Source organism: Candidatus Omnitrophota bacterium (assembly GCA_018830005.1).
Classification (GTDB): domain Bacteria; phylum Omnitrophota; class Gorgyraeia; order JAHJTE01; family JAHJTE01; genus JAHJTE01.
The window spans coordinates 55,130-112,800 of sequence record JAHJTE010000002.1; the positions used below are offsets into that span (position 1 = coordinate 55,130).

At 37.2% G+C, this 57,671-nt stretch carries 65 protein-coding genes and 1 riboswitch (2 of these 66 running past the window's edge); of the genes, 34 read left to right on the forward strand and 31 right to left on the reverse strand.

The window, feature by feature from the left end:
• The 33 genes from lsrF to KJ593_05000 form a co-directional block, all read left to right on the forward strand.
• Nucleotides 1-173: the 3' end of a 3-hydroxy-5-phosphonooxypentane-2,4-dione thiolase gene (lsrF, locus tag KJ593_04840; GenBank protein MBU2541208.1), read on the forward strand. 604 nt of this gene lie to the left of the window's left edge; 173 of the gene's 777 nt are visible here — the last part of the coding sequence; its start codon lies beyond the left edge, outside the window; it ends in the stop codon at nt 171-173.
• Nucleotides 174-177: 4 nt separating this feature from the next.
• Nucleotides 178-1,158 carry an alcohol dehydrogenase catalytic domain-containing protein gene (locus KJ593_04845; GenBank protein ID MBU2541209.1) on the forward strand — a complete coding sequence of 327 codons (981 nt, stop codon included), beginning with the start codon at nt 178-180 and terminating at the stop codon, nt 1,156-1,158.
• A 19-nt stretch (nt 1,159-1,177) separates the two neighbouring features.
• Nucleotides 1,178-1,654, forward strand: coding sequence for a transcription elongation factor GreA (gene greA, locus KJ593_04850; GenBank protein MBU2541210.1), 477 nt, complete (start codon nt 1,178-1,180; stop codon nt 1,652-1,654).
• Between the two features lie 682 nt (nt 1,655-2,336).
• Nucleotides 2,337-2,588 (forward strand): hypothetical protein, encoded by a 252-nt coding sequence (locus KJ593_04855; GenBank protein MBU2541211.1) that lies wholly within the window; start codon nt 2,337-2,339, stop codon nt 2,586-2,588.
• 113 nt (nt 2,589-2,701) lie between these two features.
• The gene (locus tag KJ593_04860; GenBank protein MBU2541212.1) at nt 2,702-2,902 is read left to right on the forward strand and encodes a cold-shock protein; all 201 of its coding nucleotides are present in this window, start codon (nt 2,702-2,704) and stop codon (nt 2,900-2,902) included.
• A gap of 65 nt (nt 2,903-2,967) precedes the next feature.
• Nucleotides 2,968-3,240 (forward strand): hypothetical protein, encoded by a 273-nt coding sequence (locus tag KJ593_04865; protein ID MBU2541213.1) that lies wholly within the window; start codon nt 2,968-2,970, stop codon nt 3,238-3,240.
• 23 nt (nt 3,241-3,263) lie between these two features.
• A complete protein-coding gene (locus KJ593_04870) occupies nt 3,264-3,803 on the forward strand; it encodes a flavin reductase family protein (GenBank protein MBU2541214.1) in 540 nt (179 codons plus the stop codon).
• Nucleotides 3,804-3,805: 2 nt separating this feature from the next.
• Nucleotides 3,806-4,174 (forward strand): PilZ domain-containing protein, encoded by a 369-nt coding sequence (locus tag KJ593_04875; GenBank protein ID MBU2541215.1) that lies wholly within the window; start codon nt 3,806-3,808, stop codon nt 4,172-4,174.
• 6 nt (nt 4,175-4,180) lie between these two features.
• Nucleotides 4,181-5,305 (forward strand): NAD(P)/FAD-dependent oxidoreductase, encoded by a 1,125-nt coding sequence (locus KJ593_04880; GenBank protein ID MBU2541216.1) that lies wholly within the window; start codon nt 4,181-4,183, stop codon nt 5,303-5,305.
• The gene (locus KJ593_04885; GenBank protein ID MBU2541217.1) at nt 5,302-5,568 is read left to right on the forward strand and encodes a hypothetical protein; all 267 of its coding nucleotides are present in this window, start codon (nt 5,302-5,304) and stop codon (nt 5,566-5,568) included. The genes KJ593_04880 and KJ593_04885 overlap by 4 nt, the downstream gene beginning before the upstream one ends.
• A gap of 99 nt (nt 5,569-5,667) precedes the next feature.
• Nucleotides 5,668-5,788, forward strand: a riboswitch (cyclic di-GMP riboswitch).
• Nucleotides 5,789-5,852: 64 nt separating this feature from the next.
• The gene (locus tag KJ593_04890; protein MBU2541218.1) at nt 5,853-6,227 is read left to right on the forward strand and encodes a response regulator; all 375 of its coding nucleotides are present in this window, start codon (nt 5,853-5,855) and stop codon (nt 6,225-6,227) included.
• Nucleotides 6,228-6,342: 115 nt separating this feature from the next.
• Entirely contained in the window at nt 6,343-6,930 is a 588-nt protein-coding gene (locus tag KJ593_04895) for a hypothetical protein (protein MBU2541219.1), read from the forward strand.
• 29 nt (nt 6,931-6,959) lie between these two features.
• On the forward strand, nt 6,960-7,325 hold the full coding sequence (locus tag KJ593_04900) for an outer membrane protein assembly factor BamE (protein MBU2541220.1): 366 nt from the start codon (nt 6,960-6,962) through the stop codon (nt 7,323-7,325).
• A 12-nt stretch (nt 7,326-7,337) separates the two neighbouring features.
• Nucleotides 7,338-7,628: a hypothetical protein gene (locus KJ593_04905; protein MBU2541221.1), complete on the forward strand. Its 291-nt coding sequence runs from the start codon at nt 7,338-7,340 to the stop codon at nt 7,626-7,628.
• A 193-nt stretch (nt 7,629-7,821) separates the two neighbouring features.
• A complete protein-coding gene (locus tag KJ593_04910; GenBank protein ID MBU2541222.1) occupies nt 7,822-9,282 on the forward strand; it encodes an amidophosphoribosyltransferase in 1,461 nt (486 codons plus the stop codon).
• Between the two features lie 191 nt (nt 9,283-9,473).
• Nucleotides 9,474-9,674, forward strand: a complete 201-nt coding sequence (locus KJ593_04915; GenBank protein MBU2541223.1) for a cold-shock protein — start codon at nt 9,474-9,476, stop codon at nt 9,672-9,674.
• 70 nt (nt 9,675-9,744) lie between these two features.
• Nucleotides 9,745-9,957, forward strand: coding sequence for a cold shock domain-containing protein (locus KJ593_04920; protein ID MBU2541224.1), 213 nt, complete (start codon nt 9,745-9,747; stop codon nt 9,955-9,957).
• Nucleotides 9,958-10,121: 164 nt separating this feature from the next.
• Nucleotides 10,122-10,535, forward strand: coding sequence for a hypothetical protein (locus KJ593_04925; GenBank protein ID MBU2541225.1), 414 nt, complete (start codon nt 10,122-10,124; stop codon nt 10,533-10,535).
• 57 nt (nt 10,536-10,592) lie between these two features.
• A complete protein-coding gene (locus KJ593_04930; GenBank protein MBU2541226.1) occupies nt 10,593-11,369 on the forward strand; it encodes a formate/nitrite transporter family protein in 777 nt (258 codons plus the stop codon).
• A 67-nt stretch (nt 11,370-11,436) separates the two neighbouring features.
• Nucleotides 11,437-11,871 (forward strand): hypothetical protein, encoded by a 435-nt coding sequence (locus tag KJ593_04935; protein MBU2541227.1) that lies wholly within the window; start codon nt 11,437-11,439, stop codon nt 11,869-11,871.
• Nucleotides 11,872-11,888: 17 nt separating this feature from the next.
• Entirely contained in the window at nt 11,889-12,467 is a 579-nt protein-coding gene (locus KJ593_04940; GenBank protein ID MBU2541228.1) for a rubrerythrin family protein, read from the forward strand.
• Between the two features lie 5 nt (nt 12,468-12,472).
• Complete coding sequence (locus tag KJ593_04945; GenBank protein ID MBU2541229.1) at nt 12,473-13,696, forward strand: U32 family peptidase; 1,224 nt, start codon at nt 12,473-12,475, stop codon at nt 13,694-13,696.
• Entirely contained in the window at nt 13,689-14,438 is a 750-nt protein-coding gene (locus KJ593_04950) for a sulfite exporter TauE/SafE family protein (GenBank protein MBU2541230.1), read from the forward strand. The genes KJ593_04945 and KJ593_04950 overlap by 8 nt, the downstream gene beginning before the upstream one ends.
• 32 nt (nt 14,439-14,470) lie before the next feature.
• Nucleotides 14,471-15,388 (forward strand): hypothetical protein, encoded by a 918-nt coding sequence (locus KJ593_04955; GenBank protein ID MBU2541231.1) that lies wholly within the window; start codon nt 14,471-14,473, stop codon nt 15,386-15,388.
• A gap of 17 nt (nt 15,389-15,405) precedes the next feature.
• Complete coding sequence (locus KJ593_04960; GenBank protein MBU2541232.1) at nt 15,406-15,978, forward strand: LemA family protein; 573 nt, start codon at nt 15,406-15,408, stop codon at nt 15,976-15,978.
• Nucleotides 15,979-16,062: 84 nt separating this feature from the next.
• Nucleotides 16,063-17,469: an MBL fold metallo-hydrolase gene (locus KJ593_04965; GenBank protein MBU2541233.1), complete on the forward strand. Its 1,407-nt coding sequence runs from the start codon at nt 16,063-16,065 to the stop codon at nt 17,467-17,469.
• A gap of 42 nt (nt 17,470-17,511) precedes the next feature.
• On the forward strand, nt 17,512-18,189 hold the full coding sequence (locus KJ593_04970; GenBank protein MBU2541234.1) for a hypothetical protein: 678 nt from the start codon (nt 17,512-17,514) through the stop codon (nt 18,187-18,189).
• Between the two features lie 209 nt (nt 18,190-18,398).
• A complete protein-coding gene (locus KJ593_04975; protein MBU2541235.1) occupies nt 18,399-18,971 on the forward strand; it encodes a nucleotidyltransferase domain-containing protein in 573 nt (190 codons plus the stop codon).
• On the forward strand, nt 18,958-19,425 hold the full coding sequence (locus KJ593_04980; GenBank protein ID MBU2541236.1) for a HEPN domain-containing protein: 468 nt from the start codon (nt 18,958-18,960) through the stop codon (nt 19,423-19,425). The genes KJ593_04975 and KJ593_04980 overlap by 14 nt, the downstream gene beginning before the upstream one ends.
• 86 nt (nt 19,426-19,511) lie before the next feature.
• Complete coding sequence (locus tag KJ593_04985; GenBank protein ID MBU2541237.1) at nt 19,512-20,294, forward strand: C1 family peptidase; 783 nt, start codon at nt 19,512-19,514, stop codon at nt 20,292-20,294.
• A 191-nt stretch (nt 20,295-20,485) separates the two neighbouring features.
• Nucleotides 20,486-20,776: a hypothetical protein gene (locus KJ593_04990; protein ID MBU2541238.1), complete on the forward strand. Its 291-nt coding sequence runs from the start codon at nt 20,486-20,488 to the stop codon at nt 20,774-20,776.
• Nucleotides 20,773-21,075 carry a type II toxin-antitoxin system RelE/ParE family toxin gene (locus KJ593_04995; protein MBU2541239.1) on the forward strand — a complete coding sequence of 101 codons (303 nt, stop codon included), beginning with the start codon at nt 20,773-20,775 and terminating at the stop codon, nt 21,073-21,075. The genes KJ593_04990 and KJ593_04995 overlap by 4 nt, the downstream gene beginning before the upstream one ends.
• 23 nt (nt 21,076-21,098) lie before the next feature.
• On the forward strand, nt 21,099-22,070 hold the full coding sequence (locus KJ593_05000) for a 4Fe-4S cluster-binding domain-containing protein (GenBank protein ID MBU2541240.1): 972 nt from the start codon (nt 21,099-21,101) through the stop codon (nt 22,068-22,070).
• 247 nt (nt 22,071-22,317) lie between these two features.
• On the opposite strand, the gene KJ593_05005 is transcribed toward KJ593_05000, so the two are convergent.
• Genes KJ593_05005 through KJ593_05015 form a run of 3 tightly spaced genes read right to left on the reverse strand, consistent with a single transcriptional unit; the run spans nt 22,318 to nt 23,759 of the window.
• Entirely contained in the window at nt 22,318-22,530 is a 213-nt protein-coding gene (locus KJ593_05005) for a helix-turn-helix domain-containing protein (protein ID MBU2541241.1), read from the reverse strand.
• A 1-nt stretch (nt 22,531) separates the two neighbouring features.
• Nucleotides 22,532-23,362, reverse strand: a complete 831-nt coding sequence (locus KJ593_05010) for a hypothetical protein (protein MBU2541242.1) — start codon at nt 23,360-23,362, stop codon at nt 22,532-22,534.
• Nucleotides 23,363-23,375: 13 nt separating this feature from the next.
• A complete protein-coding gene (locus KJ593_05015) occupies nt 23,376-23,759 on the reverse strand; it encodes a DUF134 domain-containing protein (protein MBU2541243.1) in 384 nt (127 codons plus the stop codon).
• 171 nt (nt 23,760-23,930) lie between these two features.
• Here KJ593_05015 and rpoN point away from each other — a divergent pair, with 171 nt between their 5' ends.
• Nucleotides 23,931-25,316, forward strand: coding sequence for an RNA polymerase factor sigma-54 (rpoN, locus tag KJ593_05020; GenBank protein ID MBU2541244.1), 1,386 nt, complete (start codon nt 23,931-23,933; stop codon nt 25,314-25,316).
• 50 nt (nt 25,317-25,366) lie between these two features.
• On the opposite strand, the gene KJ593_05025 is transcribed toward rpoN, so the two are convergent.
• The 28 genes from KJ593_05025 to KJ593_05160 form a co-directional block, all read right to left on the reverse strand.
• The gene (locus KJ593_05025) at nt 25,367-26,356 is read right to left on the reverse strand and encodes a PocR ligand-binding domain-containing protein (protein ID MBU2541245.1); all 990 of its coding nucleotides are present in this window, start codon (nt 26,354-26,356) and stop codon (nt 25,367-25,369) included.
• A gap of 2 nt (nt 26,357-26,358) precedes the next feature.
• Entirely contained in the window at nt 26,359-27,789 is a 1,431-nt protein-coding gene (locus tag KJ593_05030) for a sigma-54 dependent transcriptional regulator (GenBank protein MBU2541246.1), read from the reverse strand.
• Nucleotides 27,782-28,987: a GAF domain-containing protein gene (locus KJ593_05035; protein MBU2541247.1), complete on the reverse strand. Its 1,206-nt coding sequence runs from the start codon at nt 28,985-28,987 to the stop codon at nt 27,782-27,784. Before KJ593_05035 ends, KJ593_05030 begins: the two co-directional genes overlap by 8 nt.
• The gene (locus KJ593_05040; protein MBU2541248.1) at nt 28,980-29,837 is read right to left on the reverse strand and encodes a tetratricopeptide repeat protein; all 858 of its coding nucleotides are present in this window, start codon (nt 29,835-29,837) and stop codon (nt 28,980-28,982) included. Before KJ593_05040 ends, KJ593_05035 begins: the two co-directional genes overlap by 8 nt.
• The gene (locus KJ593_05045; GenBank protein MBU2541249.1) at nt 29,834-30,415 is read right to left on the reverse strand and encodes a hypothetical protein; all 582 of its coding nucleotides are present in this window, start codon (nt 30,413-30,415) and stop codon (nt 29,834-29,836) included. Before KJ593_05045 ends, KJ593_05040 begins: the two co-directional genes overlap by 4 nt.
• Before the next feature lie 430 nt (nt 30,416-30,845).
• Nucleotides 30,846-31,130, reverse strand: coding sequence for a PEP-CTERM sorting domain-containing protein (locus tag KJ593_05050; protein MBU2541250.1), 285 nt, complete (start codon nt 31,128-31,130; stop codon nt 30,846-30,848).
• Nucleotides 31,131-31,259: 129 nt separating this feature from the next.
• Nucleotides 31,260-31,913: a PEP-CTERM sorting domain-containing protein gene (locus KJ593_05055; GenBank protein MBU2541251.1), complete on the reverse strand. Its 654-nt coding sequence runs from the start codon at nt 31,911-31,913 to the stop codon at nt 31,260-31,262.
• Nucleotides 31,914-32,044: 131 nt separating this feature from the next.
• Nucleotides 32,045-32,656 carry a PEP-CTERM sorting domain-containing protein gene (locus tag KJ593_05060; protein ID MBU2541252.1) on the reverse strand — a complete coding sequence of 204 codons (612 nt, stop codon included), beginning with the start codon at nt 32,654-32,656 and terminating at the stop codon, nt 32,045-32,047.
• A gap of 2 nt (nt 32,657-32,658) precedes the next feature.
• Entirely contained in the window at nt 32,659-33,543 is an 885-nt protein-coding gene (locus tag KJ593_05065; GenBank protein ID MBU2541253.1) for a sugar transferase, read from the reverse strand.
• A 324-nt stretch (nt 33,544-33,867) separates the two neighbouring features.
• Nucleotides 33,868-34,488, reverse strand: coding sequence for an EpsI family protein (locus tag KJ593_05070; GenBank protein MBU2541254.1), 621 nt, complete (start codon nt 34,486-34,488; stop codon nt 33,868-33,870).
• 21 nt (nt 34,489-34,509) lie between these two features.
• A complete protein-coding gene (locus tag KJ593_05075; protein MBU2541255.1) occupies nt 34,510-35,322 on the reverse strand; it encodes an exosortase/archaeosortase family protein in 813 nt (270 codons plus the stop codon).
• 47 nt (nt 35,323-35,369) lie between these two features.
• On the reverse strand, nt 35,370-36,521 hold the full coding sequence (locus KJ593_05080; protein MBU2541256.1) for a glycosyltransferase family 2 protein: 1,152 nt from the start codon (nt 36,519-36,521) through the stop codon (nt 35,370-35,372).
• Nucleotides 36,514-37,440 (reverse strand): glycosyltransferase family 2 protein, encoded by a 927-nt coding sequence (locus KJ593_05085; GenBank protein ID MBU2541257.1) that lies wholly within the window; start codon nt 37,438-37,440, stop codon nt 36,514-36,516. Before KJ593_05085 ends, KJ593_05080 begins: the two co-directional genes overlap by 8 nt.
• A gap of 11 nt (nt 37,441-37,451) precedes the next feature.
• A complete protein-coding gene (locus tag KJ593_05090; GenBank protein MBU2541258.1) occupies nt 37,452-39,428 on the reverse strand; it encodes a glycosyltransferase in 1,977 nt (658 codons plus the stop codon).
• Nucleotides 39,425-41,749 (reverse strand): glycosyltransferase, encoded by a 2,325-nt coding sequence (locus tag KJ593_05095; GenBank protein MBU2541259.1) that lies wholly within the window; start codon nt 41,747-41,749, stop codon nt 39,425-39,427. The genes KJ593_05090 and KJ593_05095 overlap by 4 nt, the downstream gene beginning before the upstream one ends.
• 53 nt (nt 41,750-41,802) lie before the next feature.
• Nucleotides 41,803-44,895: a right-handed parallel beta-helix repeat-containing protein gene (locus KJ593_05100; protein ID MBU2541260.1), complete on the reverse strand. Its 3,093-nt coding sequence runs from the start codon at nt 44,893-44,895 to the stop codon at nt 41,803-41,805.
• Between the two features lie 4 nt (nt 44,896-44,899).
• Entirely contained in the window at nt 44,900-46,057 is a 1,158-nt protein-coding gene (locus KJ593_05105; GenBank protein MBU2541261.1) for a glycosyltransferase family 4 protein, read from the reverse strand.
• A gap of 55 nt (nt 46,058-46,112) precedes the next feature.
• Entirely contained in the window at nt 46,113-47,192 is a 1,080-nt protein-coding gene (locus KJ593_05110) for a polysaccharide pyruvyl transferase family protein (GenBank protein MBU2541262.1), read from the reverse strand.
• Between the two features lie 19 nt (nt 47,193-47,211).
• A complete protein-coding gene (locus KJ593_05115) occupies nt 47,212-48,450 on the reverse strand; it encodes a hypothetical protein (GenBank protein ID MBU2541263.1) in 1,239 nt (412 codons plus the stop codon).
• A gap of 18 nt (nt 48,451-48,468) precedes the next feature.
• Nucleotides 48,469-49,200, reverse strand: coding sequence for a GNAT family N-acetyltransferase (locus tag KJ593_05120; protein MBU2541264.1), 732 nt, complete (start codon nt 49,198-49,200; stop codon nt 48,469-48,471).
• 38 nt (nt 49,201-49,238) lie between these two features.
• Nucleotides 49,239-51,083 carry a hypothetical protein gene (locus tag KJ593_05125; protein MBU2541265.1) on the reverse strand — a complete coding sequence of 615 codons (1,845 nt, stop codon included), beginning with the start codon at nt 51,081-51,083 and terminating at the stop codon, nt 49,239-49,241.
• 180 nt (nt 51,084-51,263) lie between these two features.
• Nucleotides 51,264-52,709, reverse strand: a complete 1,446-nt coding sequence (locus KJ593_05130; GenBank protein MBU2541266.1) for a lipopolysaccharide biosynthesis protein — start codon at nt 52,707-52,709, stop codon at nt 51,264-51,266.
• Nucleotides 52,710-52,784: 75 nt separating this feature from the next.
• Nucleotides 52,785-53,438 carry a class I SAM-dependent methyltransferase gene (locus KJ593_05135; protein MBU2541267.1) on the reverse strand — a complete coding sequence of 218 codons (654 nt, stop codon included), beginning with the start codon at nt 53,436-53,438 and terminating at the stop codon, nt 52,785-52,787.
• The gene (locus KJ593_05140) at nt 53,435-54,256 is read right to left on the reverse strand and encodes a DUF3473 domain-containing protein (protein ID MBU2541268.1); all 822 of its coding nucleotides are present in this window, start codon (nt 54,254-54,256) and stop codon (nt 53,435-53,437) included. Before KJ593_05140 ends, KJ593_05135 begins: the two co-directional genes overlap by 4 nt.
• Before the next feature lie 80 nt (nt 54,257-54,336).
• Nucleotides 54,337-55,191, reverse strand: a complete 855-nt coding sequence (locus tag KJ593_05145) for a class I SAM-dependent methyltransferase (protein ID MBU2541269.1) — start codon at nt 55,189-55,191, stop codon at nt 54,337-54,339.
• A 55-nt stretch (nt 55,192-55,246) separates the two neighbouring features.
• Nucleotides 55,247-56,035 (reverse strand): CpsD/CapB family tyrosine-protein kinase, encoded by a 789-nt coding sequence (locus KJ593_05150; GenBank protein MBU2541270.1) that lies wholly within the window; start codon nt 56,033-56,035, stop codon nt 55,247-55,249.
• A complete protein-coding gene (locus KJ593_05155) occupies nt 56,028-56,855 on the reverse strand; it encodes an AAA family ATPase (protein MBU2541271.1) in 828 nt (275 codons plus the stop codon). Before KJ593_05155 ends, KJ593_05150 begins: the two co-directional genes overlap by 8 nt.
• A gap of 9 nt (nt 56,856-56,864) precedes the next feature.
• Nucleotides 56,865-57,671, reverse strand: partial view of a hypothetical protein gene (locus tag KJ593_05160; GenBank protein MBU2541272.1) — the 3' portion only. 510 nt of this gene lie beyond the right edge of the window; only the last 807 of its 1,317 coding nucleotides appear in the window; its start codon lies beyond the right edge, outside the window; it ends in the stop codon at nt 56,865-56,867.

Sequence of the window (57,671 nt, forward strand, 5' to 3'; positions counted from 1 at the left end):
AAAAGGCCTTAGAAATGGCCTATCATGCGATTAAAGACGGCGCAGCTGGTGTAGATATGGGAAGAAATATATTCCAATCTGATAATCCAGTCGGAATGATAAAAGCCGTAAGGGCTATTGTCCATAACAAGGCCTCAGTCAATGAAGCCTTCAGGATTTATAAACATACCTAGATTAATGAAAGTCGCAGTCTATTATAATAACAGAAAGATCAAGATAGAAGAACTGCCACGACCCCAGATAAAGGAGGGAGAAATCCTGCTTAAGGTCAAGGCCTCTGGTATCTGCGGCACAGATGTCCTGGAGTGGTATAGGATTAAAAAGGCCCCCCACATTCTAGGTCATGAAATAAGCGGTGAGATTGCTGAATCAAAATCAGCTAAATTCAAAGTTGGACAGAGAGTATTTGTAAGCCACCACGTTCCTTGTAATACTTGCAAATACTGCAGAGATGACAATCAAACAGCATGCGAAACCCTGCACAAAGGCAATTATGATCCGGGCGGATATAGTGAATTTGTCAGGGTGCCGAAAATAAACGTAGAATACGGCACCTATCTATTGCCGGATAATGTCTCTTATGAAGCGGCAACCATGATTGAGCCTCTGGCCTGTGCGATAAGGGGATTAAACTTAATTAATATAAGAGAGGGGCATTCTGTTTTAATTCTTGGGAGTGGTGTCTCTGGATTGATGAATATTGCGCTGGCAAAATTAAAAGGTGCAAAGGTTATCGCAACTGATATAAACGAATACAGATTAGAAAAGGCCAAGGAATTTGGCGCAGATAGGATAATAAATGCAAATCAAGACTTCAAGGTAACGGCTGAAAGGATAATAATTTGTACTGGCGCTAAAGCTGCCATCTTAGAGGCATTCAAATCCATAGATAGAAAAGGTATAATACTTTTCTTTGCTATCGGCGATGAAAGAATCGAAGTCCCGGCTGTTGATTTTTGGAGGAATGAAATAACAATTACCTCAAGTTATGGTGCAGCCCCTAATGACCTAAAGCAGGCCTTAGAGCTGATCAAGGAAGAAAGATTAGATATTGAAGGGCTAATAACACATAAGCTACCCCTAGAACAAATCCAAGAGGGATTCGATATTGTCGCATCTGCAAATAAATCTCTAAAGGTCATATTACTGCCTTTTTAAGTTAATAAGAGGGGAATAAATGGATAACGGAGAAACTTATTTAACGCGGGACGGTTACGAGAAACTAAAGAAAAAACTCGACCATTTAAAGAATAAACGCAGAAGAGAGCTTTCTAAGGCAATAGCCGAAGCCAGGGCGCATGGGGACATAAGCGAAAATGCTGAATATGACGCTGCTAAAGATGCGCAGGCCTTAAACGAGGGAAGGATCGCAACTTTAGAAAGTAAATTGGCTCGCACTAGAATAATCGATGATGAGGACATACCTAAAGACCAGATATTTATCGGGGCAAAAGTAGACCTCCTAGACCTAGAAACAGAAGAAGAAATTCACTATATACTAGTATCAGAATTAGAGGCAGATTATGAGCAGAACAAGATCTCCATTACCTCTCCTGTAGGCAAGGCACTTTTGGGCCACAAACAAGGCGAAACAGTAGAAATCCAAGCTCCCGCAGGCCTCTTACAATACAAAATATTGAAGATATCAAGATAAGGTATTCTTGGGGTTTATTTTTTTTGCGGCGGGTCGATTTTTTATTCTTAAGCCTTACCTTGGAAGAAGCTCTAAATTCTATTGCCTTTCGTGTTTCAAAATAAAGTCTAGAAATCAGATTATGTAGCTCTGCTTCCCCTGATTCATCATTAATTATTTTTTTTGCTGCCTTCATGATTCCCTTTGAAGTAAAAGGGGACTTGTATCCTGGAAACAATGCGGAAATCGTATATACAATACCCAGGCACATAAAGCCTCTAACTGCCTCAGAAAAACTAACATCATCCTCTTTAGCAATAAATTTAAGATATTCCAGCTACCAATCAGTAAGCAATACTTGACATCTCTTAAGCATATTCTCGCCTCCTGTATTTCTGTAATAATATCGTAGCTTCTAAATTTGAGCAACCCTTTATCTGAAAAACTTGACAATCTCCTGAGCCGGAGTATAATTACCTACAAAAGGTGTGTAACCTAATTACATAAGCCATGGATAGGGAAGAACACCATAATTGCTGGGAATATTGGGACTGCCCAGATAAAGAAAGAAAGCAATGCCGCGCACATACAGCAGGGGCTGGCAAGAAATGTTTCTATTATTCACATAATTTCAAACCAGTGGTCAAGCGCAGCTTCAAATCCTGCGCTGAGTGCCCCTGGTTATATAAAACGTTGGGATAAAATGGTTGAATTATTCAAAAATGGCCAAGTAGAACTCAGCAAGGATATCGATGAATCCGGAAATGTAAATATAAGCGTCAGATTCAATGCAGGTATAGATAAGGCTGAAATAGATGTGTTTTATGAGGTTATAAGCTGTGCCTTGCATCGAAGATATGGAGAGTGGCTAGATCTATATAATATCGAAAACTACCAAAATAACTATCGCAACAACTCCCGTCTAGAAAATCTTATTGACAACGAAAAGTATTAATATATAATTAAATTCAGTAGTAAATAAGGAGGTAGAATTCTGCTGCTGTAAGGCGAGAAGAGCCTTAGGTGTTGCGGTTGATTTCTTTCCGCAAAAAGGAGGTGTAGTAAGTAATGGCGAAGGGTAAAGTAAAATGGTTTAGCAATCAAAAAGGTTACGGTTTTATTACTCCTGAGAATGGCAATGACGTATTTGTACATCATGCAGCAATTCAAGGCGAAGGCTACAAGACTTTAGAAGAAGGCCAGGAAGTTGAATTCGAGATCGAGCAGGGTCCTAAGGGCGAACAGGCTAAAAACGTAACGAAGATATAAGCTGAAAAGCAAAAAAGCCCGACATTAAAAGTCGGGCTTTTTTTATGCATGATTAGGATATTTAATTGAAAAATAAATTAGTCAAAAACTATGATAGCGGTTTTGCTTCTCTAATAGGGCTTCTCATTACTCTTGCCTTAATGTGTCTGCTCGTATACATTGCCTTCAATACCTATTTTAAAACTCCGGTTACTGATAAAGAAACTAAAAAATCTCTTTCGCAACAGGGCATAGATAGCTCTAGCTATAAAACAATTTTGGATTCTAGCCGAAACAAAGTCAAGGATATACAAAAGCAGCTCAAAGAACAAACAGAAGAGCTCGAAGGCCTTAGATAAACCAAACTCAATAAAACTTAAGGATGAAAATCTTAACTGAAAAAGAGGCCATTACCTTAACCAGGCCACTTATTTACACGTTGGTCACTTCTTTAAATAAGAAGGGGCGGCCGAATGCACTTGGAGTATCCTGGGTTATGCGAACATCTATCAAGCCTCTATTGATGGCCATTTCAATTGATCGGCGTCGTTACTCCCACAGAAACATTCAATTACATAAAGAATTTGTTATCAATTATCCTAATAAGGATCAGGCAAGGTCTGCCTGGATTTGTGGCGTGAAATCCGGCCGTAGTATTGACAAAATAAAATTAGCTAAAATTACCTTAGTAAAATCTAAAAAAGTTAAAGTGCCTACAATTCATGATGCAACGGTTGCATTTGAATGCAAATTAATAGATAAATTCAAGACAGGAGATCATACAATATTTGTAGGAAAGGTCTTGGCAATGACAGGTAATCCGAAAAAGAGCAAACATCTATTCGTTGCTTGTGACTGGAGACTTATTGGGTTAGATAAAAAAGGCAAGAGTAAGCTTAATTTAACCAAAGGAACAATATAATTATGCCTAAGAAATATCAAGGCATTGAAGCCAGGCGCTATCCTAGAATATCCTGGAATTTCATAGTAAAATTCAGGCTCAAAACTTCACAAGACTCCAAGTGGTTTATTTCCAATATCACAAATATAAGCCAAGGCGGCTGCTTTTTTTATAGTCCTGTCCCTTATGAAATAGGCCAAACCTTGGAGGTTGAAATACAGTTTCCCAGGCTAACGCAACCCATGCACTTTCTAGGAGAAGTAAGGCGAAAGGTAGATGAGGAAAACGCACTAAATTCAAGATACGGTATAGCGGTTATGTTTTTAGAGATGGAGGAAGAAAAGAGGAAGGAATTTCTCGAATCGATAGACTTTTTTCTGAAGAAACGCTAGAGAATTATGGAAAAAATAGATATTACTATTGTAGGCGCTGGAGTCATTGGTTTGGCTATAGCATCTGAGCTGTCAAAAACGCATAAAGACATCATTGTCATTGAAAGGAATTATGCCTTTGGACAGGAAACAAGTTCAAGAAATAGCGAGGTTATCCATGCCGGAATCTATTACCCTAAAGATTCTCTGAAGGCCAAAACCTGTATTGAAGGAAAAAATCTACTTTATGAATACTGCGTTAAGAATAATATCAACCATAGAATGCTGGGTAAACTTATCGTTGCTGCTAACGTCTCTGAAATCCTGGATTTAGAAGTCCTTTATAAAAATGCCTTAAATAATGGCCTGAATGATTTAAGGCTTATTTCCAAAAGCGAAATAGAAAAAATTGAACCGAATATAAAGGCAGAGGCAGCAATCCATTCGCCCTCTACAGGCATAATAGATTCGCATGGACTAATGAAAAGTCTTGTTGATGAATTTGCAAGCCGTAAAGGACAAATAGCTTATAATACAGAACTCACCGCTATAGAAAAATCAAATTCAGGCTATAAAGTTACTGTTGAAGATAAAAGCGAAGGTGCATTTAGTTTTTCCACAAAGGTTTTTATTAATTCCGCGGGCCTTAATTCAGATAAAATAGCCAAAATGGTTGGCATTGAAGAAGATGAATACAGACTAAAGTACTGTAAAGGAGACTATTTCAGGACTAGTAACAAAAAGGGAAAATTAGTTAACAGATTAGTCTACCCTGTTCCTAAGAATAAAGGGGCAGGACTAGGCATACATGCAACTCTAGATTTAGGCGGAAGTCTGCGATTAGGCCCTGATGATGAATATGTGCAGGATTTAGATTATAATATTGATGGGACTAAGCAGAGACTTTTTTATGATAGCGTTAAACACTTCTTGCCGTTTATTGAATACGATGACTTGGCTAAAGACATGGCAGGAATTAGGCCAAAACTACAGGGACAGGATGAGGATTTTAGGGATTTTCTCATAAAAGAAGAGAGTGATAAGGGACTCCCTGGCTTTGTGAACCTTATTGGCATTGAATCTCCTGGGCTTACCTCAGCGCTCTCTATTGCCAAGTTAGTTAAAAAAATAGTTAAGGGAGGCGATAAATGAGACAAATTAAATTAGAAGAAATCTTTCACCCCATTTTCAATAAAATAAGCAATATTGGGATTGCTGCGGCCTTAAACAAGAAAATATTGGAAGAAGATACAACTAAACTCTCCAGCAAAGAATTAGAAGCTAAATTTTCCCATATTATTGATGTTCTAGGCAGTATTGAAGAGAATTGTAACGCGTTACATGATTATATGAAGGCAATTTATGAACGCTTAGACAAAGAAACGAATTTCCAGACACCAAAATCACCAAAATAAAACCCCCATTAACATAACCTCTTATTTTACAGTCAATTACGTCGAATAATAGAAAAAAACTAATTTTTGTGGTATACTTATAGTGTTATATTGTAGCTAATACGATAAAGGCAAACCATTTGAAAGAGTGGGGCGGGCCGAAAGCCCGGTCCTGAAAAGGACCGCAAAACTTATAGAGCCTAAATCCTAAAAACTTAGGATATGGCAGTCAGTTGCCGAACATAGTGGATAAAAAATGCCTATTCTTTCAAAGGAATAGGCATTTTTTTTGGGGGGTGGCAAAGATGAACGAGAAGATTCTGATAGTAGACGATGAGCCTGACGTATGCGAAGCAATCGGTCTATATTTTAGCAAAAGAAACTATAAAATTATTACTGCCAATAACGGTCAAGAGGCACTCTCTAAAGCCAAGAATGAGAAGCCGGCATTAATATTGCTAGATATAGTTATGCCTAAAATGGGTGGAATCGAGTGTCTGCGCAAAATAAGAAGGTTTAATAAGAGGGTACCTATCATTATAGTTACTTGCGTAGATAAATTAAAAACAGCCTTGAAGGCCATGAAATTAGGCGCTACTGATTATATAACAAAACCTCTTGGTTTTGATGCCTTAGAGACAACTATTTCTACATATCTCTTTTTGAAGAGCGTTAATTGAAATAAAAAAACCCACCAGCCACGTAAGAAGCAAACAGCAACTTTACAATTGACCATTCCTTAAATCATGTATATAATAACATATTAAGTAATAATCCCTTCATAAATAGGATCAAATGAAATCCCTATATTCCCTTCTAATATTTCTACTTGCTGTTGTAGTCAGCGTTGCATTTTTTCTACCCTGGTTAAATGTTGAATCAAAGCCGCTAGGTTCAGTTTCAAAGATACTTACCGGAAAATCCCAAGGAACGCTCGATAATATAAATGCATTCAGAATACCCATTCTGGCAAATGGTGCTGAAGCCCGCTTTATGATTAGCGTGATAAAAATATTTAGCCCTGAGATGAGAAATGCACCGACAAAAAGCTTTTTCGTATGGATTTTGCCGCTTCTTGCAGTGCTTATCTTTGGTGCAAGTTACTTCTTTCCCAGAAGCAGGCTAATCAGCCTTACAATTGGAATTGCAGGAATTACAGTATTTACTACTGGACTATACAAAATAAGTATAACTGATTTAGATAGATTAATGCTAACAGTATATATTGGCCATGGTCTCTGGCTAACGCTCTATGCATATTTAACCATGGGCTTAATTGGCTGGGTGCGTTTTACTCAGCTCTCAATCAGAGCAAAAAGACGAAAGATAGAAGAACTTAGAAGCAAAAAATGGCCTTGGAAAATAAAGACTGTAAGCCCTTGAATAAACTCTAAAGACAGAAGAGGTGGATAATGTTAAAAAGGTTTTTAATTATTTTATTATCTCTTGCCTTAGCCGGATGCGCAACCACTTATGGAAAACCAATTACCCTGCAAGACATATCCCAACTGAAAAAAGACATTACACAGGAGGAAATCATAGAACTTTTAGGTGAACCGCAGGCAATAAATTTAACAGCAAATGGTAAAACTATCTGGGTCTATGTGTATACAAGGTCTAAGACAAGTACCTCAACATATATCCCGGTTGTAAATGTATTAAAAAGCGGGGCAAAAGTTAAAACTCAGATGTTGCAAATACTCTTTGATGAAAACAATATCTACCAAAAACATTCTTTTTCAGATAGCGAAAAGCGACTAAAAACAGGAATGTTTTAAAAGGAGGTACGTATGTTAAGATTTATGGGATTGTTCTGCACTATTCCTTTGGCACTATTACTTACAGTGAGCTTTTTTGTGCTTCTTGCCTTAAGTAAGGTCGGTTCTAAGTCGCTGCGTGGTTTTGCTATTGCTATTGTAATCCTTTTATGGATTTCTGCTTTGTTAGTGGCCTCTTGCGGTATCTACACGCTGACTACAGGTACCTGTCCAATGATGAAATGCATGAAAGAGATGAAAATGATGCAACGTCCAATGATGCATGAGAAAATGATGATGCAGCATAAGTCTATGAAAGAATGATCAGGTTCCTTCAACTGATTGCGTCAATCTTTGAGGAAATCAGCAAGCTCTTATGTCTCTAAAATCGAATTCGTGCCGCAGGTAGCCAATTAAGCACAAAATACAATTTTCATAACTATAATAATAGCAACAAGATATAGAAGGTAGTCAAAAACTTACAAATTAAGGGGCATTTTAAAATGGAGGGAGCAAAATGAGTGGAATTTTTGGCGTTACTTCTAAAAATGATTGTACAGAATCTTTATTTTACGGAACAGACTATCACTCACATTTAGGCACGGAATATGGAGGCATGGCCGTGTTAGGTGAAGATTTCCAACGCCAAATACATAATATAGCGCAGACTCAATTCAAATCAAAATTCTATGAAGACTACAGACGCATGAAAGGAAATAAAGGCATAGGTGTTATCAGTGATTCTGATGAACAGCCCATATATCTAAACTCTAAATTCGGACCTTTTTGCATAGTTACCGCAGGATTAATAGAAAACAAAGAACAATTAGCAGAAGACTTATTGAAAAAAGGCATATCATTCAGCGAAGTAGGCAAGGGTTTAGTTAATTCCACAGAACTTGTGGCAAAATTAATAAACCAGGGCGATAGTATTATAGATGGCATAGATAAGATGTTTGATTCAATAGAAGGTTCTTGCACGCTTCTTTTGCTAAACAAAGATGGGCTTTATGCAGCTAGGGACAGACTCGGCTATACTCCAATAATCCTTGGCAAGGGCGATGAGGCCTGGGCTGTAACCTCAGAAACTAGCGCATTCGCTAATACAGGATTCACAATTGAAAAATACCTCTTGCCAGGAGAAATCATATTACTTACTGAAAATGGCCTAACTCAACGAAAGCCCGGTAAAACTGAGTGTCAAATCTGCACATTCTTGTGGATATATACGGGTTTTCCAGCATCAACTTATGAAGGCATAAATGTTGAAACTGTGCGTGAAAGATGCGGCAGATTCTTAGCAAAACGAGATAAGGATATAAAGGTCGATGTTGTTTCAGGCGTACCTGACTCTGGAGTGGCGCATGCACTTGGCTATGCAATGGAATCCGGCAAACCATTCCGCCGCCCACTTGTAAAATATACTCCTGGCTATGGCAGAAGTTATACCCCGTCTTCACAAGAAACACGCGATTTGGTTGCTAAAATGAAGCTTCTACCGATTAGGGAGATCATAGAGGGTAATAAAATAGTAGTGTGCGAAGACTCAATAGTAAGAGGGACTCAATTGAAGAATTTTACCGTAAAAAAACTCTGGGATTGTTGCGCAAAAGAGGTTCACGTACGGCCAGCTTGTCCGCCTCTTATGTTCCCGTGTAAATTTTGTCTTTCTACGCGAAGCATTCATGAGCTTGCTGCGCGTCGTGCAATTAAGGCGCTTGAAGGCCATGACCTTGAAGACGTATCTGAATACATAGATCATAACACGGATAAATATAAGAAGATGATAGACTGGATAACCAGAGACTTAACATTAACCACGCTAAGATACCAAACAATAGACGATATGATAAAGGCAGTGGGTCTACCCAAGGAAAAACTCTGTCTTTATTGCTGGACAGGTGAATCACCTAAGCAGAACGCAAAATCTGATATAGAAAACAAGAGCAAAAAGACCACATCTTTCTCTGATATTTAAGGATTAATCGTAAGTTTTACCTCATTTCCATTATTCTTTTAATTACTTGACAAACTAAAGATTTTGTGTATAATGATACCCGTAGTAAATAAGGGAAGGGAAGTTGAATGCCGTAAGGCAAAACACTCGCCTTGCGGTTTTTTTCTGCCATTATTTACTAAAAATTCATGAAAAAGGAGGTGTAGTAAGTAATGGCAAAAGGCAAAGTAAAATGGTTCAGTAATCAAAAAGGTTATGGTTTTATTACTCCTGAAAACGGCAATGACGTATTTGTGCATCACTCAGCAATTCAAGGTGATGGCTATAAGTCTTTAGAGGAAAATCAAGAAGTTGAATTCGAGATTGAACAAGGTCCTAAGGGCGAACAGGCTAAAAACGTAACAAAAGTATAAGCTGAATTGGAAAAATCTAAGGCTCGAGACTTTAAATAGGCTTGAGCCTTATTTTTAAAGGAGATATTTCATGCATAAAGGAAAAATAAAAAGACTGGTTCGCGATAAGGGTTTTGGTTTCATCAGCGTACTTGATGGAAGGGATATATTTTTCCACCAGAATAGCGTATTAGATACTAACTTTGAAGATCTTAAAGAGGGTCAAGAAGTTGAGTGCGAAGTTGAAAAAAGTCCAAAGGGTCCACGCGCACTTAATGTACGTATTGTCGCAGAAGCAGCTTGACTTAGTCCACCAGACATACCTACGACACACAACTGTTTAATTTCCAATAGGTCATAATTTTCTTATCTAAGGAAGTTGAGCATGGCATTTAAAAAATGTTTAAATTAATGAGCAACTCTTTTTCTAAAGGGTTGCTTTTTTGTTTATAGCTAAAAGGAGACAGTATGAAAAGGCTATTAATAATTGCATTGGCATTATCATTTGTATTCTCTGCAACACCTTTGTTTGCTGCCGAAGGAGGAGAAAAAGGCGCCAGTAAAAAGGCCTATGAGCATGCAAGCGATGAAGCGGTATTCAATAGGGTGAGTGATTGGTTTGCTACAAGAGGCAAGTCCAAGGAAGAAAAAGAAGCAATAATAGCTGAGCGTAAGGCAAAAAGGGCAGTAAAACAGGCTGCAAAAGAGACTAAGAAGGCGGAAATAGAACTAAAAAAACAAGAAATGGAAACCAAGAAAGAGACGAAAAAAATAGAAAAGCAAACAAGAGAACAAGTAAGGACTACAGAACGCGAGACTAAAAGAGTAAGCAAAAAAGCTGAAGGAAAAATGAAAGGCCTAAAAAAGGGTTGGAAAAAATAATATTAAAAAGAGGTAAGGAGGTATAAGGTGGACAATCTTTTCTTAAAGCCCTTAGAGATATCAAAGGCACTAAGTAGAATTGGCGAAAGAAAAGCAAAAGAAACAATATTTGAACTCTTCATCTTTGGGATTCTTGCTGGTATCTACATTTCCTTTGGCGCTCATGCTGCAATTGCTATTTTAAGCGGAGGGACCCTTGATCCAGGTCTGGCAAAATTCCTTGCCGGAAGCGTCTTTAGTGTAGGACTGATGTTGGTACTCATTCCCGGTTCAGAACTCTTTACCGGGAACATCCTCATGACCATAGGCTTTATCTATCGAAAATATTCCTTTGCAAAGGTCTTTCGTAATTTGTTTGTAGTCTATTTCAGCAATCTATTGGGCGCTTTAATCATCGCCTGGTTTGTCTATAAGAGCGGTCTGCTTATGCAGGGCAATGCCTTAACCTCAATGGGCGCTGTTGCAGTTAACATCTGCGAAACAAAATTAGGTTTGAGTTTTACAGAGGCACTCTGCAGAGGAATCTTATGCAATATGCTAGTTTGTCTTGCAGTAATAATGTGTATCGCTGCAAGGTCAATAGCAGGTAAGATTTTTGGCATATATTTCCCAATTATGGTCTTTGTTGCCTCTGGCTATGAACACAGTGTAGCTAATATGTATTTCCTGCCAATAGGCCTGATGTTAAAAGGAGAGTTCTTTTCTAACTTTTCTTCAATGTTTACTAACCTCATACCCGTAACCATTGGAAACATTATAGGAGGTTTGTTAATTGTCCTGTTACATCCAAAGGCTGAGGAAAAGATCGTTAGTACTCTGATGGGCAAAAAATAAACTCAACAAATAACCAGTTATATAGATTGCAGTAAATCCTGCCAAACAGCCTATTTGGGAGATTTATATGGGTGATAAGAACCAAAAGAGCTTTATATGTACGGATTGTTTCCGGCTCAAAAGATGCAAAGAACCGCTCGCCTCATGGCTGTTTTTTAGTATTGCAATTATTGCGGTTATTTCGCTCAGGGCTGTAAATATCTTTATAGATTTTAATCCTCTAATTGCCAAGACACTCTGGTATGTTGGCGTAACAGGATTTTTGGTATTCTTTATATATAAATTCCACCACCACAACATCTTACACAGAGAGCTTAATAAAACAAATCTTGTGGAGAAACTACTCAGTAAAGAGAAGCTTTCTGAGCATGATTATGAAGTCCTAGGAACCATCCTTTGTAGCTTAAGTTCAAAAAAGGACAAGATAAATTATTTCCTTATATTCTTTTTTTCAGCGGTGGCTCTAATAATAGCAATATATGCTGATTTCTTTAAAAGGTAGAACAAAGGAGGAGTAAAATGGCTAAATCAATCAAAGGAACGAAAACCGAGAATAATTTATTGGCAGCCTTTGCAGGTGAATCGCAGGCAAGGAATAGATATACATATTTTGCCAGCGCTGCCAGAAAAGTAGGTTATGAGCAAATTGCCAATATATTTACCGAAACAGCTGAAAACGAAAAAGAACACGCCAAGGTATTCTTTAAGTATCTTGAAGGCGGCGATCTAGCAATTACTGCATCTTACCCAGCAGGAGCAATAAAAGAAACAAAAATCAATTTAGAAGCTGCTGCTGATGGTGAGAAACTAGAATGGACAACCCTTTATGCAAACTTTGCAAAGATTGCCAAAGATGAAGGTTTTACTGAAGTAGCTCAATCCTTTGAACAGATTGCCAAGGTAGAGAGATTTCATGAAACAAGATACAGAAAGCTAATCGCCAACCTAGACAAAGACAGCGTATTTAAGAAGGCTAAACCAGTGAAATGGCATTGTATTAACTGCGGTTACGTCTTCGAAGGTGAAGAAGCACCCCAGGAATGTCCTGCCTGCAAGCATCCACAGGCGTTCTATGAAGTTCTGGCTGAGAATTACTAATAACTATGAAATACAAAAGACCTGAGTTAATATCACCAGCAGGTGACTGGTGTAGTCTAAATACAGCAATAGAAGCAGGGGCTGATGCTGTGTATTTCGGCATAAAGAACCTAAATATGCGGCATTGGGCCTGTAATTTTGATATGCTTGAAATAAAAAAGGTAATCTCTGTTTTGCATGATAATGGAAAAAAAGGCTATCTTGCGTTAAACACCATTATGTATAACAATGACATCAAAAAGATAAAGAAGATCTTAAGTATAGCCAAAAAAGCAGAGGTTGATGCGGTTATACTTTGGGATATGGCAGTGCTTAAACTTGCAAAAGAGCTAGGCCTGCGCATACATCTATCAACACAGGCAAGCGTTGCGAACTTTACAGCGCTTAAATTTTATCATTCATTAGGCGTTAAAAGGATTGTTCTTGCAAGGGAATGTGGATTTCTTCAGATAAAGGAGATAATTAACAGTGTAGGAAAAGAAAACCTAGATTGTGAAATAGAGGTCTTTGCCCATGGGGCCTTATGCGTCAGTATATCCGGGAGATGTTTTCTTTCGCATAGTTCATTCTCAAAATCAGCAAACAGAGGTATGTGCCTTCAGCCATGCAGGCGTAAGTTTTTAATAAAAGACATAGAAGAAAAGAACAATGAATATATCTTAGGCCAGGATTATGTGCTAAGCGCGAAGGATCTGTGCACAATAGAATTTATTGATAAATTAATACAGTCTGGTATAAGCGCCTTTAAAATAGAAGGCAGGATGCGCTCTGCAGAATATGTAGGAGAGGTTACTTCTAGTTACAGACAGGCAATGGATTCTTTTTTTAATGGCGGTCTTACCCCCCGTAAGAAAAAATCCCTCAAAAAGAGACTTTCAGCAACCTTTAACAGAGGCTTTAGCCATGGTTTTTTCTTCTCCCAGCCTAATGATACGGGCAGTGAAAAAGGCACAAGTGGCTATGAAAAGGTTTTTGTGGGCAATGTAGTTAAGTTCTATAATAAAATAAGCGTTGCAGAAGTCTCAGTAATAAACCAAGGTTTAAGAAAAGGTCAGAATATATTAATCTATGGAAAAAATACTCCAGCCAGGGTTGTAGCGGTGGCTGAAATGCACCAAAACCACAATCAAATAGATTATGCAAAGAAGGGAGAGCGAATCGGCATAAAATTACCGTTTAGGGCTAGACGTAATGACAAGGTGTTTTTGTATGAGTTGAAAAATGAATGAGATCATACATTTAATTATAGTGTTTTCTGCAGGGGCTATTGCAGGCTTTATTAATGTTATGGCTGGTGGTGGCTCAGTGTTGACTTTGGGCGTTATGATGCTAATTGGCCTAGATGCACCCATAGCAAATGGAACAAATAGAATTGGTATACTGGCAGGAGCTATTTCAGGGGCGTCTGCATACAATTCTGAAAAACTTAGCAATATAAAAGAAAGTTTCCTTCTTGGAATTTGGACTCTGCCGGGCGCAATAATCGGCTCTATTTTTGCTATTAACATTAGTAATCTCCTTTTTCAAAGAATTCTTGCCGGTGTTATGATATTTGTTGTCATAACCCTGTTTAGACCAATAGCTAATGGACAGAATTCCAAAGAGTTTTCCAAAGGCCGAAATAAGCTTATTTATCCGACAATGTTTCTTATAGGCTTATATGGTGGTTTTATTCAAGCTGGCGTAGGATTCCTGATTATGTTTTCCTTGCGACATATACTGGGTTTAAGCCTTACAAAAATAAATATTCATAAGGTTTGCATAATTTTACTGTACACAATCCCTGTTATCTTTATATTTGGGCTTACTAAAAATATTAATTGGATTTATGCAGTTTGCCTAGGTTTAGGCAGCGCTTTAGGCGCCTGGCTGTCTGTAAAAGTATCAGTCAAGAAGGGTGAGGGAGTTATAAAAATTGTTTTGTGTGTAGCAATTTTACTAATGGCGGCGAAATTTCTGTTAACTTTTTGAAAAATCGCCCTGACTGAAGGGCTCTGTTAAATATGAGTGACGATAGAGATATTGGTTATGCTATTTTTGGATTTGGATTTGGCATCTGGTCTTTCTTTTGGGGATTCAAACGTCTGCGCAGAAAGAGAATGATTGAGAATATCCCCACTTCTACTGTACGTGGTTTAGCCATGGGTTTGGTGGAACTTACCGGCAAGGCAAAGAAGACTACTCCTCTAAAAAGTGTCTTTACTAATACCGACTGTGTATTCTATAATTATACAGTGGAGAGGTATCAAAGAAGCGGCAAATCAGGCCACTGGGTAACAGTTGCTAAAGGCGACAGTGGTGATTGTACATTCTTGCTAGATGACACAACCGGTAAGGTAGCGATTTTACCTAAAGGCGCTGAATTTATCATGCCTAAGGATTATGAATTCTCCACTGGCTGGGGCAGGCCTATGCCTTCTAATTTACAAGCATTTCTAAATAATAATCATATACAGTATAATTCATTTATGGGTACATATGCTATGCGCTTTAAAGAATGCTATATCTGTCCAGGTGAGGATATATATGTACTGGGGACAGCTAAAAAGACGCATGCTGCAGTAGATTCCCATAAGAAAACATTAATGGATCGGATAACGCAATTAAAGAGCAACCCTGAGAAGATGGAAAAGGTTGATCTAAATAAAGACGGTCAGATTAACGAAGAGGAATGGACTAGGGCTGTAGCTAAAATCGAACAGAATCTCCTGGAAGAGGAGCTAAAAGAGATTCAAAGCAACGAATTAGCTGATGTAGTAGTAACAAAAGGAGATATGGAAAAGACATTCATCATATCAGACCATAGCCAAAAAGAACTAACTAAGAAATTAACCTGGCAGGCCTTTTCCGGGGTTTTTGGAGGGGCAGCCTTAACAATAGCAATGCTTTGTTATTTACTGTTTCGTTTTAATATATTTTAGCCAAAAGGAGGTAGCATATGACGGGGATTATTGTTTTGGGTATTCTGCTATTTGTTGTTGTAGGGATTATTCTTTATTTTGTATCTCTGTATAACGGCCTGATTAGACTTTCGCGTAATACTGAAAAGGCATGGTCAAATATTGATGTGTTGTTAAAACAACGCCATGATGAAATACCCAAATTAGTAAAGGTCTGCGAAGGCTATATGAAATACGAAAGAGAGACGTTGGAAAAGATCACAGCAGCCCGGACAGCCTGTATCAACGCTAAAAACGTAGGCGAGTCATCAAAGGCAGAAGGAGAACTGGGTAAAACACTAAAGACACTTTTTGCCGTTGCTGAAAATTATCCTGATCTTAAGGCGAACCAGAACTTTACGCAGCTTCAAGGCAGGGTAAGCTACTTAGAAAACCAGATAGCAGACAGGAGAGAATTCTACAATGATTCTGTAAATAACTACAATATAAGAATACATCAGCTGCCGGATATGTTTGTTGCGCAAATGTTGAATATGCAATCAAAGGAACTTTTTAAAGTATCCGAAGAGGATAAAAAGGATGTAGATATAAATTTCAACATCCCGAAATAACCCTTAGGGAGAGGAATTTGCCAATAAACTCTTTGAGGATATTAAAAAGGGCTGAAGGTAGCAAATTAAAATGGAGTAGGCTAAATGACAACAACTATTAAATTTTGCGGTGGAGCACGAACAGTTACCGGCTCTATGCATCTTGTATCCCTAGACCGCTCTCAGGTATTATTAGATTGTGGACTCTTCCATGGACGCCGCGATGAGGCTTACACAGTCAATTCAAATTTCATATTTAATCCTCAGCGTTTACGTGCCTGTATCCTGTCTCATGCCCATATAGATCATTGCGGTAATGTCCCTAATCTTATAAAAAAAGGATACAGATCGCATATCTTTGCTACCCCGCCTACAAAAAAATTATGTGATTACATGATTCCTGACAGTGGCTATGTTCAGGAAGAAGATATAAAGTTTATAAATAAGATTAATAAACGCAGAGGCCTACCGCCACGCCTTCCCCTGTATACGAAAAAAGACGCTGAAAATTCCCTTAAATATATTAGATCTCTCCAATATAATACTAAATTCGCCCTTTCCAAAGATATAGACCTGACCTTTTTTGAAGCAGGCCATATCCTTGGCTCTGCGATACCTGTTTTGGATGTTAAAACGTCTAGGGGAATAATAAGAATAGCCTATGCCGTTGATTTGGGTAGATACGGTATGCCGCTTTTACGAAATCCTGAGGTACCCAAGGACATTGATTATCTTATTATCGAGAGCACCTATGGAGGAAGAAAACATAGTAGCATTAAAGATGCTGAAGATGAACTAGCAGATGCTATAAACCGCACAGTAAAGCGGGGAGGAAAAATTATTATTCCATCTTTTGCGCTTGAGCGAACGCAGTTGATAGTCTATTTTATAAGCGAATTAATAAAGAGAAAGAAAATCAAGAAAATCCCCATATATGTTGATAGCCCTTTAGCTGTTAATCTAACAAAGGTATTTCAGGAGAATTGGGAGTATTTTGATGAGATAACCAAAGCCTCTTTTGAAAGAGAGGAGGACCCTCTTGGATATGATAATATTACCTATGTTACAAAGGTGAATGATTCAAAAAAGTTGAATGATGAGAGAAGGCCGATGATTATTATCTCTGCTTCGGGTATGTGTGAAAATGGACGCATTCTTCATCATCTAAAGAATAACATCGAGAATCCACATAACATGATTATTGTGATAGGGTTTATGGCAAAAGATACTTTAGGAAGGCGTATAGTAGAACGAAAAAAAGAGGTAAGAATATTCGGAATGCCGCGGGCATTAAACGCAGAGGTTGTTACCTTAAACGCATTTAGCTCTCATGCTGATAAAAATGGGCTTGTTCAATACGCTAAACAATGCCGGGGCAAATTAAAGGAAGTTTTTATTGTTCATGGCGAAGAGAGTCAATCGGAAGTTTTAAGGACTAACCTTAAAAGACTTAATCTTAAAGTACGCATACCAGCCAAGAATGAAACTGTTTATCTTTCAAGCAGGAAGTAAAAACCTGCAGAATTGAAGTAGATAAAAAGATTATTTAAAAAAATGTTTAAAATCATAAAATTTATCCTGTTTCTGATTCTAATTGTTGCGGCGGTTTGGTCCGGCCTTTATCTTTATAGAAAGTATGTTCAGGAAAATAAAATCCTAAAACAGGTAATTGAACGGCTACAGGCTGATTCTAGAATAGCCGAAGTCCTGGTAACTGGGGTTAGATTTAACGAAGAGACCTCAAAAACCTCCACAGAAATAAAGTTCTTAGAGTATGGCGCTGACGGAAAGCCGCTTAAACCTAAATATTTTACTTTTTCCGGAAATATTATACAGTTCCAATCGCTGGTTATAAGATTTGATGACATCCATATCAAAAAAGCTGACAGGTTACGCGGCATAAGCGCTTATCTTTTCTGGAAAGTATTCATGCTTGATGGGCCAAATACCCAGGAATACGAAATAACAAAGGCCTACCAGATACCTGATGGCTATAAACTGCAAGATTCTAGCGGCAATTTTGAAAGCAAACTCTGGGAAAACTTCTGGAAATATGCCCTGGATTCAGGCCAGGCAAAGAAAATCGGTATAAAGAATGCCCAAATAGAGGCCCCTGGAACTATGTTCCTACCTGGCATGCTTTATACTATCAAGATAGAGCATGATGGAGGGATGAGAATAGACAGCTCTAAGATTTCCCCAATTTTAAGAGGCGAACGAATCCCGGAATAAATCCACCCCTTAGTCCCTAGACGCTTTACGTAACATTAAATCTAAAATTGTTTCATAACTTCATATTTATTACAGGGTTTCCTAAAGCTTCTATGCTTTATACTTGTGCTTCTGTGTCCGCATAACTATGGATCCAGTTGAAAAAACGTTAAATAGACAGTTGACATTGTTCTAAAATGTGATACAATTGTTCTCATAAGGAGAACAAGATGCTTAAAGCGCTAATATCATCAAAGATTAGAAGATTGATTTTAAAGGTGTTCCTAACTAATCCCGAAAATAAATACTACGTACGCCAGCTTTCCAAGCTGATTTCTGTATCTGTAGGTAGCCTACATAGAGAACTAATTAACTTAGAAAATGAAGGCATTCTAATATCTAATTATTTAGGCAACCTAAGGCAATTTTACGTTAATAAAGAGCATCCTTTGTATAAAGAAATAAAGCAGATAATTTCCAAGACCGAAGGCATAGAAGGGAGGCTAAAGGATTACCTTAAAGACACCCCGGGCCTAAAGACAATTTTTATTTATGGCTCTTTTGCGGAAGGTAAAGAAAGAGCTGATAGCGATATTGACCTATTCTTATTGGGCCAGCCAAGCGAAGATAAACTTATTAATAAAATTTCTGATTTAGAGAAAGAGTTTACTCGTGAAATCAACTATACTATTTACACTAAATCCGATTTCAAAAGAGAAAAAAAGAAAAGAAACTCTTTTATTCTGGATTTAATGAAGCATCCCAAGGTTTTTATAAAAGGCAAAGAAAGTGACCTGCGATAAATTCATAGATGATTATATAAATAAAGGGCTTTTGAAACGCCAAAAGGTCGGCTTTGATCAGATTGATAAATTAATTATCAGAGCTAGGAAAGACCTAGAAAGTGCACACCTTATGTTAAAAAATGACCCACCTTGGGCATATAATTGCGCTTATTCAGCAATGCTTCATTCGGCAAGGGCATTTATCTTTACGAAAGGCTTCAGGCCCACGACAAATTTTCAGCATAAAACTGTTGTAGAGTTTATAGGGCATTATTTTGGTCAAAAATTTACCACATTAGTTGAAAAATTTAACCGTATGCGTAAAAACCGCAATCTCTTTATGTATGAACCCTGGAAAATCAATATATCAAAGACCGATGCGGAAAATGCCTTGAAAACTACCACTGAATTTATCGAGCTCATTGCGGAAGAAATCAAGAAAGAACATCCCCAAAAAAACCTCAATTTCTAATCACTAATTAACCTATGCTCCAGCCTTCCTACTTAACCCTATACCAATCCAACTTCCAAGTATTAAATCTAAGGAGAAAAAAATAAATGAGTAGATTTGGGTGCATAAAAGATAAGTTTGATGATCGGGATTATTTAATGCGGGCGTATCTACCCTTGGTAAAACTTCCCAGGAAGATTGACTTGACTCTTAAGATGTCGCCGGTCAGGGACCAAGGAGAAGAAGGAACTTGTGTTAGTTTTGCCACAGCTACTGGTATGAAAGAGTATCAAGAATTACTTGATTACGAAAAATTGGTGATACTTTCCCCGCGTTTTGTCTATAGTGAATGTAGGAAGATTGACGGTATGTCTGAATTGGAAGGCACGACCATCCGCGCAGCAATGCAGGTGCTTGGAGAAAAAGGTGTCTGCCGGGAAAAATTTTGGCCATATCAAGCTCACCAGAAAGACAAAGCCAAAGAAGGAACTGTTCAAGATGCCAAAAAATTTCGTATTATAACTTACGCCCGTATACTTAACCTAAATGAGCTGCGTTTGAACCTTGTTACTAAAGGTTCCTGCGTTATTGGCATTCAGGTCTTCAAGGGGATAATGGAGACAAAAACAGGTCTTGTGCCTTTGCCAAAGAAAAATGAAACTACCTTGGGCGGCCATGCTATTTGCGCAATAGGATATGACGATAGAAAGAAAGTCATCAAATTTAAAAACTCTTGGTCTGATAAATGGGGGCAGAATGGTTACGGATTCTTACCCTATGCCTATGTTGAGCGCTACATGATGGACGCGTGGAGCTCGGTTGATATTGAGGATCCTAACCCGCTTACTCTGGCGATTGTATTGAAGTATAGAAAGCGGGCTTTAGCTTGACTCGTTCAATAGGGGACGGTTCTGTTTTTAAGGCGAATTAATTCTAAAAAATAGTCTCTGTCCTTAATTTTAACTGCCAGACAAGATAATATAGAAAATCCGCCCCTTGACAAATGCTGTCAAATAAGGTACACTTTTAATGTAGATACAGTTGCAACTACATAAATTTAAGGTCAAAAAGGGGTGAAAACATGAACATTGCTACAGATCTCGTAAAAGCGACACATATAGGAATCAGAGAATTAAAAGAACATCTATCCAGGGGAAATCTAGACAAACTATTGGTTATAACTGATAGGGGACAGCCTGTAAGTGTCAACTTGCCTTACGAAGACATCTTAGAATTGCTTGATTTACTTGATGAACTAAGTGATCCTGAAACAATAGCAACTATCAAGAAAGGTAGAGCAGCAATAAAAGCTGGCGCTAAGGGCATACCAGTATCAAAACTATTTAAAAAACTAATAAAAAAGGCTGGATGAACTACAAGGTTCGCTTTCCTAATAATTCTATCCAAAAGAGGCTTGAAAAAGTTCTATCAAAAATCCACAAAAGCCTCCAAAGCGAAATTATAGAAGCGATAGAGCACCTTGCTAATGACCCGCGTCCCTTTGGTAGAACTCCATTCAAGAAGCTAAGACCGCCTGTTCAATTCTATCAACTAACTGCTCAATATCGCATCAGAATAGAAAACTACCGAGTACTTTACGATATAGATGATAAGAAAAAAATCGTATGGGTTCTTGCCTTGCGAAAAAGAAGCGAAACTACCTATAAATAAAGCCTTCCAACCTTTCTAAGACCATGCTTAAGTCATCCTATTTAGAATTATACCAAACAAACTCTCAAGCCTTCCAGGCCAAGGTAGAGAAGGCCTACAAAACCCTAGAATCCTGCACCCTATGTCCCCATAACTGTAAGGTCAACCGGTTGGAGGGACAGATTGGAACGTGTAAGACAGGAGCAAAGGCTGAGGTTTACAGCTTCATGGCACATCATGGTGAAGAGCCACCAATTTCAGGATCCAGGGGCTCTGGAACAATATTCTTTTCAAACTGCAATCTCCATTGCTGTTATTGTCAAAATTATGAATTTAGTCAGATGGGAGGAGGCCGCGAAGTTGAGCCTGAAGAACTGGCAAAGATAATGTTAGAGCTTCAAACTAGAGGTTGTCACAATATAAATTTTGTTAGCCCAACGCATGTTGCGAGCCAAATTCTGCAAGGAATTTGGCGAGCAATACCCATGGGTTTAGAGATCCCGTTGGTTTACAATACTGGTGGTTATGACAATGTTGAAATCTTGAAGCTTTTTGATGGGATTATAGATATTTACCTACCTGATATGCGCTATAATGATGCTGAGATTGCGCTAAAATTATCAGGTGCTAAGGAATACCCTAAATACAACAGACTTGCCATAAAAGAAATGTGGAGACAAGTCCCAAAGGCCGAATTTGACCAAAATAAGGTCATTTTAAGAGGTATGATTATAAGACATTTAGTGCTTCCAAATGGCCTTTCTGGGACCTCCGGAATCATGAAGTTTCTAGCAAATGAAGTGTCTAAAGAAGTCCATGTAGCTCTCATGAGCCAGTATTTTCCCTGTTTTAAGGCCTCTAAGGAGCCCAAATTGGCACGAAGAATCACTCTCCAGGAGTATGAGTCAGCGAAAGGGGAGATGTCTAAAAATGGGCTTAAAAACGGCTGGTTCCAAGATGAGCATGGCTTGGATAGATTCCAAGGTATCAATATCAAACCCAATATCACTCCGTAATACCTTAAAACAACCCAAATCTAAACAAAAGTAACCCAAAGTAAGACCCGGTAAGTTTGCCAGAGGTTTTGCACAGGTTATTTTGAACTCTCCGCAAGCCTTTGAGCCCTATATACTTATATTTGATTTGATTAAGTTCACGAAGTTAACATAAGATATATTATAAGCACTAGTGCGACATCTAGACGAATTTGAATAATTATCAAGTTTATAAAGAAATAGGTAATTCTGGCGGGATTTTTATGTTTTATTCTAAACCACTTTGATCAGATTTTTGTTTCTCTAAATACCTCTTAATAAGTTTTAATTGTTCTTCCCCTGGCTTAGTCTTTTCTTTCAACCATCTCTGAATTGTCCTGGTACTAACACCTAAATACCTAGCCAGATCCTTTGTCTGGTAAGAATTTGTATAAAAATAGAATTTATGCAACTTATACCATTCTTGTAGCTCTTTTTCCATGTTAAGTCCCTACCTTTAGACCTTCTAAAAACCGCTCATACTTACGCTCTAAAAATAGCCTATTTTGGTTATTTTTATATAAAATTTCAAATAATTTAGAGCTGTCTTTGTGAGCATATATGAACATGTAGCTGTATGCATTTTTGGTCTTCTGTTTGTATATTGTCCTTTTAGGCATATCTAAAAATTCAAGACATTTTTGCAATTTCTCTATAAAATTCTCAGAGCTGCTTACAAATTTAGATCTTAATGGAAATTTTGGCCTACGTTTATCAAAGAAAACACTGCCGTCCCCATCAAACACTCCTCGAATAAAATCTGGCAGATACTCTTGAGGTACATTTGGAAATCTTACCGTCAAGCTTTTTTTAGACCCTATTCCCAACTTTCTTAAATCCTTAATCATGCCTTCCCGGGCAAAGCGAAAAATATACAGACCTTTTTGGTATTTGGATTGCTCGATTTTGTGTGACGCTCTTAAAGCCTCCTTCACCTTTTCAAGCAACTCCCTATCATTCATACTAAGTAAAATTGTCCCCGTCTTAGAAACACATCCATCCGTAATAACTAAACCCAGCACATATGCCATTTCATGTGACCATTTGCCAAAAAAATGTTCATTTATATCAAAGAATTCTTGTGGCGCTTTCCCTTGTTTTTGTGCCTCAATTCTAGCCTGGGATTTAGAGCGTTGCTTTATTCCATATTTCTTGAGCTTCTTAAAGATAGCTACCCGAGAAACATTGTACAATAGGGCTATCTCTTGCAACGACTTACTATCCCTTAAATACAGACTAATTAGCTTATCTTTAGTTAGTTTATTTAACTTCATTGCTATATTCAGATTAGCTAGCCTTAGATTTACCTTTAAATTTTGTGGCAAGCTCTAAAAGAATTGTACGATCTTTTTCAGTTCTAGTGCCTTCAATAGCCAACTTGTATGTTCCTCCAATAACCCTAATCCTCTTACCGCATACAAGCGCCTCAGAAACATCCTTCCTGGCCTTTCTTAGTATCCTGCTGAAGGTCTGCTGGCTTATACCCATAAATAATGCCGCATCTACCTGGTTTTTGCCCTCAAAATCAGCCAATCTTATCGCCTCTAATCCTTCCAGGCTTAATTCTACTTCATCTGGCCTGCCGGCCTTGCCTCTTGGGCTAAATTGGTTAATTTCCGGGATCCCTTTAATAAGCCTTGCTTTTTTTGGTCTTCCGCGATTTTTCATCATAATTTAAGTATATGTTGTATTGAGTAAATCTATAATAATAACCAGCTATTTATTTCGAGTATATACCCAATATTATATTTTACACACAAAAATTATTTTGTCAATAATAAAATAAATCGTAATCAAATTCTTGTGTTAAAGCAATCTTTTTATGTTATAATTTAACTAACCATGCAAATCAAACAATCGCAAGAACTAAAAAGACTACTAGCTCCGCAATTACAGCAATCGCTTAAGATTCTTACTCTTCCCTTATCTGAACTTAAGAATCTTGTTTCGCAAGAACTAGAAGCAAATCCAATCCTGGAAGAATCTCGGCCAAAGGACACTGTAATAGTAAAAATCGACTCTCAGGAACCTCCGGAAAAACCATCAGACCCCCCTTCTACCCTGGATGCCATAGATGGCTACTTTTACCATGATTCCAAATATGTATCCAAAGACGACACCACTACCACAGACCTGCGCGCCACAGTAATTACCAAAAAAATGAACCTGCAAGAGGTCTTGCTAAGGCAACTGGGTATATTTTCTAGTTCTGAAGATGACCTCAAGATTGGTCAGGAAATCATTGGTAATATTGATGAAAACGGTTATTTGAAGGCTACAATCCCTGAAATTGCCCAAACCCTTAATACAACAAGCGAAAAAGTGGAAAATACGCTTAAATTGATTCAGGGATTTGAACCAAATGGGGTTGCTGCAAGGTCGATTTCTGAATGCCTCCTAAACCAGCTTAAACTAGCCAAAAAGAAAGATCTACTACTTGAAAAAATCGTGGTATGCCACTTGGATGATGTAGCAAAAAAGCGATTTCAGAAAATCGCTAAATCCCTTGATCAGCCACTTGAAGCCATAGCACCTTTAGTTGAAAAATTATCAAAACTAGACCCCAAGCCAGGCCGAAATTACAGCCTAGATTATGCCCAGCACATTGTCCCTGATGTGATAATCGATCAGGATGATAATGATTTAGCTATCACAATAAACAATGAATATATGCCCAGCTTACGAATCAACAAGATCTATATAAGGATGCTTAAACAAAAAAACCTTGATAAAAAAACCAGGGAATTTTTAACTCAAAAACTAAAGAATGCCCTAGAATTAATCCGCGCCATAACAAGACGTCAGTCTACTCTACGCAGGATTGTCAACTTAATAGCTCAAATTCAGAATGAAGCAATCAAAAGGAACCTTTCACATCTGAAGCCATTAACATTTCAGGATGTGGCCCGCAACCTCAATATCCACGAAACAACAGTCTGTAGGGCAATAATGAATAAATATGCCAAGCTGCCTTACGGCATCGTTGCCCTAAAAGACTTCTTCCCCTCCTCTATTGCTAATCGCAATGGCGAAAACGTCTCCTCAACCTATGTAAAAAAGATCATTAAGGATTGTATTGATGCTGAAGACAGAAAACATCCTCTAAGTGACAAGAAGATCTTTGAGATCCTAACAAAGGATAAGAATCTTAACATCTCAAGGCGCACTGTAGCTAAATACAGGGAAGAACTGAAAATCCTCTCATCCTCATTCCGAAAAGAACGCTAATCATATCAAGGCGCTAAAATTTTTAGATTAGAAAATAGGTTGGACTTATACTATCTGGAGGGGTTAATAACTACAGTCGCCAAATCAATTAGTTTGTTCATTAACCTTACGTTACTGGTATCGAATTTTACAGGTGAACTTCTTAAAACACCAAGATTCATAATACCAACTACCCTATTTTGGGAATTTATGGGAAGAACCATTGCAGATTTTAATTTAGGCCGATTAAGGCGGGATTTTATTCTATTGTCGCTCAAATCGTCATCTATTAAAAGAGGCCTGTTTTCTTGCGCAACCATACCGGAAATACCCTCTCCTAACCTAACCTTCGTAGCATTTGCGATATCAAGAGGTATACCTTTGGATGACTGAATAGTTAGAATATCTCCACTCTTTTTGAAAAACATTATTGAACCAACATCTGCATTGCTTATCTGAAAGGCTACATCTAATAAGACATTCAAAATCTTATTTAGTTGAGATGATACTTCCAACTCTTTCTCTTTCCTTATTGCTTTATAAGCGTATTTCAAAGTAACTCCGGCAACACCAGTAATCAATTTAATCAGGGATTGGGCATTATAAAACGATGTAACCTTTATCTCTAACAGTGCACTCCAGAGTTCATCTAGATCAATCTTTAGTTCCTCTGCTATTGGCCTATACTCATCCTTTGGGTTACGGGTAATAAAAAACATCGGACCTAAGATAAGATAGCCTAAAACCTTACCATTATCCGATGTCAAGGGCGCAACGAAGTTATGTAAGCCCGGCAGACAAACAAAATCCAGATTCCTATTTACCCTTTGCTCTCCTCCCAAAAAAGTAGGCAAGCATTTTCCGCAAATTGTATTTTTAAATTCAGAGGGTTTGATTAACTCTCTGCACAATCGCGACTCACCGCTTACCGAAGTGATAGGCTCGCCTCTTTCATCTATAGTGCGAAGACCAACACTAGTTACAACAGAAAAAGTATCCTGGATATTCTGCCACTCTTTAATGTCAATGGTATCTTTTAATGAAGCTCTCCAGAATCTCACTGTTAGTTTCTACCCCTATCAGTAGCTTTGTTCGCCTCTAACAGACCGAACTTGCACATCTTTTTATAAAGTGTAGTTCTATTAATCCCTAATATCTTTGCTGCTTCGTTCCTGCTGCCTCCTACAGATGCAAGGACATTGACTATGATATCTTTCTCTGGATTAGCCAAGGCCTGCTTTAATTTCAATCTATCACCATTATCCCCGGAAACTGAAGCTGCCAACTTAGGCTTCTGCAAGTATTCAGGGAAATCATCCGGTGAGATTATCGTTTGTTTGCTTAAAATCACAGCCCTTTCTATTACATTCTCAAGCTCTCTGACGTTTCCTGGCCAAGGACAATTCGAAAGGACTGCTAGTGCTGCCCGGGAAAAGCCATCAATCTTTTTTCCCAGATGCTTTGAATGCTTCTTTATAAACTCATCAGCCAATATTTCAATATCCTCTCTGCGATCCCGTAAAGGCGGAACCTCAATTGAGATAATATTCAAACGATAATATAGGTCCTGGCGGAATTTGCCCTGGGCTATTAATTCCTCTAGATTATGGTTTGTGGCAGCGATTACGCGCACATCTACTTTGATTGTATTGGTATCCCCTACCTTCTCAAGTTCACCCTCCTGCAACACTCTTAGTAACTTCACCTGAAGCGCAGGTGAAAATGCATCAATCTCATCTAAAAATATAGAGCCGCCATCAGCCAGCTCAAAACGGCCAATCCTATCTTTGATTGCTCCGGTATAAGCGCCTTTTACATGGCCAAAAAGCTCACTTTCAAGCAATGTCTCGCTTAATGCACCGCAGCTAACCTCAACAAATGGCTTATTACGTTCTTTTTCGTTGTATTTATGAATAGCATGGGCAATCAGATGTTTTCCAGTTCCGCTTTCACCATGAATTAAAACCGTAGCCCTTGTTGTGGCAATCGCCTCAACGAGCGTATAAATCTTTTGCATCTTCAGGCTTTTACCAACGATGTCGTGAAAACGCTCTTTATGAGTAAGGGATAATTCTTCTTTTAATTTTATATTTTCATCAATTAGTCTACGCTGCTGCATTATACGTTCGATGATAATCTTGACTTCACTATCCACTATCGGCTTTGTTATATAATCATACGCACCGTTTTTCATGGCCTCAACTGCATTTTCAATTGAACCAAAGCCAGTCATTAATATAACGGGGGTATCGGGTGAGATGATCTTTACATTCTTTAAAAGATGGACACCGTCCATTTTCGGCATCTTGATATCAGTAATGACTACATCCATAGTGTATTTCTTCAATAGCTCAAGCGCATCTTCGCTATTAGAGGCAGTACTTACAGTGTAGCCTGAGAGGGTCAATACCTCACTGAGTGAGCGCATTACCAAAGGCTCATCATCAACAACTAAGATATGCGTTCCGTTAGAATCTACTTTAGGTCTAAACATTCTCTAAATATTTTTGAGGTATGCTAATCGTAAATACAGTGCCTTTCTCAAAACAGCTGGCTACATTAATTGCTCCCTCATATTTATTTACTATCTCTCTTGAAATTGCAAGGCCTAATCCTGTACCTTTGCCCTTTTCCTTCGTAGAGAAGAAAGGTTCAAATATGGCCTGCTGGATGTCACTAGGAATGCCAGTGCCTGTATCTCTAAAGCTTATTTCAACAACTGAGTCCTTTAACCCTGTAGAGATCTCAAAGTCGCCTCCCTCAGGCATAACATCTAAGGCATTCTTTATAATATTGATGAATACACGCGAAAGTCCGATATCATCTATGCGCGGTAAATGTTTTGAGTAATTCCTGCTAACTCTAATGCCAGCATGAATCTTATCTTTTAGGCACACGAGTGAATCATCCAAAAGTGCATTAATATCTACAAAGCTCTTAACGCTTCTTTGTCTAGAATTTACAAGTTGAGAAAACTCAACAAGCGACTTTGTGATATTTGCAATCCGGTTTAATCCCTTCTTAGCCTCTGTCAAATACTCTCTGGCAACGCTATCTGATTCCATCTTCTCAAGCAGAAAGAGCGCCATATTTGTATAGCGGATTACACCATCTAAAGGATTGTTTATTTCATGTACCAGGTTAGCTGCTAATTTTCCCACAGAGGCATATTTTTCCAATAGGGTTGGCTGATCTTCCCTTCCATTCTCCAAGGCCTTATCTATATTGCCAGAGTCAATTGCCATGCAGGCATATTTAACCATTGTTTCTGCACATTTCAGATCCTGTTCTGTAAAAGATTCCCCTGAAGACTTATCTGCAACATTAATTAAAGCAAGAAGCCCCTCTGATGCAAACACAGGTATAGAAATAAATGACTTTGTGCGATAATGACTAAAGCCATTCTGTCGAAAACGTTCATCTGTTCCGATGTCTTTAACCAGAACCGCAGTCTTTATATCAACCACCTTTCCCGTAATGCCCTCTCCTATTCTGCGCCTTAGGCCCTTAAAGTTCAAATCCTGTGAATTATGGAATGAATCCAAAACTAATTCTTTATTCTCAGAATCAAATATAAACAAGGAACCGCATTCAGCGCTCAAAACCGACATTATGTCTTTAAGCGCACTGTTTAGAAAATCGCTCACAGAATTATTTGTTGCTTTAGTCACTGCTAATTTCGCACTATTCATCTTTATTACTCACCCCGCTTAATTCCTCTAAAAGCTTCTTTGAATAATTAACAAACCTGCTTTCAGGGTAGATCTTAATTAATTGCTGTAGAGATTCTTTCGCCTTATCATTATCTTTTAATTTATCTTTGTAAATCCTTGCCTTGTCTATAAATAGAGTGTCTATCTTTACAGTGTCTTTATAATTTACGATTATAGTATCGATTGTCTTAACCGCATTGATCCAGTCCTGGAGTTCAAGATAACATCTTACTGCCAAACTATAAGCATTAAGGCCTAAAGGAGTATCCGGATGTCTTACTGCCAAAACCTTATAATGAATAGCAGCCTCATTAAAAGCTGAGTTCATTTGGGCAGTTTGATTCTTTACCTTATAATGCTCTGCTATATAAATAGGCATTCCTAAGCCCCTAATTGTTACCGGGTAATCTTTGATGATTAGATTGTATTTTCTCAAGGCCTCATTCCAATTACCTTCTATTTCATAGGTATTGCCAAACAGATATAGTGCTTCTGAGGCAATCAATTTATCAGTCTTGTATTTGGCGGCTAGTTTAGTTAGATAGTCTCTACCCCTAATATAGTCTTCTTTAACAATAAAAAGCCGAGGTATGGTAAACTCGGCTTTAAGAGAAAGATTATTGTTCGGGTATTTATTTATAAACTTCTGTAGTTTATCAACTGCGGCTTGTAATTCTTTAGGGGGTGAGGCATGAGGATTCTTGAAAATCTTATCTGTTAACCTCTGTGCCCGCCAATATTCCCTCTCAATGCTATATTGATCAGCAGTACAACTTGCCAAGGAAAAGCAAAAACCGACTAAGATTATTAGAATAAAGAGTTTTTTCATCTATCTTGAGACTTTTTATGCCCTAAGTACAACAAGGTCGTTGACATGATAATCAGTGGGTCTATGATTAAAGAGCCTATTATTATACTTATACCTACAACAAAAAGAATGAATTCTGGGAAAAATTTATTGATTAAGAATAGCTTATTGGCATTTAAGATAATTATCGGGATATATAAAAGCATGGGCAAACCAACCAAAATAAGCGTAGCAATGAACTTCTTTAGGAAAAATACAATTGAATTACCAATTGCCTTAAACAGGTTTTTATTATCTATAATTATTCCGGGGATAGCGTAAATGAATAGCGCCTGCAACAATACCGCAACTACGAAATTTAAAATTATAAAGATAGGGCCGATCCAGACTTTAGCACTAAGAAAGAGTAATCTTTCATGGCCAGCTACGAAATACTTAGCTAAACTAACGGTTAGTATCTTTGTAAACACATAGTAGCCAAGAGTAAAGATTAAAACAACAGTAAAAAGAGAAAGATATTTCTTAATCGCTACATTAAAACACTTAGCTAAATTTATATGTTTATTTTTATAAATATCGAAGATTATGGCAACCGCCATACCGGTCAATAAAGAGCCTATAAGGATAGTAAGCCCCATCCTTGCGTTGGAGACTATTTTAGGCAACAATAAGAAATTAAACGGGTAATGAAGAAATTTCTCACCCCAAAGGGTTCTTATTGGCGGGCCAAGTACAGCTACCAGAGGTACTCTTGGAGCTAGAGATAGAATAATGAAGGAAAGATATTCAAAACTTATAAAAAGTATAAAGGGGATAAAAACAAGAGGGGCGCTTTTAAAAATTTGAAAAGACCTAACATAGGATTGTTTTACTAAAGATACAGGGGAATCCTGAGAGCTCATATATGCCTATTTTTCTAATGGGTATTTTGTTTACTGAAAGAAACATTATTCTAACAGGCAAAAGTAATTGTGTCAAGAACAAAATTCGTTGATTTTATTAAACTTACGAAAATTTGCCTTGACTGAATTAGCTCCTCTTCTTTCTTCTAGAAAGCACTAGTCCTAACAATCCGCTGCCTAAAAGCAACATAGAGCTCGGTTCCGGATTAACCACTGCCTGATCATAGCCAGGAGAATCATCACTTATATCATCGACTATGATATCATCTACAGTGATACCATCACTGACTATGCTACTACTGGCAAAGGTATCAGTACTACCACTGGAAGAGCTACCACCTCCGCCTCCATTACAGCCAGAAAGAACTAGCCCAAAAAACAACACTAAAACTAAACTAACTGATTTTTTCATTTTTACCCTTTTGTTGTAATTTTAAGACTTGTGGGGCAAACCCTTTTCAAGATTTGCCCCCTTATCTTTTGCAGTTTCGAAAATGCACCATCAGGGGGCATTTCTAAGAATTATTCTAAAAGAAAAAACCTAGGATTTTTTCCTTTTTAAACCGAATAAACCTAGAACACCCATTCCTAATAACGACATAGTTGCTGGTTCAGGAACTACTCCTACAGAAACGTCACTAAAAGTTCCCCAAGATGGAAGAGAACTATCATAAGATGTTCTCAACACTATATTCAGATAATAATCTGATCCTGGAGTAACCATAACTGTAGACTGTTTCTTCCAACCACCACTTATACCCTCCAAGCCGTCTTCTGTGGCTCCACCCCAAGTAAGTCCTCCAATAATTGAAGCGCCATTCCAAAGATAATCTCCTTGAGTTATAACTGCATAGAACTCATCATAATAAGCAGAGTCATAACTGTTAAAGACCTTATCGAAATAGAGCTCGTAACCGTCAGGCGTTCCTAATGGAGCTAGAGATAGTCCTACGCCTTTCCAGCCTGCAGATTGCGAATCACCTTCTTGTGGTAGAGTATCAAAATCTCCAATTGTAACAGATCCTGAAGTAGCAAGGATAACTGTTGTTAGTGAATCTCCGCTAATATTCGAATCTGGTGCGTAAACCACAGTAAAGATTGGATTGGAAATTTCAATATAGGCTGCTTCGGCATTTTGAAGCAATGCAAAACTTCCTAACGCCAAGATTGCCATACATAGCAAGATTTTCTTCATTCTATTTTCACCTCCTTTTTGTTAATTTTATCTATTAATCGCGTCCGTGGCTTTTAACGCGTTAATATTCTCCTCTTTATGAAATTAATAAACACAGAAACAACAATATATTTTTTAGTCTTCTCTTCATTTTATTTAAGCTTCTTTCTCTTTATACCAGCCAATCCTAACAATCCTAATCCTAAAAGAGATAAGGTAGCAGGTTCTGGAATTGTAGACGTTTCAATAGTAAAATAAATACCGTCGTTATAATAATGACAATCCGGGTCAATACCAAAACCAAAATTGCCATCACTAAGCCAAGCAAAATTGGCTGCAGGTATAGAGTAGGTTAAATTAACCTTATGGTTTGAATCTCCATAAGGGTCGTGCCAAACGCCTAACAAAAGTCCTTGAGTGGAAAAATTATCGCCGCCACCTTCATTATCCGTGCCTACAGTAACCGTACCAGTATATGTTCCGGCACCAGGCGCTACATAAGCCGAGTCCAAAAGATGAGTGTAAAGACTATCATCCTCACCCCATAGGTGATCCCACATTTGTTGATAAGTCAAAGTTGCACTGGTTATGGTTTCTCCTGAAGGCACATACCAATCTATCCCCCAAGTATAGAATTCCTGATGAACTAAATCATAAAGGTCAGAGGGGCTCGGCGAAAAGGTGTAGGTATTGGCGAAAGCAAAATTCTGACAAAGCAGCATTATTGCTGCTGCTATTAGTAAAACTAAACATTTTCTTTTCATTTTTACCTCGCTCCCCTTCCGGTTAAAACTATTACAACCGTATTGGCTAAAATTCTTAAATCTACTAATAAGCACATTTTTTTAATATATAAAATGTCGTATTTAATTTTCTTCTTTACGTCCTCAATTGTCTCATCATATTTATGCCAAACCTGCGCCAGTCCGGTTATCCCTGGCTTTACTACTAGACGTTGCTCATAATCACGAATTAATGTCCTTAAATCTCTAACTAGTTCCGGTCTCTCAGGCCTAGGTCCAACAATACTCATCTCACCCTTCAAAACATTAATTAACTGTGGAATCTCATCTATGTGGAGTTTTCTTAAGATTCTACCAACTGGAGTAATGCGTGGATCGTCTTTTCTGGCCCAAATTGCACCAGTAGCATTTTCTGCATCAAAGTACATAGTTCGCAATTTATAAATTTTAAAAAGTTCACCAAACCTTCCCATCCTATCCTGCTTATATACAATAGGACCTTTTGAGGTTAGCTTTATAATAGTGCCTGCAACTAAAAGAAATGGGAACGATAGGACTAATCCAGTGCTAGCAAGCATAATGTCCATTATCCTCTTAAGTCTTTCAAAGCTTCTACGGACAAAACGAACTATAAGTCCGGTAACCCCGCTTAAAAGTAGAAACAAGGTGTTAAACTCAGGAGCGCGTGATTTCTCTGGAGTTTTAGCTGAAATGACAGGCTTACTATAATCAACAGTGCCTACTATATCCTGGGAGGAAATCTCTGAAGAGTCTAAATAAGTAACAGCAAAGGTCTGGCTTTCATCAAAACTTGATAAGAATAGAAAAAGACCAATTACGCAAATAAACGCAACTAGTATCTTCTTAAAATTTGCTGTTGTCCTTAATTGTCCTGTATTTTGATTCATATTTCTGCCTTTGTATCTTATATAAGAGCATTTTTTATGCCAACTTTGCCTTATTGGTAAAAACTTTTTTTATGTTTTTTAACTTATTACTTTTCAATGGGTTATGAAAATAAAATTTTAAAAAAAATACATGCCAAATTTATGTTTTGGTCTTAGTATATGTTTTTGTTCCCAAAAGGAAACACAGATTAGATAAATTTTAAGATAAATACCATAACTTATTATTTAACAATATGTTATGAAAATTTAATTTAAAATATGTATATATACATAAGGTGTTCATTTTTAAACAATTCTTAACAAAAATAAAGAGGAAATTGGATTTTAAGGGATGTATTTAGCGAGCAAGGGACTAATCTCATTACTAAAGGACTTAAGTAGCTTAAAGGCCTCTTCCTTATCATTTGTCTTCAAGTCTGTTGAAATTCTAATCATTGCACCAGCAGTTCTTTTTCCCAACATGCGATCGATAACTATTTTCATCTGTTGCTTTATATAATTATCAGTATAAACATTTCCAGCCTTGAACCAATAAATATACATCTGTGGAATCTTCTCTTTTTCAACAATCAACTTCATTGCCTTAATAGGACTGGTTAGCTGGATAGAATCCTTCTCTACTATTGTCATTCCGCTGCCTAAGAGACAAATCTCAGGTGGATGACTTACCTTACGATTATCTTCTGAATAGATTAAATAAAGATACACAGATTGACCTTGTTTATTTTTATATTCTCTTACGAAGAGATTTCGTGTTTCTAAAATCGCATAGTCATTTTCAGAAATTGGAATGTCTGTTGATGTCCACTCACCAAATTCCTTTGGGAAATCAGATACCTTAATATTTGAAGTAGCATCTGTTCTTGTTGGTAAATAAGAGGCAAGGCTCAAATAAACAACAAGGATTAGAATTAAAACTATGATAATGAAGTTTCTATTATTCATTTTGTATCCTTTCTTAAGATATTATTTTAAGGTATTTTCTACAATCAATAGTCCAATAAATGCAAACACAAATACAAATAAACCCATTGCCGTATGGAACATACCTGTTGCCCATTTAGCACCGTATATCTCACTAACTAAAGACAAAGAAACTATACGTATTACATTTGTAGAAATAGCAATTGGGATTGAAGAAGCAAACAAAATCATCCTTTTGGAACGAGAAAGATTGCTCAAGTATCCCATAAGTGCACCTAGGGCAATTAAGGCGATTAAACTTCTTATTCCTGAACATGGATCCTCAACAATAAGATAAGAATTTGCTGTCTTTATAATGCTGCCCTCCCTTATTGCTCTAATGCCTAGATTATTTATGATAAATGTTGAAATCTTTGCAGCAAAGATCTTCAGCTGAAAGCTCAAATTTGCAATTGCAACCAAAGGCAGTGGAATCATAAATATTAAAAATGATATAGGGAAAAATAACTTTTTTAGATAGTCTTTACCAAAAAATAATAAAGCTATTCCAATAATAGTTAGGATTAGAGAAAATCCCGACGAGAAATATACCCTCCAAACTGCACTTATGAGATGGATTAATAACCCTGCACCAAGAAATAACCAGCCCATATTTGAAGGATTAATCTTTATACTTTTTAATTTATCCCTCATCTGCCAAATAAGAAAGATGCTTATAAATGGCACTAGAAAACCATGGTTGTAATAGCTATCCTTAGCATTCCACCTATCATACATCCAAATAAAGGTTGGAATGTAGGCGATAATTATTAAAGCTGCTAAGGTAGCTAGCTTAATCAAATCCTGCTTCTTCATATTCTCTCCTTATTTTGAACTATAAGTAGCCTTCTGCCTAATTCTACTTACCTTTCCGTTCTCGCCCAGGCAACGCTTTGTCGTCCCGTGATATACCGCACGAAGCCTATTAATAGCGACAAATTCATTGAGACAAAATAATAACATAGATTAATCGGTTTTATGTTTATGCCAGACCAACTTAGAATCTGCCCAACAACTGCGCATATATAAAAAATGCATTGCATAGCGAATACCAATTTATATAAAGGATCCATCAACAAAAATAGATTCAAAAAGACTGCAAAAATCAGGAAAAACGGCGCAAGCCATCTTAAGACCTTATGGGACCAGAACGAAAAAGACGAAAACCCCTTCAAGGGATTCAACATAGGCAACAGCCGGAAAAGAGCTTGAAAATCTCCAGCTCCGATGCGAATTCGTCTTTGTTTTTCCTGAATGATATGCTTTGTCGTCTCCTCGATAGCCACAGCCTCTTTCTCGTAAAAAACTTTATAACCTTTTTCTAAAATCTTCATAGGAATAAAAAAATCTTCGACAATGGTATCCGAAGGACACGGGATAAAAAGTTCCTTTCTGATTGCATAAATAGGGCCATTCGCCCCTAAAAGAGAACCTCGAGCTCCTTCAATTTTCTTAAGGAATGTTTCGTATCGCCAATAAAAATTTTCTAATTCAGCGCTGTCGCTTCCTTGCGCATTGACAAATTTTAACAAACCGCATACACAGCCGATACGAGAATCATCAAAATAACAGACCAGTTTTTTTATAGCATCTGGTTCAAAAAAAGCATTGGCATCACTAAAAATAATAATGCCATGCTTGGTGCGCGGGAGTGTTTCATTGAGAACGTTGGCTTTTCCTTGCCTTTTGGAGTAATCAAACAAAATGACGCCATCTAAGTTGTACCTTCTTACAATTTCATTGGTACGGTCATCCGATCCATCAGAAGCAATAATTATCTCTAGGCGATCTTTAGGGTAGTCGAGTTCGAGGCAATTTTTTATTCGCTTTTCTATAACCTTCTCTTCATTATACGCTGCAATAATCAGCGATACTTTTGGAAGATTTTCAGTGGTTGTAAACTTCGGCCGCTGGATAAATTTATCAAATAAAAACAATAGCATCGGATATAAAATATAGGCATATCCGATTAAAAAAATAGATAGCCAAAATGAAAATTTGATTATGCTATACATCGACTTGACATCCTTTTTTATGTCTTATCATTGTTCGGAGTGATTTTATAATCCTTTTTAAGCTCGGATCAAACAGCTGGCTTTTAATGATACATCTAACAAACAATCTATAATCCTTCTTTTCCATACATAGAATTTGTCGGGCAATACTCCAGAGTTTTTCGGCGTAGATTTCTCGATAAGAAGAATGCAGAGCAAAGGCTTCCGGTGCATAACTACACACAATCTTGTATTCGTATATGAATTTAGCAATTGGATTTGATTTTGTCGTACTATTTTTTCGAACTTTATAAATATACAAGGGTTCTTCAACTTTGCATATTTTAAATCCATGTTTTGCTAATCTTATCCACATTTCCCAATCCTCGCGAATACGAAAATCTTTATGGAATCCGCCTACTTTTTTAAAACACTCCTTCATTATGACAACTTTTGATGGACCCCCAATCACATCTTCCCTAAGAACAGCAGAATATAAATTTTCATTAGCGCCAATCGCAACAGGTGCTTTAAAAAAATCTTTTTTTATGGTGGCCTCACTTGCATCTAACTCTAGCCGGTAGGCGTTTGTATATACCCATTGGCAGGCATTTGCAACCATGGCTTCGGTAGTCTTCTGCAGGAATTCTGGCAGCCATTCATCATCTGCATCTAAAAAGGCAACATATTGGCCTCTGGCCTCAGTAATTCCTTTATTTCGAGCAGCAGACGGCCCTTTATTTGCCTGCGAAAAATATCTTATGACCGAAGGATGTTGACGAATAAATCTTTCAGCCACTTCACGGGTATTGTCGGTTGATCCGTCATCCACAATAATTATTTCAAAATCCTTATATGACTGATTAAGTACACTGTTGACGGCATCCGGCAAATATTGAGCCCGGTTGTATATAGGGATAATAACGCTAACGTTCGGCATATTAAAAACCCTTATGTTCTTACTTTACAGTTGTATTCCAATGATTGATAAAGGCACTCAGTACTTTTAACCATCCTATCAATGGAAAAATGCCGACGCACCCGTTTATGTCCGGTCTCTCCCATCTTTTTGGCCAAGACTGGATCTTTGATTAATTTTTCCATTGTATCGGCCAAAGCCGTCGCATTATCAGGCGGCACCAAATATCCTGTCTCACCATTTACGACTTGCTCTCCATTGCCACCCACATCTGTTGCAATAACAGGAATCCTTTTCTCCATACATTCACAGATAGCAACAGAAAGCCCTTCGGTTATAGAAGAAAGAACCGATATATCCGCTACATCCAAAATTCTTGGCACATCTTTTCGCAAACCCGTAAATGTTAATTTATGTTTATCAATCAAATCCTGCCCTTGTCTTATAAGAGACTCTTTCAAGGGCCCCTCCCCGATGATAAAAGCATTAAAATCTATATCCTTAAGATCAAGCATTCTCAATGCCTCAATAAAAATATGATTGGCTTTTTGGGGAACTAACCGTCCAATATTGACAATTACAGGATCGGCGTTGCGCATATTCAATTCGTCACGTATTGCTTGGATATGCGTTTTGTTTGTTATTTTTTCGCTTGGCGGAACACAGTTGTAAATCACTTCCATTTTTGAAATGGGAATCCCAACAATATTTGCGTAAAACTTTTTAACCTCCTTACTAACAACGATAACTTTATCGGTCACGCGCGATAAAATCCTATCGAACATTTTTTGATACCATTTTTTCCAGAAATCTACATTTTGCTCTGTCGCAATAGTAACAGGGGTATTTGTCAATTTAGCGGCAATGCGGCCCCAGAAGTTTCCACCCCACATATGCGTATGAACAATATGAATATCGTTGCCTCTAATAATTTTCATAATTCTTCCAATGATCGAGAAATCTATACCTCTTTTTTTATTCAGTGCAAATATTTTGACGACTGAATCTCTTACCGAATCAGCAAATTCGCCTTCGTCATTCAGGCAACATAAGAATAATCTGTACTTATCTTTATTCGTGCCGCGAATCAAATGGATAAGAGCTTGTTCCCCACCACCCAAGCCGAGACTCCAAATTACATGTAAAATATTAATTTTGGTATTCGCCTTATGCCTTTTATTATTCGTCTCGCGTTTTAATTCTTTTCGTTTCTGCACTTGCTTATGCATCCATTCAAAAGCTCCGGCTATTTTTTTCCTAAAATCAAACAAATTGTCAAAACCGCTTATTTCTATCCGCTGCATTTCCAAAGCTGGAGTTTCTTCAGTATTTATGCCCGGTTTTATAGTAAAAGCGACACCGCACCCTATTTCCTTTAAAATCTCTAATGTATCTTGATTGTAATCACCATAAGGATAACAGAATATCTTCTGGTCAATTTCAGAATTAAGATGCTGACGCAATATGGCAATGCCTTTAAGAATTTCTTCTTTTTGTTGGCTCTTGGTTAGCTGTGACAAATGAAGGTGTGTAGCTGTGTGATTGCCAAACGTAATTTCACCTTCAGCCATTTTTTTTACTTCTTGCCAATTTAACATATCAGGGTCTGGCATTTGAACAAAGCGCTGGGCTTTATAATTAGTCCCAATTCTATCCGTTGCTAAAAAGATACAAGCTGATAAATTTAATTCCTTAAGAATAGGGTGAGCATTCAAATAATTATCACGATAGCCGTCGTCAAAAGTTATAACAACTACGGGTTTTTGCTGGTTATAAATTAGCTTTATTCTATTTTCCGGGTTAATCAGTTCTGTTACGCTGACAACCTTACAGTGTTTTTTTAAATACTTTGCCTGTGCATGAAAAATAGCTACGGGCGTATTGAGCTCGCTGGGGGGTAAATCATCGTTAACCCGATGATATGTCAAGACAATAATACCTTCCCGCTTTTTAAAGAAACTCAATAGATAAAAAAATGTGCTCAGTAGTGATCTGGCAATATATTTCATAAACTACCCATAAACAAATTTCTTAACTGTGCCGCGTTATTTATTACATCGAATTTTTCTTTTACGATTCTCTGCGCTGAAACTAACAACTTTTCTCTGAGTTTATTGTCATGATATAACTTTTCGATGGCATCGGCAATCATTGCAGAATTCTTTTCAGGAATAATCAAGCCAGTTTCTCCGTCCTTAATTAATTCCGGAAGAGACGGTAACATCGTACAAATAACCGACGCACCGGCCGCAATGGCCTCCATAAGCACATTAGGTATGCCCCAGTGAATTTCGGGAACCATAGACAGTACAAAAACATCAGCTTGTCGATAAATCGGTATAAGCCGTTCCTGAGTTACATAGCCCGTTATCTCAACATTATCTTTGAGGTTTAGTGAATCGACTTGAGCCTTTAGCTCTTCTTCTAACTTACCACCACCGGCAATCGTACATTTGAATGAGAAACCTCTCTCTTTTAATATCTTGCATGCGTCAATAAGATACTTAAATCCTTTACATTCAAGTAATGAGCCTACTGATAATATTCTAAAAATTCCGCCATCTTCTTTAATTTTTTTTCGGGGGACCAATCTACTAATATCAATACCATGATAATTAATGATGATTTTCTTAGGTTCAAAATGACGTTTATTTCGGTTTTGCACCACATCAAGTAGGCGCCTTTTATTATCAGCTGTACATGTTGTTATAAACCTGGCATAATGCATTTTTTCAGCCAGCATAGTTGTATCGAGATAGATATCATGGGCATGCCCTGTAAAACTAAATAGGATTCGATTTACCTTAGAGATAACAAAGGCAATTGTTGCCGGATATGTAGCCCATTGACCATGAACATGTGTAATTTTTTGCTTCTTAGTTAACCAAGCAAAACCAATTGTTTTAGGCCAAGCAATCATCGTCTTTAAGAAAAAGTTTGGGCTCGCAATATTGCCAAAGAAGACTACTGTAAAAGCAGTAATATATCGAATCGGATAGCGAATGAAATAAAACAGGTTAATGGCGATTACCTTTAAGGATATAAAAGGAAGGTAATGCGTTATGTCTATTAAACCTTTTGCTTCTTCATGAATGATTTCGTCTTTCGGCGTTTTGATTGAATAAATGATAAAATTCAATCCGCTTTTTTTTAATTGTGCGAGTTCACGCAAAATAAATGTCTCGCTATACCGAGGGAATGAGGAAACGATAAACGCGACCTTGGGTTTTAACAACTGTTGATAAAGATCTTCTGTATTCTGTGCTAATTTCTGGGAGCTAAAGTGTTTTCTAACGCGATTGTATCCTGCTTGCCCCATACGTGTTCTTAATTCTTTATTGTTCAATAATTGAATTAACTTTTCAGCCATAAATTGAGGATTGGACTCTGGAACAAAAAAACCTGTTTTGTTATTGATAATCAATTCCTGACATCCGTCGACATTAGTAGCCACAACAGGCTTGGAGCAAGCCATATACTCTAAAATCACATTAGGGCAACCCTCATAATGCGTCGAAAGTACGCCAACGTCTATCATATTACTTAAATCAGGCATATCCTTGCGCACACCTGTGAAAATTATGTTAGGAATTCCTTGTTTCTTTACGTATTGTTCAAGCTCTGCCTTCTTTTTACCGTCTCCTATAGCGAGGAAATAAACATTCTTCATGAGCCCAGATACTCCTACAGCCGCGGCAAAAAATGTTTCATAATCCTTTTGCAGACTAAAACGGGCTACCATGCCCACGATAAGCGCATCTTCAGGGATACCCAAATCTTTGCGCAATTCCTGTGGATGACTCAAGTGTTCAAAACGCTTTGTATCCATTCCATTGTAGATTGTTACAATTTTTTTCGAATCGAGCTTTCTTTCACGTATCAAGAATGTTCTAAGCGATTCGGCATTTACCGTAATGACATCCGTAAACCACGATAAAATTCTATCCGCAAATATATGGTGAGGCTTCATCCATAAATTCCGGTCCCGAATAGAACAAATAATATTTTTTATACCAGCAATCTTTGCGGCTAAACGACCATAACAATCCGCCGTAAATAAATATGTGTGGACAATTTGAGGTTTCTCCTTCTTAAACAGACGAATCATATCAATTAACGTCCGCGCATTAAAGAACCCCTTGTGTCGAAAACTGATAATCTCATAACCTAAATCACTAATTTTATGGCCTAATAAATTGTAAGTCTCGTCTAAATTGACAATTTTAATATCGTACACATTGCGATTAGCAAACTTGAGATACTCAAGAATCTGTTGTTGTGCCCCTCCTATCCCCAGATGGTCAATAACGATGATAAGCTTAGTCTTCACAATTTACTCCCATGAACGATAGGCCCCGCCTTCTTTTAATCCGCAAATGCCACTCATTGATTTACCTTATCCTTCTTAATAAACTCAAAAGCCCCGATATCCGGGAATCCGTCACTCCGAAGATTATTATCATAATCATTGGTGATGCTGTTAATAATAACACCGGCATCAATTGCCTTAGAATTCACTGTAAGCTTAAGACCACCGTCCGTAAAAGTATCATCGTTGGCAAATCCCGGCTCAGCAAACTTACTCCCCTTCTCTTGCTCTGGATAATCCACCTTTTTTAACCATGTTTTAAAATCAATATCATTCGCCCTAAACCATTTAGAGCCAAGATGAAAGGGCTTTTTCTTACTGGAATGATACCAAAGGTTATGATCAAAAGACAAACCAAGAAAAGGCTCGCGTCTCCCTAATGGATCGGTCTTTATGTGTAGCAGATAAGTACTTGAATGCTTGGCAGAGACAATATTATTAAAAATGGAAACATTTTCATTGTTTCCACCATTATATGGAATCTTAATTCCTATAAAGTCTTCACCATTACCTTTTGCGTTCGGAAGGACAATGGTATTGTGGGCAATGAGAATATTTTTCATAGCGGAACCCCTAACGGCACCATAATGCGTTATTCCTCTGCGACAATTGACAATAATATTATTAGTAATCCTTATATTAGAGGTAACAGCTGGAGATTTTTCGTCGGCTGTCATGATACCCTCCGCTCTAAGACGCCGAAAACATTTTCCATCACGCGAGTTCTTGTCACCGTTGTTATATAAATCTCGCATATTAGGTTCATGACAGAAAATAAGATTCCCCTCGACAAGCACATCTTTCCTCTTATTTATGTAGATATTGACGCTCCAATTATCAGAAACTATGTTATCTTTAATAATAGCGCCGTCCCCAGGCGCACCTATACCTTCACCGCCGTTTTGACTGATGATATTACCGATAATTTTTACATCTTTAGCATAAAAACCATCAATACCTTTACCCCAGCCACTGTCTTTCCATCTTCCTCTTGGCCAATTACGCATGAAGTTATAATAAATGCGATTCTTAATAATTTCTGTGCCGTGGGAGACCTTTTTCCCATAATTAAACATGCTAATACCACTGTTACCGTTAAAGAGAATATTGCATCGTTCGATTCGGTTATGGTCGCCCAATATCTCAATGCCTTTGCCTCCGGCATACTTTATCGTTAAACCATAGAGCGTAACATACTGAGCCCCGCTTAAGAATATGGCATGCTGTTTTTTACTATCCTCAATAACCCCAACTTCAGAATCATTGGGGTTGGTTCCGTTTGGCGCGTAAACATAGAGAACTTTTTCTTTCCAGCTGTAATACCATGTTTCTTCCTTTACATCCCTTAAGGAAAATTCTGGGAAAAGTGGCGTTTCATTAATAACAACAGCAACCGGTTTATCCAAACATTCGGTTTTATAGATATTTCGTTTATACGGTAACCATTTGCCGATATTCATCGATGCATCAATAACGACTTCCCCGTCTCCAAAAGGGCCAATCATTATTCGGTTCTCAGGGCTTCCCTTCTGGTAAATAGTAATTCGATTTATTTTATATCGACCGGATTTTATAAGAATTATGTCGCCCCCTTTTAATTCTTTAAGGGCTCTCTCGATGGTTTTGAACGCATGATCTAGAGAATTACCGATGTTTCCATCATTTCCATTTTTCCCATCAACATAATAGTCTCTGCCGATTGGAGTATGCGAAAAATCGTTATAAACACTAAGTGCTTTTGTGCCGCTGGAATTCCACCAACGACTATCGGTTTGCGCATATGCTGATGGAACAATAAAGAAAATAAATGCTATTACGCCGAGCAGGGCGACATTATGCCTTTTATTGTTTTTTCTATTCGACACTACCTGTTTCCCTTGGGCAACAAATCCTTTGCTAGCAGCTAATAACCCCAATATTATCCAAAAACTACCTACGACATTATCTCGGAAAAAATTAGAGTAAAATATGTTAACAACCATTAATGCCGTTAAACAGCCGATAAAACCTGCACCTAAATAATTAAATTCAGATTTTATTAGTGTTTTTGCTTCAAAGAATATGCACCATAACAACCACAAAAAGGCCAAAAGCCCCAAACTGCCCATCTCCGCCATAATTTGAATAAAGCCATTGTGCGGATCAAAATTGCGCTCATAAGAAATCCGATAGTCCAACTGATTAAAGCCTATTCCCATTATAGGATGTGCATAAAACAAATCCAATGCCACTTGCCATTTGAAAATGCGGCCTTGTGAACCTACATCAAGACTGGAAATATCAAGACTCTCTTCGGATTGCTGCTCATCGACCGTAACCGTGTCATCAATGCGATTAATGAGTGATTGAGGCATCCAATAGCGCCATTTTATTATTCCCAAGGAACCGACGATACACAGCATAACAATCAAAATTTTTGAGCGCTTCAAAAGAAATTTAAATGAAGAAAAAAACGTAATCGCGCTTCCGAGAATAATCGCGAGTAACGAACCTCTGGAATAAGTAGACAACACGCCAGCAAAAATAGCAATAAATCCAATTCCACTAATCAACTTTAATATTTTCTGCTTAGCAAAAAGAAAATAAGAAAATAAAAAAGGGCCGAACATAGCTAAAAATGCTCCTGCGATATCCGAAGCCCTCCATGATTCACCGAAGGGACCAAATCCTCTTTTGTGGTCGGCAAAACTGGGCCCTTCCAATATTCCGGTGCGAAATGTATAAAAACCAATAATAGCAAGACTAATTAAAAAAACATTAAAAAGTAATCGCGATTCTTTTTTTGTCTTTACGCAGTAAGTAAAAACAAAATACCCGATTGGCAAAGTAATAAGCCTTTTAAAGTTCGTGGCTAGTACTATTACCGGCGTTCCCACGGATTGTATGGTTTGAAACACTGCATAAAAAAAAGACACTGTCCAAATAAACAAAAAAAAGAATAATGGAAGTTCAAATTTTGGACGTATCCTCAGGTGTTTTCTTCCGGAGATGAGCATTCCTAAAAAAATTACATTAAATATATCCACAATCGCTCCCACAGGAAGCTGCGGAATCTTAAGTCGAAACGGGAGATAAAACATATAAAGAATGAATATAAAAGTTTTCATCGGTTTAGCTTCTCGACAATGCCCTTCGATATATCTCTTCTATTTTCCGAGCCTCATCCGTTACATTAAAAACTTCTTCGGCCCTTTTACGTCCCCTCACGCCCATTGTTTTAGCCACATCGGGGTTTTTTAGAAGATACATCATTTTTTCTACCATAGCTTCAATGTCTCCGGGAGGCACGATAAATCCGGTATCGCTATCAACAACAACCTCAGATGGCCCCGGGATATTCGTCACAATGACTGGTTTTTGTAATGCCATAGCTTCAATAATTACATTTGGCATGCCTTCGGGAAACGTTGTTGACGCCAAAACCATAATATCCAAACCGGATATAATATCTTTTATATCGTTTCGCCAGCCCGTGAAAATCACGTTTTCTGTTAGCCCGTTTTTTTCAGTCAATTTTTTTACTTCAGAAAAATATTGTTTATCTCCACCTTTCGAATCACCAACGACGACAAACTTCACATCCGGCATATTCTCTATAACGCACTTTGCCGCCAAGATAAATTCTTTTTGGCCTTTTCCTTCAACAATTCTTCCTACCATACCCACGAGCCGAGAAGAATTTAGTTCAAATTCATTCTTGAACTTTTCCGGATGAACATCATTGAATTCTCCTAAATCAATTCCATCATACACAATATTAATTTTGTTTTGTGGAATATCATTCTGATAAGTCTTAAGCGCTGCTTTATTTAAAATAAGAAATTGATTGATGAATCTGACAAAAAAACTTTCGCGCCTAATAAGCTTTCGCGTTTGCCTAACATGACAAAAAACCTTTCTGTTTGACAATCTCCCTGCGATAATCATAGGAATGCCAGAAATAATATTGGTATTTATGTGGATTAATTTTATGTTTTCCCTCCAAATAAAAAATAACAGTTTAAACGAAAGCGGTATCACGCGAAAAATAAATAAGAATAAAAAAAGTAATTTTCCGGCATTATCAATATCTTCTGCATTTTTAAACGGTATTTCTATAACCCGAAACCCAGCTGATTCTATCCGCTTGAATTGAGGCCCTCTGTTATGAATAACAACAATTGGGAAGAATGTATCTATATCCAAGTTTTTTAAAATATGGTACAAATTACTTCCTGAACCTCCAAAACCAGAGCTTGCTTCATAGAATAGAACGTTTAATTTTGCCACAATTGTCTCCAATTTCGTAAATAAATATATAAATCCATGATTTCATTATTAAACTTTAAACATTAATAGCCGCAGAGATAAAATTGCTTCTTTTTCGTTGAATATCTTTATAATAACTAACACGATCAAATATTTTCTTCTGAATTATTTCTGTATTGTCGTATAGCTCATTTATATTATCTATTATTAAATCTAGCGATAAATTATCCGTCCGCATGTTAAATTTCTCAAGCCCCATAGACATCATAAAATCAAGACATTTAGGTCTGTATTCAAGCATAATCGAAGGAGTATATGAACACATAGCTAAGATAACAGAATGCATTTTTTCTCCTACAAACAAATCGCATGTCTCGAAAAATTGCATAATTTTACGCATTGATTTATATTCATTGAATACCGATACACCCCTACCAATTTTTCTTGCTGCTGTTTTAATAAACAATAAATCTTTTTCGCAAACTGGCATGAATTTGATATTCCATTTTTTACTGAGCATAATATTAGCGAATTTAACAATAAACTCTAGAATATCGTCGTCTCTTCCCCATTGTCCAGAATCAGATACGCCAATATTGATGCCAATAACTTTCCTCCTTTTTTTCGCAATAATACCCGGCTTTGCTAACGATAATGAAATGTCGCCAATGACTTCTGCTTTATCAAATCCTCGCTCGCATAATAATTGTTGTGATATCGGGCCTCTTACTCCTACAAATATTGATTTATTTAAAATTTCTAACCATTCATTTAGTGAATCTTGCCAATTTTTGACTCTATTCCAAAAAATCGGATTCCTAACACCTGTCCCAAAAACGAAAGTTTTACCATATCTTTCTTGGGCTATTCTGTATTTTTCATGATATCCTTTAGCATTAATCAGTGTACCGCCGCCTTGACATACAGCTTGAAACATTTCCCTTTTTTTAATTTTTTCGAATAATTCAATTTTGTGGGTAAATTTAAACGGCAATACGTCAAACTGACAAAAAAGTCTTTTAAATGCTTCGAACATTATCTCATCACCGAGATTACCAAAGCCTACCCATCCAATATACCCTATTCGCCTTTTAAATGGCAATAGATACCGCCAATTCCTTCCTGCTGAGTTAATAATTGATAAAAAAGATGCCATGTTATCCAATATAAATCATTTAATTGATATTGAAATTTAACTTAACGCTGTGAGCAACTTTAAGAAAAAATGAATATAATTTAGCAAGTTTCCCACCAAGACATTGCTCATCAAACCTACGTATATTCCCTTTAGCCCCGGCATCATCAAGAATAGCCCGGGCAAGATCGTAGCGTTTTTGCGCTTCAAGCAGGTCTACAAGCGCTAGGTAATTAATCTTAAAATCAATTTGATTTTGGTGCCTGAAAGCTCTTTTGAGTTCCTGAGGAGATAGATCATGAATAGGAAAAGCCTCTGCATATTTTAATTTGCCTATTGCTAACAGCATAGCCATTGTTTTAATACATTTAATACATCTACCGCAATTTAAGAATTTATCATGATTGATAGTGCAAACTCTTAAATTCTGTAAAGCAATATCCCAATCAGCAATTATTTTAATCTTTTCAATCCTAGCAGATAATTTATCATGAATTATTTTTAAATCTAAGCTGCTATAATTGCGATCTAATGAAGGGTGGGATCCCCATGGTTGCAAATTTCTCGGAGAATCTGTAGAAGCAATATACATCATACTTATTCTTGAAGTAAAACAATGTGCAACTGAGGAAAGAGCGGCGCCATGAAACCATTTAATCCAAAAGTCGACATCACTATACAAATGTCTAACATTAGTAAAAACTGGTATCAGATTAACCTGCGCTTCTTTAGCAACTTCTGCGGCGCTCTTCATTGCTCTATCAAAGATGTCAAACTTTTTTTCTGAATTCTCATCATGGTAGATATCGAACCCATGAACGAGAAAGCAATCTTTAATAGAAGAGGGGTGATTTAGGGGGTAAGTAAGGCGGTTATTGCGTAAAGAAAAAATTGAATCCACTCCTCCTGAAAAAAATAGTCCAGCCCGATTTCTCCGATTCGTAGACGTTGAACTTGCCTTTATATTTGCATCAATTTGAATGGGCCTATATTGAGAACCATACCATTTTCTGAAGGTCTGTATATTGGTCACTATGCCCTTATGCAGAATCGAACAAACTTCTCCCTCTATTTTTATCCTTTTTTCTCCCAAATACATAGCTGGTAAACAACAACCAACCAAAAAAGCATTGGGGTTGACTACCAAATCATCTCTAAATTCATCACTTGTTTCAAAATAAATATCAAGGCTTGCCTTGTCTACATCTTCCCAGACAACGGTGGCAACTGCTCGACTTAAACCATCTCTTGTTTCTTCTCTTATATTTTTGATTTCCACTTTTCGTACCTCAGCTAACTAAAGTTTGATTGGTTTTCTCCCAAAAAGCTTTAGTGTTAACAAGCCTCGAATCATATTCTTAAACCATTTAAATTTATGCCATTTCATTAAAAATTGTTCAAAAACTATGATTCTTGCATATTTTTCGTATCCTAGTTTTGTCAATATATGTATACTACGATTATTGCTGGGATCTATAGCTCCTACCAGGTATCTATATCCTTGTCTACGACAAAAATCAGTAATGTACGATTTAAGAAAAAAGCCTAATCCATTCCCCCTATATTCAGGTACTACGTAGAATTGAAATAAGTAGGCTTGATCTTCTTTAAAAATAATCTCCAAATCAAAACCTCCCCGCAAGGGAATCTTCTTAAGAACTAAGCAAATAGCTCCGATAATACGAGCATCCCGAATAGCTAGGAAATAACGAGATTCCAAATTTAAAACATCTTCCAAATCACTTCTTTTAACTAAAATATCTTTACGCAATTCAAGATATTCATCAAAATATGTCCTATCGTTTTTAGACAGAGTTTTAATCTGGATTTTTTCCTGCCATAAACGTAGTTTTTTTTCATCAGCCTCTTTAGAAGACAGAGACTTATCCCAAAGATTCAAAATGTAAATATCAATTGCTTTTTGCTGTCGAGTTGATAAAGCTTTTATTGAACGTAGAATACTAAAAATATCTTTTCGCCATACATTCTTTAATTTTTCTTTAACCCCTTCCTCTTGAACTTGAATCATTCTGTAAATCTCCCAATAAAGATTGCTACTTGGATATATTATGAATTAAAAGTTTTTGCAGCAAAAATTACAGTAACCAACGACCTAAGAACACTGCCGGAAAAGATATGATCATCACCACTCGGTAATTCCTTTTTCATTAACCTCTCAACGCTCTTAATATCCAATATTCCCTCTACGCAGGGTGCTATAGTTAAAGCCTCTGACATCAGTTTTTGAAAAGATTTGTTGCGCAGAGAAAATGTATCAACATAAAACTGCGAAGTTACAACCGGCAAATAACCGGATAATCGCATAATGGGGAATCGCACTTTTTCATTATAGTTTTTCCACAGTTTGTATTTAACCTCGGCTTTTAATCCCCTCACTAAACCCTCAGCATATTTTGCATTTTGCTCTAAAGGAATCGCTGCAAGCTGCGGACTTTTTTTGATCAAAAGAAGATCAGTAATAAGACGACTAAACAATAAAGCCGGAGGAAGCGAAAAGACGAAATCCATTAAATCATTGTCTATGGGAGGCATCCTAAGACAATCGGCCGTAGCCAGTGCTCTAACTGATCCCCCTACTTTGAAACGGCCGTTCGTCCGTAACCACAAACCCCACATTTGATGGTAAGGATAATTCGCGATGCGTTGAATAAGGGCGACGAGTTCGTTTTTATAATCATTTACATAATCGTCAACATCTCCCAAAAAACACTGTCGTAGTTCCTCAAGAGAGAGAAGCGACGATCCCGGAAAATTTAAGTAGTAAGCTGCCTTTTCTTGCTCGCTATTGAAGGATTTCATCTTATTGGGAAGATGCCCGCCACCGATGATTTGATCCGCTAGGTAACTTGACGTTACATAATCACAACCCTGAGAGAGTTTATTTATAGTTTCAAAAGTGTCAAGAGGAAATATGCGACGAGAAAAACTATCCAAACCTAAATATGCCCAAGCAGAATTGATATTGAAATCCCGGCAAATGGGCGAACGTTGCCAGGTGAAGCCCTGTACACGACTTACCTCTCGCGCCAGGAAGACTTCACTGTGATGCGGTTCGCCAAAAGTGACACATTCCGGCGAAATTCTAGCTTTTTTCAAGATATAACTATAGAGTCGGGAATCTTTCCCTCCAGACTGAAGATAACGTACCTTATCTCCGGGCTTAAATAGGCGTTTAACCGCATGGGTATATCTATATTCAAGCTCATCAAGCAATAGTAGCTGGCTAGTCCCCCAATTTTTTTCTGAGAAAGGCAAAGCTTTCTCTTCAATCAGTTTCAGTTCGCCCTTATTTATCCGGTAGCTTGAATTCGGCAACAAACGAACAACATTCTCCAAAATTGTGCGTTCCTCGAATGCTATCCCCATATACAACAAATCAAACAGGCCTCTCTTACTCAATTTTGGGGAATAACCGGGAATGAGCTTCAAAGTCATAATAGACGACGTTAAAACAAAACTATCATGGCCTACAACTACAAAAAATACCTGGTAAATTCCCAGCCGATCCAAGGCTACTTCTGCGAATTGTTCTTTAGGGCTCAAAACAAAAAAGTTATACATGCCGTTTAAGCCGATACACGCTGATATACCCGATTTCTTGTAAAGCATATAAAGCGATTGGGCATTGGCTTTTTGGTAAGTATCTTTCGAATTCTCCATAGATACCTTTTCACCCACATACCCGTTTAAGATGGCGATTTGATTTGAATCTCGGTCGACAAAAATATCAAGCGTATCATTCTTGTTTTGCGTATAGACAACATGGGCATTATCGAATTGGTATTTTGAAGTCGTAAGCCATGAAAAGAACTTCAATTTCGCAGCTATGCTTTTGAGAGCACTCTCACTTAAGGGTTTATTATTATGGAAATGAATGAAAAAATGACTCATATGCCAGCCTTCTTATTATTTATTAAGTTGCCATTCGATTTTTGCTAAGAATACCAGATTGTCGCTACCCGACATTTCAGCAGCTGCAATTCGGAATATATCATTTTTTCTAAACGAATTAATAATTCCTGTATTCTTTAATTGCATTTTTCAATTTGTTAAGACTGCTGTTTATAGCCTTTACTGGGACAATACTAGCTTCTTCATTTCTATAATAAAGTTTCTTTCGATTCTGTGTAGCGAGTAAACATATACTGCTATAGCAAAAGAGAATAAGATTAAAAATCTTAATGAAATAAGCAAATTATATGGCATAATAAAATTCTTAATCAAAATTAAACTTAATGCCATAATTAAAGATGAAATCAAGGCTGGTTTGAGGTTTAGGTAAACTTGTTTTAAACCAAAATTCAATATTTTCATTTGAAAGCTTAAGCTAACAATAAAAGCAATAAAACTTGATGCTCCTACAACTATTCCTACTCCATTTATTCCAAATAATTTTGCCATAGGCACAATGAATATGAGAAAAATGGTTACCTGCATTGCAGTTATCCAAAAGACAATTTTTGGCTTACCACAAGCCAAAAAAACACCACCCAAACCGGAAGATAGACTATTAAAAACACCTGCGACTGCTAAAATTTTTAAAACGCTTATTGCGCCTATCCACTTCTGTCCATAAACAAAGCTTAATAATTCTTCTGCCAAAAAAATTAGCCCTACTCCAAAAGGAAGGGCAATTAAACTAACATGCTTAAAAACTTTAAAGGATGCCCTTTTTAAATCATCTAAATTTCCTTGAAGTTTGGAATAAGCTGGAAAAATAACGCGCTGGACCTTCCCTCCAAAATAATCTCTAGCAAAATTAGCCAAATTAAAAGCGATTGCATATAGTCCTAAGGCAGCGACCCCCAAAAGCTTTCCCACTAAAAGATTATCTAAATTCATTTTTAAAAACCAAACTACTCCACCCAGAAAAAGGAACTTGCCGAAATGAAACATTTCAAAGGCGATTTTCCTGTCAAATTCAAGTCTTGGATGCCATTTGCTAAAAACCCAAAACATTATATTTTGACAGAAAGTCTTTAATACATAAGCAAACACTAAACTCCATATTCCTACCCCAGATATCGCCAAAATAATAGCAGTTATAGAATAAATAATTCCTGTGCTAATCTCAATCTTTGATATGTTTTTAAACTGCATACTCTTCTCTAGCAGGGCTCTGGGAACATTTCCAAAACAACTGATAATAAAGATTACGCCTAAGGCTCTTACAACCCCCACTACTTCCTGATTATTTAGGAATTTACCAATCACCGGTGCTGAAATTGCTAAAATCAGATATATGCTCACGCCCAACACGGGAATAATAAAAAAGGCAGTGTTTGCTGCCTTTTCTACATCGTCTTTTCTACGTATTAGTGCTGAATCAAAGCCCATGCTCTTAAATAGACCTAAGGTATCAATAGCTATAAAGGCAAGGGAAAATAAACCAAAAGTAGCTGGATTTAAAATTCGCGCTAAAACAATCGTTGTACCAAGAGAAATAATCCTACTAATAAAACTCAAACCCACAAGCCACTTTATTCCATTAACCGTTTGTTTCTTTAGGGAAGTCATTTTTATATTTCGCTTTGTATTATACGTATTTGTTTTTATTTATGAATTTTTCTATAAAATTTGATAGACATTTTGTTAGCTTGAGTTAACGATAACGCAATATAGTTGACCAATTTTTTTAAAATCGTATTTTTTAAATCCTGCCTTTTTTAACAAATTTTCAATACTTGTTTTTGTGTAAAAATAAACATTACAACCTTTTAATGCTAATCTTAACATTCTTAAGACAGATCGCCACGTCTTAGCTCGTGGAAAACTCATAATGGCCTTATCTCGGATTAAAGTTTTCATTTTTGCTAAAACTGGAAGTGGCTCTTTAATATAATCAAATAATCCAATACCAATACAAACATCAAATTTCTCAACCGGCATATAATTTATAAGGTCGGTTTGAATAAATAAGCATTTTCCATTTAAACCTTCTTGATTTGCCCGGTTCTGACATATTTTAATCATCGTTTCTGAAATATCTATACCTACTACTTTTTGCGCATTATCTTTAGCGAGCGATAGCGAATATAGACCAGTCCCGCATCCTACATCAAGAAACATTCTGTTAGAAATGGGCTTAGACGCTTCCATAGCGTACTCATAACGCTTATACATATCCCATCTAAATATCGAATCCAGTAAGTTTTTTATTTTATTTTTTTCGTGTGAATAGATTGAATCAAAATTTTTTGCTTCTCTATTCCAAAACTTTTTTTGTTTAATGAACTCTTCATTCATAAAGATAAGATCTCCTTTATTGAAGTAAATTCAAAATCACTTAATAATTTATTAAGCCTTTTAAATGTTTTACCCAAATTATAATAATGCCTGAACCGTTTAAAGCCCCCTACCTTTACTCGTGGCTGCTTACTATCTATCTCCCATGGATGTAAATAGAAAATAACAGGACGACCTTGCTTCATACAATGTTTTATGAAGAATTTAGTTAAAGGATACGGAAAAAGTCGGAAATATCCGCCACCACTGCAAGGCACTCTTCTGCCATAAAACTCTGCACAACTTAAAGGAACTTCAATAAGTGAGTTATCAAATTCATAAATAGATAGTTGGGAATTTGGTATTCCATAATCTGGATGAAAACTAATGGGAAAAATTGAAGAATCATACCGAATGCCATTTTTTATAAGAATATCCAGAGCCCACAATGTATCTTTTTTGATTGTAAAAGACGGTGCTCGAAATCCTAGAATTTCATCATGCTTTATGCATCTTTTTGTGACATATAGAGCTTTTTTCAAATCTTCTTCAAAACCAATTGGTGTCATTTCGGTAATCAAGGTATGAGAGTATCCGTGAGTGGCTATTTCGTGACCTCTTTCTTCAATTTCACTAATTAAATCAGGAACTCGCTCGGCTATCCAACCAAGAATAAAAAAAGTTGCTTTGGTGTTATATTTGACAAATAGATCAAGAATTTGTCTCGTATTTTTTACTAGTCGTAGTTCGCATTTTCCCCAATCCTCCTTCTTGATAACTGAGCTTAAATTTTCAACACAAAACCAATCTTCTAAATCAACAGATATAGCATTTTTCATTTCCTCTATTCCCTTCTCGTTAACTTTGATAAATTAATCGTTTACTTGTTTAGTGCTTTTTCTTATGTTGATACCTTTGCTTATTTCTCCGCGACAACCCGTATTCCTAAAAATGCCTTAAATGGTGCTGTATTAGCTATATCTACCTTTAGTTTCGGTGGAAGTAGATCCAAGCCATTTTCAAGCCATCCAACTAAGTATGCGGGACACCGCATATAAACCCCCTTCCCTCCAATATATATCGTTACTTTTGAAAAACCGGCTTCTTTAAAAAGCTGACTAAGTTCCTTCACACTATACTCTTTCAAATGAAAGCCTGTCGCAGAATTGTCAAAATATTTTGAGATATCATGAGGACCTGATAGACGGCTTGGAGTAATACAGATATATTTTCCACCCCGAGATAAAGTCCTATAAATTTCCCTAAGTTGCTCAAAGGCATCTTCTGGATGAAGATGTTCCATAAGCTGGTAACTATAGGCAATATTTATACTTTCTGACTCAATAGGAATATGACATCCATCGGAAATGATGACTTTTAGCTTTTTGGAAAAATCACTGTTTTTTGTTATGACCTCTGATACATCAACAGCGTAGACATTCTTGACATATCGAGAAACCTCAGACGATAAGCTACAATCGCCGGCTCCGATTTCAAGAAATACAGCCTCAGGATACAAAAATCGTTTAAGAAGCCTCATTTGCCTTCGGACAGCAGCGTTTCTTGCTTCGTGACTATGCTTACGAGCTAAAAGAGAATGTCCAGGAACACGATGAAATAGTTCATCATAAAGAACATTATACAATTCAATCCTCTCTTCTTTGTGGGCATTACGAAGCCTATTAGATAACTCTTTTTCAACCTCATAATGTTGCCTTAGTTGTTCGTGCGTCCTTTTTTCCCACTCAGGAGGCTTAATGCGTAAGATTTTCATGTATTTATCATCTATTTAACTCTGAATACTGACATCTGATAACCAACAACTACTATCAGAGGTAGCGATAAAGATACCCAGGTATATGATACTGAAGATTAGTAAGGATATATCCTAGAATCTTGGCTTGGGCCTGCCTTAACAACCCTTCCCCATGCTTAAGCACACCTTTCTGAGTTCTGTTTGTCTGCACTACCATTATTACGCCATCAGTTTGAGCCCCTAGGAGACCAGCATCTGTTACTGGAATAATAGGTGGTGCATCAAAGATGATATAATCATACTTTGACTTGAGGACTTTAATGAAGTTTTTTGACTGAGGTGAGCCCAGGAGTTCGGCAGGATTATGGGGGGATTTGCCTGACGGTAAAACGGTGAGATTAGCAATGCCTATATCAACTAACGCATCATCTACATTTGCGCCATTGCTCAATAAATCTGAAAGTCCAACTTCCTCTTTAAATCCTAAATACTTGCTAATCCTTCCTCTGCGCATATCCGCATCTACCAGTATAATCTTTTTATTATGCAGATCATGTGCCATGGAGATTGCTAAGTTTATGGCAGTAATTGTCTTTCCTTCTCCATGAGTAGAGCTGGTAATAGTAATCGCCTTAATCGGGTACTTTGAATCAATTGCCTGGATATTAGTGCGAAGTTTCTTATATTGCTCTGCCACAGATGAAGATGGTTCGTGTAAACTTACGATCCTAGGGTCGATCTTTGAATCAAGGCGTTTTTTGACTACAAACTCAAACTTCATGCCTGCTTTTTCCTCAAACTTTTCAATCTTTTGCAGTCTTTCTTCAGCTGCCTTTTTTAATGCATTGGTGATTTTACCCATTGTCTTTTCTCCTAGTTAGAAAATTCCATTCTTTTATTGATTCATCTATAAATTTCTTTGTTATTGTTTTCATTTCGTAAACGTATCCGGAAAGAAGCGCGCTATCACAAACAAGGTTAATTAACCTGGGGACTCCTTTTGAGTAAGTATAGATTGAATCTAAGGCGCCTTGACTAAATATGTCAACTCCATTTGAACTTGCTACCTTTAGCCTATGACGGATATAATCCTGGGCCTCATTTTTATCTAACGCTTCTAAGTGATAATAGACAGAGATTCTCTGTTTAAATTGTTCTAAGCGAGGATGCTCTAATTTTGTCCGTAATTGTGGCTGGCCAATAAGTATGATCTGAATCATCTTATCAGTTTCAGTTTCTAAATTAGAGAGCATCCTCACCTCTTCTAATACCTTTGGGGTCAAATTCTGTGCTTCATCAATTATCAATACGACATTTATATCATTACTGAGTTGTTTTATAAGGTAGGCATTAAGTTGAGATAATAGCTTTTGTTTACTTCCTGATTTGAAATCAATTTCTAGCTCTTCTAGAATTTGTGCAATCAACTCCTTGCAAGTCAGATGGCTATTGGTAATAAGGGCTACTTTGGTAGCACAATCAAGTTTATTAAGGAGTGTTCTGCAGATAGTAGTCTTACCTGCCCCAATCTCACCTGTTATCACGACAAAGCCCTTTCTTTCGCTTATAGCATAGATCAGGCTATTTAAGGCCTCTGTATGCTTAGAGCTAGGGAAGAAAAACCTTGAATCTGGTGTTGTGTTAAAGGGTTTATCAGTGAACTGATAGAATTTTTCGTACATAATTTACCTCTAGCTTCTAAAGAAAGCCATAAACATTGAAATGATAATAAGCAATGCGCTGACTACTAAACCAATAATAATTATCATCTTTTTCTTTCTTTTTTCCTTATCAATCTCTTCCTGGGTAGTAAGCCGGGAAATCGCTCCTAATATAGGGAGCTCTAAATTACTTTTTGCATCTTCTATATCCAGGAAAGACTTATCCATAAATTCCCTGCCTAAGACCAGACCAGTACCAGCCATACCTCCAAAGAAAAGACCTAAGAATATAACTAGTATTTTCTTAGGCTTAGAAGGCTGTAAGGGTAATCTGGGAGGGTCTAAAATAGTATAACGAGTCCCTTCTTTTGATACTTCCAGGCGCTGGGTAATCTTTGCAGTTTCAAGCTTTTGTAAGAGCATATTGTAAATATTCTCATTTACTCTTATATCCCGGGCTAAGACAGAGTCAATCTTATCCATTAACAGCAATTTATAAATAGAGTCTCTTGCGCTTTCGCCCTCATTAGCAGCATCATTGGAAGCATAAGCTGTTGCGCCAATTGAAGACAAGCTATCTCCTGTAACCTTGTCTATCTCTTCTTTTAAAGCCTCATATACTGGATTTGTTACTGGCTTCTCAATATCTCCTACCTCGTATCCTCCAGAATTAAGCTCCTGATTTAGGGCCTGTATTTTCTGCCTTAAGTCCTTAACCATGGGGTGCTGTTCAGTAGAATCACCGAGAAGCTTCTTAAGCTGATCTTCTAATGATGCAATCTCTGTTTCCTTTATCTTTCTCTTATAGATCCTTAGCTGGTCTTTAATAAATTCTAT

What these genes read in the sequence shown, in the direction of transcription:
- KJ593_04975 (MBU2541235.1), top strand. Translation starts at nt 18,399, where the DNA reads ATGCTTAAAGCGCTAATATCATCAAAGATTAGAAGATTGATTTTAAAG.
- KJ593_04880 (MBU2541216.1), top strand. Translation starts at nt 4,181, where the DNA reads ATGGAAAAAATAGATATTACTATTGTAGGCGCTGGAGTCATTGGTTTG.
- KJ593_04845 (MBU2541209.1), top strand. Translation starts at nt 178, where the DNA reads ATGAAAGTCGCAGTCTATTATAATAACAGAAAGATCAAGATAGAAGAA.
- KJ593_05040 (MBU2541248.1), bottom strand. Translation starts at nt 29,837, where the DNA reads ATGAAAAAACTCTTTATTCTAATAATCTTAGTCGGTTTTTGCTTTTCC.
- KJ593_05070 (MBU2541254.1), bottom strand. Translation starts at nt 34,488, where the DNA reads ATGAATAATAGAAACTTCATTATCATAGTTTTAATTCTAATCCTTGTT.
- KJ593_04905 (MBU2541221.1), top strand. Translation starts at nt 7,338, where the DNA reads ATGTTAAGATTTATGGGATTGTTCTGCACTATTCCTTTGGCACTATTA.
- KJ593_05125 (MBU2541265.1), bottom strand. Translation starts at nt 51,083, where the DNA reads ATGAGTCATTTTTTCATTCATTTCCATAATAATAAACCCTTAAGTGAG.
- KJ593_05085 (MBU2541257.1), bottom strand. Translation starts at nt 37,440, where the DNA reads ATGCCGAACGTTAGCGTTATTATCCCTATATACAACCGGGCTCAATAT.
- KJ593_05135 (MBU2541267.1), bottom strand. Translation starts at nt 53,438, where the DNA reads ATGAATGAAGAGTTCATTAAACAAAAAAAGTTTTGGAATAGAGAAGCA.
- KJ593_04900 (MBU2541220.1), top strand. Translation starts at nt 6,960, where the DNA reads ATGTTAAAAAGGTTTTTAATTATTTTATTATCTCTTGCCTTAGCCGGA.
- KJ593_04855 (MBU2541211.1), top strand. Translation starts at nt 2,337, where the DNA reads ATGGTTGAATTATTCAAAAATGGCCAAGTAGAACTCAGCAAGGATATC.
- KJ593_04970 (MBU2541234.1), top strand. Translation starts at nt 17,512, where the DNA reads ATGTTTAAAATCATAAAATTTATCCTGTTTCTGATTCTAATTGTTGCG.
- KJ593_05145 (MBU2541269.1), bottom strand. Translation starts at nt 55,191, where the DNA reads ATGAAAATCTTACGCATTAAGCCTCCTGAGTGGGAAAAAAGGACGCAC.
- KJ593_05080 (MBU2541256.1), bottom strand. Translation starts at nt 36,521, where the DNA reads ATGTATAGCATAATCAAATTTTCATTTTGGCTATCTATTTTTTTAATC.
- KJ593_05030 (MBU2541246.1), bottom strand. Translation starts at nt 27,789, where the DNA reads ATGTTTAGACCTAAAGTAGATTCTAACGGAACGCATATCTTAGTTGTT.
- KJ593_05120 (MBU2541264.1), bottom strand. Translation starts at nt 49,200, where the DNA reads ATGATTCAAGTTCAAGAGGAAGGGGTTAAAGAAAAATTAAAGAATGTA.
- KJ593_04950 (MBU2541230.1), top strand. Translation starts at nt 13,689, where the DNA reads ATGAATGAGATCATACATTTAATTATAGTGTTTTCTGCAGGGGCTATT.
- KJ593_05065 (MBU2541253.1), bottom strand. Translation starts at nt 33,543, where the DNA reads ATGAATCAAAATACAGGACAATTAAGGACAACAGCAAATTTTAAGAAG.
- KJ593_05150 (MBU2541270.1), bottom strand. Translation starts at nt 56,035, where the DNA reads ATGGGTAAAATCACCAATGCATTAAAAAAGGCAGCTGAAGAAAGACTG.
- KJ593_05000 (MBU2541240.1), top strand. Translation starts at nt 21,099, where the DNA reads ATGCTTAAGTCATCCTATTTAGAATTATACCAAACAAACTCTCAAGCC.
- KJ593_05015 (MBU2541243.1), bottom strand. Translation starts at nt 23,759, where the DNA reads ATGATGAAAAATCGCGGAAGACCAAAAAAAGCAAGGCTTATTAAAGGG.
- KJ593_04985 (MBU2541237.1), top strand. Translation starts at nt 19,512, where the DNA reads ATGAGTAGATTTGGGTGCATAAAAGATAAGTTTGATGATCGGGATTAT.
- KJ593_05090 (MBU2541258.1), bottom strand. Translation starts at nt 39,428, where the DNA reads ATGAAATATATTGCCAGATCACTACTGAGCACATTTTTTTATCTATTG.
- KJ593_05055 (MBU2541251.1), bottom strand. Translation starts at nt 31,913, where the DNA reads ATGAAGAAAATCTTGCTATGTATGGCAATCTTGGCGTTAGGAAGTTTT.
- KJ593_04995 (MBU2541239.1), top strand. Translation starts at nt 20,773, where the DNA reads ATGAACTACAAGGTTCGCTTTCCTAATAATTCTATCCAAAAGAGGCTT.
- KJ593_04915 (MBU2541223.1), top strand. Translation starts at nt 9,474, where the DNA reads ATGGCAAAAGGCAAAGTAAAATGGTTCAGTAATCAAAAAGGTTATGGT.
- KJ593_04910 (MBU2541222.1), top strand. Translation starts at nt 7,822, where the DNA reads ATGAGTGGAATTTTTGGCGTTACTTCTAAAAATGATTGTACAGAATCT.
- KJ593_04870 (MBU2541214.1), top strand. Translation starts at nt 3,264, where the DNA reads ATGAAAATCTTAACTGAAAAAGAGGCCATTACCTTAACCAGGCCACTT.
- KJ593_04875 (MBU2541215.1), top strand. Translation starts at nt 3,806, where the DNA reads ATGCCTAAGAAATATCAAGGCATTGAAGCCAGGCGCTATCCTAGAATA.
- KJ593_04990 (MBU2541238.1), top strand. Translation starts at nt 20,486, where the DNA reads ATGAACATTGCTACAGATCTCGTAAAAGCGACACATATAGGAATCAGA.
- KJ593_04940 (MBU2541228.1), top strand. Translation starts at nt 11,889, where the DNA reads ATGGCTAAATCAATCAAAGGAACGAAAACCGAGAATAATTTATTGGCA.
- KJ593_05035 (MBU2541247.1), bottom strand. Translation starts at nt 28,987, where the DNA reads ATGAATAGTGCGAAATTAGCAGTGACTAAAGCAACAAATAATTCTGTG.
- KJ593_04885 (MBU2541217.1), top strand. Translation starts at nt 5,302, where the DNA reads ATGAGACAAATTAAATTAGAAGAAATCTTTCACCCCATTTTCAATAAA.
- KJ593_05050 (MBU2541250.1), bottom strand. Translation starts at nt 31,130, where the DNA reads ATGAAAAAATCAGTTAGTTTAGTTTTAGTGTTGTTTTTTGGGCTAGTT.
- KJ593_05100 (MBU2541260.1), bottom strand. Translation starts at nt 44,895, where the DNA reads ATGAAAACTTTTATATTCATTCTTTATATGTTTTATCTCCCGTTTCGA.
- KJ593_04945 (MBU2541229.1), top strand. Translation starts at nt 12,473, where the DNA reads ATGAAATACAAAAGACCTGAGTTAATATCACCAGCAGGTGACTGGTGT.
- KJ593_05075 (MBU2541255.1), bottom strand. Translation starts at nt 35,322, where the DNA reads ATGAAGAAGCAGGATTTGATTAAGCTAGCTACCTTAGCAGCTTTAATA.
- rpoN (MBU2541244.1), top strand. Translation starts at nt 23,931, where the DNA reads ATGCAAATCAAACAATCGCAAGAACTAAAAAGACTACTAGCTCCGCAA.
- KJ593_05060 (MBU2541252.1), bottom strand. Translation starts at nt 32,656, where the DNA reads ATGAAAAGAAAATGTTTAGTTTTACTAATAGCAGCAGCAATAATGCTG.
- KJ593_04920 (MBU2541224.1), top strand. Translation starts at nt 9,745, where the DNA reads ATGCATAAAGGAAAAATAAAAAGACTGGTTCGCGATAAGGGTTTTGGT.
- KJ593_04895 (MBU2541219.1), top strand. Translation starts at nt 6,343, where the DNA reads ATGAAATCCCTATATTCCCTTCTAATATTTCTACTTGCTGTTGTAGTC.
- KJ593_04925 (MBU2541225.1), top strand. Translation starts at nt 10,122, where the DNA reads ATGAAAAGGCTATTAATAATTGCATTGGCATTATCATTTGTATTCTCT.
- KJ593_05005 (MBU2541241.1), bottom strand. Translation starts at nt 22,530, where the DNA reads ATGGAAAAAGAGCTACAAGAATGGTATAAGTTGCATAAATTCTATTTT.
- KJ593_04955 (MBU2541231.1), top strand. Translation starts at nt 14,471, where the DNA reads ATGAGTGACGATAGAGATATTGGTTATGCTATTTTTGGATTTGGATTT.
- KJ593_05110 (MBU2541262.1), bottom strand. Translation starts at nt 47,192, where the DNA reads ATGGCATCTTTTTTATCAATTATTAACTCAGCAGGAAGGAATTGGCGG.
- KJ593_05045 (MBU2541249.1), bottom strand. Translation starts at nt 30,415, where the DNA reads ATGGCGGTTGCCATAATCTTCGATATTTATAAAAATAAACATATAAAT.
- KJ593_05010 (MBU2541242.1), bottom strand. Translation starts at nt 23,362, where the DNA reads ATGAAGTTAAATAAACTAACTAAAGATAAGCTAATTAGTCTGTATTTA.
- KJ593_05140 (MBU2541268.1), bottom strand. Translation starts at nt 54,256, where the DNA reads ATGAAAAATGCTATATCTGTTGATTTAGAAGATTGGTTTTGTGTTGAA.
- KJ593_04965 (MBU2541233.1), top strand. Translation starts at nt 16,063, where the DNA reads ATGACAACAACTATTAAATTTTGCGGTGGAGCACGAACAGTTACCGGC.
- KJ593_04890 (MBU2541218.1), top strand. Translation starts at nt 5,853, where the DNA reads ATGAACGAGAAGATTCTGATAGTAGACGATGAGCCTGACGTATGCGAA.
- KJ593_04935 (MBU2541227.1), top strand. Translation starts at nt 11,437, where the DNA reads ATGGGTGATAAGAACCAAAAGAGCTTTATATGTACGGATTGTTTCCGG.
- greA (MBU2541210.1), top strand. Translation starts at nt 1,178, where the DNA reads ATGGATAACGGAGAAACTTATTTAACGCGGGACGGTTACGAGAAACTA.
- KJ593_05130 (MBU2541266.1), bottom strand. Translation starts at nt 52,709, where the DNA reads ATGACTTCCCTAAAGAAACAAACGGTTAATGGAATAAAGTGGCTTGTG.
- KJ593_05155 (MBU2541271.1), bottom strand. Translation starts at nt 56,855, where the DNA reads ATGTACGAAAAATTCTATCAGTTCACTGATAAACCCTTTAACACAACA.
- KJ593_04960 (MBU2541232.1), top strand. Translation starts at nt 15,406, where the DNA reads ATGACGGGGATTATTGTTTTGGGTATTCTGCTATTTGTTGTTGTAGGG.
- KJ593_04860 (MBU2541212.1), top strand. Translation starts at nt 2,702, where the DNA reads ATGGCGAAGGGTAAAGTAAAATGGTTTAGCAATCAAAAAGGTTACGGT.